The organism is Streptomyces sp. NPDC047971, assembly GCF_040653355.1.
Taxonomy (GTDB): Bacteria; Actinomycetota; Actinomycetes; order Streptomycetales; family Streptomycetaceae; genus Streptomyces.
The window spans coordinates 1-57,671 of the sequence record NZ_JBEZNW010000013.1; the positions used below are offsets into that span (position 1 = coordinate 1).

Below are 57,671 nucleotides of genomic sequence, written 5' to 3' on the forward strand. Positions count from 1 at the left end.
CTCGTCCGACAACGTCAACTCGGCCTTCGGCCGCCCCGTCCGCGCCATGCAGCAAGCCTACACATCTGAACAGAATTCCCGACTCAGAATACTAGGGGGTCCACCCCCGCCGGTCAGCCCGCCGTGAGCAGCGCCTCCGAGGCCACCGGGCGGTAGCCCGCCGCCTGGAAGACGCGCACGCTGCGGGCGTTGCCCGGCGACTGCTGCGCCCAGACCACGTCGCCCGGTGTCAGATGCCGGGCGGCGAGGGCCAGCGCGCGGCCGATCCCGCGGTGCCTGACCCCCTCGTCGACCTCGATCGCCGCCTCCCAGCGGCCCGCCACGCCACGGCCCAGGATCACCACGCCGCCGTCGGCGGCCCACACCCGTACGTCGTCGCGGTACGTCAACGCCCGCGCCACCCGCGGATGCTCCGGGTCCTCGATCTCCCGCAGCGCGAGCTCCGGCTCCCCGGGCAGCGCCGTGGCGACCGTCAGCAGGTCGACCGTGTTCATGCGCCGGCCCGTGTGACGCATCAGGGCGAGGAGGAACCCCGGGTTCATCGAGGCGGCGAGCGGGTCGCTCGCGGTGGCCGCGAGCTCCGCCCGCACCCACGCGGGATCGGCATCCGTGAAGACCACCGAGTGCGCGGTGAAGGCGAGGACACCGGCGTCCCGGTCGCTCGGCGGCGGGACCACCGTCGTCGTACCGTCCGGCGGCGGGAACCGTCCGTGGGCCGCCGCTGCCAGGATCCGTGCCACGTCGTCGCTCATGTCTCCCATGATCCGCCATGTCCCGTCACGGCCCGGCGCCCGGACCCCGCGGAACGCCCGATAATCTGGCCCCGTCATCGAAGCATCAAGAAGGGGCGGAAGCTGTGGCGGACATCGAGTCGGCGCGCAAGGCATTCGAGCGGTTCGACGTGGACGGGGACGGATACATCACCGCCTCCGAGTACAAGAGCGTCATGGCGCAGCTGGGTGACTTCAACGTCACCGAGACGGTCGCCGAGGCCCTCATCGGCCAGCGTGACGGCAACGCCGACGGCAAGCTGTCCTGGGACGAGTTCTGGGCGGACCTCAACAAGGGCTGACCCGCCGGGCGAGGACGGGCGGCGCCGCACCGCGATCCGTACCCCGCGTACGGACGTACGTGAGTCGTCGCCGCCCGTCCGGCCCTCGCCCGCCCCCGTCGGCGCCCCCGCCCTCGCGCACCCGCCCTCGCGCCCCCCGGGCCCTCGCGCCCGCCTCCCGCCTCCCGCCTCCCGTCCGGCCCCCGCGCCCGCCTCCCGGCGCGCTCCCCGTCGCGGCACCGAAAGATGACAGCCGTCCTTCGTGGTTCGGTCCTGACCGTCAAATGTCTCGGTGCCGATACCGGTCCACCCCTGCTGTGCACAGCCGTTCGGTTGTCGATGCTGTTTCCACAGCACCCTGGCAGCCGGATGGGCATGGGGTATGCCAGATCCGATGGGAGGACGATCACGTGCGCAACAGGTTGAATGGCGTGAATCCGCCAGTGACCTCCGTCTTAGCGAATCCCACGACCCGTACCCGGGCCCGTGTCGAAGTGCCGGTACGGCTGGCCGACGGGAGCTGGCGGACGGCCGAGATGGTCACCTTCGCAGAGCTCGGCGACGGGCAGGAGCACATCGCCGTGACCTTCGCGCGAGGCGCGGACGTCCCGCTGGTGCGGCTCCACTCCGAGTGCCTCACCGGCGACGTCTTCGGGTCCGCACGCTGCGACTGCGGCCCCCAGCTCAGCGAATCGATGCAGCTGCTCGCCGAGTCCGGCGGAATCCTGCTCTACCTGCGGCAGGAAGGCCGCGGCATCGGGCTCTACAACAAGCTCGACGCCTATCGCGTCCAGGACGAGCTCGGCCTCGACACCTTCGCCGCCAACCGCGAGCTCAACTTCTCCGACGACCTGCGCGACTACAGCGCGGCCGCGCAGATGCTCCGGGCGCTCGGCGCCCCGCGGATCAGGCTGCACACCAACAATCCCGACAAGGCCGCCCAGCTGACCTCGCACGGCATCACCATCGACGAGGTCGTGCCGACCGGCATCTTCCAGACCGAGCGCAACCGCCACTACCTGCGCGCCAAGGTCGAGCGCAGCGGGCACACCATCGAGCTCGCGGGGGAGTCCATATGATCCAGCACCGGGGTCCGATCAGCGGCATCGCCGCCTGGCAGGACACGTACGTCGCCACCGCCGGCTACGACAACCAGGTCATCTGCTGGGACCAGCGCACCGGGAGGGCGCTGGCGCGCTCCTTCCACGACCACCTGGCGAACCAGTGCACGTTCTCGCCCGACGGCCGGCATCTGCTCACCTCCTCCAGCGACTACACGGCCCGCCTGTGGACCGTGCCCGACCTGCGTCTCGTGGCGGTCTTCGCCGAGCAGCAGGACGACGTGGAGATGTCGGTCTTCCACCCCGTGAAGGAGCTGATCGCCACCGCCTCCCGCGACCACCGGGTGCGCGTCTACGACTTCTCCGGGCGGCTCGTCACCGCCTTCGCCGGTCACACCGCCGACGTCATCTCCGTCGAGTGGACCCGGGACGCCGACGAGGTGATCTCCTCCAGCGACGACGGCACCATCAAACGCTGGTCCCTGGAGACCGGCGAGATGGTCGCCAATCTCGACATGGGCGGCGTGGAGACGGACACGATCGCCATCTCCTCCGGCGGCACCATCTTCGCGGGCAACGACGAGGGCCGGATCGTCGTCGTCGGGCCGACCGGGCAGACCGACGTGCCCGCGCACGAGGCGGGCATCAAGCGCCTCGTCCTCGACGACTCCCGCCACCTCCTGGTCAGCCTCAGCTACGACCGGACCATGCGGCTGTGGGACGTCTCGTCCGGCCGTCCCGAACTGCGCGACACCAGCGGTCTGCCCGACGACGTCTGGCCCCGCTCCTGCGCGTTCGCCGGCAGCTCCCGTCTGGTCTTCGCCACCTTCGGGGCCGGATACCGGGGCTACGACTACGAGGAGAGGGTCTGGGACACCGCGGAGGTCCCGCCCACCGGCGGGGTCAACGCCGTCCTGCCGGACCCCGAGGGCGCGCTGACCGTGGGCGACGCCGGTGTGGTGCGCAGGGACGGCACGATCGTGGCCGCGACCGGCAGCCTGTGCAACTTCCTCACCCCGCTGAACGGCCCGGTGCTCTCCGGCGGTCAGCTCGGCAAGGTCTTCGACGCCCTCACCGGCCGCGAGCTGTACCAGCACCGCTCACCGCTCAACTGCGGAGCGGCCTTCGAGCGGGACGGGGAGCGGTACGCGGTCGTCGGGGCGTACACCGGCGAGGGGCTGCTGCTGAAGCTCCGGGGCGACGGCGACGTCGAACACGTCGCCGACCTCCCCCTGCACGTGAACGCGGTCAAGGGCGTCGCCGTCTCCGGGGACCTCATCTTCTCCGTGGCGGCCGACGCCTCGGCCACCTGGTACCGGATCTCCACCCTGGAGAAGGTCGCCACCGTCGAGGACGCGCACGACAGGATCGCCAACGGCTGCGCGGGCCTGGAGGACGGCTGGTTCGCGAGCGTGAGCCGGGACCTGAAGCTGCGCCTGTGGAACCCGGAGCGGCGCGCCGAGGTCCTGACGACACCGCACACCCACTCCATCAAGTGCGTCGCGGCCTCCGACGACGGCAGGTTCGTGGCCACCGGAAGCTACAACGGCCGGGTCGCCGTGTACGACCGGGTGGAGCGCGCCTGGACCGTGGTGGTCAGGCCCACCACGGCGGGCATCTCGGCGCTCGCGTACGACGCCGCGCGCAAGGTCTTCGCCGCCGCGTCCTACGACGGTCAGGTGTACCCGATCGGCGGCTGAGCCGCCGGCATCGCGGACGGCGCCGGGGGAGGCGCGGGAGAACCCGCCTCCCCCGGCGCCGTCCCACGGGCGGACGCCCTGACGTCCGCCCGTCCCCCCTTCCCCGTCACTCCTCGACGAGAGGACCCAGCACCACATGGACAGCCATCCGATAGCCGACCGGTACACCATCAGCCCCGCGGAGACACCGCAGGTGGACGAGACGGCGTACGCGGCCGTGCTGCACTCCGACTTCCGGGACCACTACGCCGACGGGCGCGATCTGTGGACCGGCGAGGAGGCGATGCGGGAGGCGCCGCGCGTCCTGTCGCGCGCGCTCGGCGACGCCCGCGACGCCCACATCCTCGACATCGGCACCGGTCACGGCCGTGACGCCGAGATCCTGCTGGCGGACGGACACCGGGTGACCGGCATCGACCTGATCGCCTCGCCCGAGTGGGAGGCGATCACGGCGCGACGGCCCGGGCGAGCCCGCTTCCTCGTCACCCCCCTGACGGAGCTGCCCGGCACGGCGGAGTACCGCGCCGTCCTCGACAACGGTTGTCTGCACCACCAGCACCCGGACAGCTACCCCCGCTATCTGCGTCGCGTCCGTGAACTGCTGCTGCCCGGCGGTCTGTTCACCGTCTCCGTCTTCCAGGCGGCGGGCGAGGCCGGCAGTCTCTTCGTCAACGCGGGCAAGCGGCTCTACCGCGAGTTCACCCCCGACGAGCTCAACCGGCTGGTCACCGCCCAGGGGTTCGACCCGGTCGAGGTGCGGCAGGTACCGCGCGGCACGGCGGGGCTCACGTACCTCCTGGGCACGTTCCGGCGGTCGGCGGACGGCGACCCGCGATGACCGTCACCGGCGGTGGTTCGCGCCCACCGCGCGGACCACGGAGGAGGCGGTGGGCCGCCGCACTGGTGGCGGCGGTCTGCGTGGCCGGCGTGCCGGCCGCGTCACCCGCCGCCGCCGCCGACCGGCCGGGTCCGGCGGCCGGGGCCGACGCGTCCGGGTGGGTCGGCTCCTGGGGTACGGCCCCGGCGCCCGCCGCGCCCGACGGCATCTCCCGGGACGGCCTGGACGACCGGACCGTCCGCATGGTGGCGCACACCTCGATCGGCGGCCGCGAGCTGCGGCTGCGGCTCTCCCACGCCTACGGCACGGGGCCGTTGACCCTGGGCCGGACGACCGTCGCGCTCACGGTGCCGGGCTCCCCGGCGGCCGTCGTGCCGGGCAGCACCCGGCAGGTCACCTTCGACGGCGGCGCGGCGGAAACGACCGTGCCCGCGGGCTCCGAGGCCGTCAGCGACCCGGTGGCCTTCGACGTACCGGCCGGCGCGGATCTGACGGTCAGCGTCCATCTGCCGGAGCCCACCGGACCCACCACCTGGCACTGGCTCGCACAGCAGCGCGGCCACGTCTCCGGTCCGGGCGACCACACCGGCGACGAGGCGGGGGCCGCGTTCACCCGCACCGAGACCTCGTGGTTCTTCCTCACGGGCGTCGACGTGCGCGGCGCGGACGCGCACGGAACGGTGCCGCAGGGCTCGGTGGTCGCGATCGGCGACTCGCAGACCGACGGCGTGGGCTCCACCCCGGACGGCAACGGCCGCTGGCCCGACGCCCTCGCCCGTCGCCTCGCCGCCGATCCGGCCACCGCGGGCGTGGGCGTGCTCAACAAGGGCATCGGCGGCAACCGGGTGCTGCGCGACGGCACCGAGACCGACCGGCCGCAGCGCGGCACCCGGGCCCTGGGCCGGCTCGACCGCGACGCGATCGCGCAGGCCGGCGTGCGGACCGTCGTGCTCTACGAGGGCGTCAACGACCTCCAGCTCGCCCCCCACGCGAGCGCCGATGACGTCCTGGCTGGGCTGCGGACCATGGCGCAGCGCCTGCGCGAGCGAGGCATCCGTGTGCTGGTCGGCACCCTGACGCCGTTCAAGGACTCGCCGTTCTGGACCGCGGACGCCGAGCGCGCCCGCGTCGAACTGAACACGGCCCTGCGCACCGCCCCGGAGTTCGACGCCGTCGTGGACTTCGACGCGGCGGTCCGCGACCCCGCCGACCCTCAGCGGGTGCGCGCGGCCTATGACAGCGGCGACCACATCCACCTCAACGACGCGGGCTACCGCGCGCTGGCCGACGCCGTACCGACCGCCGGTCTCACCGGCGCCGCGGGCCGCGCCCCCACGACCGACCGGAGGCTTCCATGACCGGAGTCACGCCCGCCGCCCCGCCGGCGGTCATGGCCAACCCCAACACCCTGTCCGACCGGGCGGCCATGGGCCTGCCCGACACCTTCACCGCCCGCACCGGCTCCTGGGCCCTGCGGGACCACCGCGACCTGCTCGGCGCCCCGGCCGTGACCCTGGTGTCCATCGCGGAGGACCCCGGCCGGCCCTTCTCCCGCCGGTACGCGGCGGGCACGGTGCTCGGCCTCGTCGGGGACCCGCGCATCCGCCCGGACGACCCGCCGACGGCCGTCGTCCCCGGCGCCCGGGTCAGGCTCGGCCTGGACCCCGAGTCGGTCGGACCGGTCACCGCCCGCTGGCGGCACGCGGGGGTGGAGGCGGACTGGATCGCCAAGGAGTGCCCCTCGTACGAGATCGACATCGCGCCCTTCCGGATCGCGCTCCATCCGGTCACCAACGCCGAGTACCGCCGCTTCCTGGAGGACACCGGAGCCGGCTGGCTTCCCACCTCCTGGCGGTTCGGGGTGTACCCGGAGCTGCTCGGCAACCACCCGGTGTGGACGGTCCCGCCCGAGGCCGCCGACGCGTACGCGGCGTGGCTGGCGGACCGTACGGGCCGGGCCTTCCGGCTGCCGACCGAGGCCGAGTGGGAGTACGCGGCCTCCGGCGGCGACGGCCGGGACTTCCCGTGGGGGGAGGAGTTCGCCGCGGACCGCGCCAACACCGTGGAGCACGGCCCGCTGAGCAGCACCCCCATCGGGGTGTACCCCGGCGGGCGTTCGCCGTTCGGCGTGCACGACATGGCGGGCAACGTCGAGGAGTACACCGCCGACGACTACCGCCCGTACCCCGGCGGGACGGATGTCGCCGACGACCTGGCGCGGACCCGCGGTTCCTATCGGATCGCCCGGGGCGGCAGCTTCACCCGCTTCGGCGACCTGGCCCGCTGCCGGCGCAGGCACGGCTGGTACGAGCGGGACATCTACGCGATGGGCTTCCGGCTCGCGGAGACGGCATGACGGCGGGGACCCCCACGGCACCGGCCTCCCACGGCGCGCCGGTGCGCCCGGCCGAGGAGTCCGCCATGCGCAGGGCGATCGGCCTCGCGGCGACCGCGCTCGGCGAGACCAGCCCCAATCCCGTGGTCGGCTGTGTCCTGCTCGGCCCGGACGGCTCCCCGGTGGGCGAGGGATTCCACCGGGGCGCGGGCCACCCGCACGCCGAGGTCGAGGCGCTCGCCGCCGCCGGAGCCCGGGCCCGGGGCGCGACCGCGGTGGTCACCCTGGAGCCCTGCGCGCACCAGGGGCGCACCGGACCCTGCGCGGACGCGCTGCTGCGCGCCGGCGTCGCCCGGGTCCTCTACGCGGTGCCGGACCCCGACCCGCAGGCCGCCGGCGGTGCCCGGCGGCTGCGCGAGGCGGGGGTGGAGGTGGTGCCCGGCGTCCTGCGCGCGGAGGCGGAGCGCGGCAACGAGCTCTGGCTCACCGCCGTCCGGACCTCCCGGCCGTGCGTGACATGGAAGTTCGGCGGCAGTCTCGACGGCAGGTCGGCGGCGCCCGACGGCACCTCCCGCTGGATCACCGGACAGCGCGCCCGGGAGGACGTCCACGCGCTGCGAGCCGCTCACGACGCCGTGCTGGTCGGCTCGGGGACCCTGCGGGCCGACGACCCGCATCTGGGGCTGAGACACGGGGTGTCCGGCCGTCCGCCGCTGCGGGTGGTCCTGGACCGCGCCGGAGCCGTCGCGCCCGGCGCGCGGGTGCTCGACGCCGCCGCCCCCACGCTGGTGGTGGTCGGCAGGGGCACACCGAAACCTCGCGTGCCGTCCCCGCACGAGGTGGTGGAGGTGCCCGTGGTGGACGGCGCGCTCGACATCCGGGCCCTGGCCGACGACCTGTACGCGCGCGGGGTGCGTTCCCTGCTGCTGGAGGGCGGCGCCCGGCTGGCCGCGGCCTTCGCCGCCGGGGGACTCCTCGACCGGGTCGTCGCCTATGTGGCACCGGTCCTGCTCGGCGCCGGCGGCCGCCCGGTCCTCGACGACCTCGGCACGACGACCCTCGCCGACGCCGTCCGGCTGCGCCTCGACGAGGTGAGCCGCGTCGGTGAGGACGTACGGCTCGTGCTGCGTGCCCGGCCGCTGCCCGGGGAGCCGGTGTGAGGCCCCGGATCGCGGTCGTCTTCCACAGCCGCCGGGGGACGATGCGCGCGCTCGCCCTCGCGGCGGCCGAGGGCGCGCGGGCGGGCGGGGCCCGGGTGCGGCTGCTGCGCGTGACGGACCCGGGCGAGGACGGCGGCCGGTGGCCGGAACCGGTCGCCGGGCCGGACGACGTGCTGTGGGCGGACGGCCTGGTGCTGGCGACGCCCACCTACTTCGGCAATGTGTCCGCCACCTTCAAACGGTTCCTGGAGACGACGAGCCCGCTGTGGAGACAGGGGCTGCTCGCCGACCGGCTGGTCACCGGTATGACGGCCTCCACCTGCACCCACGGCGGACGGGAGGCGACGCTGCTGTCGCTCCATCAGACCGCGTACCACTGGGGCTCCTGGGTGGTCGGGGCGGATCCGGCGGACCCGGTGTTCCGGGCGCTGGGCGGCAATCCGTACGGCCTGTCGGTGGAGTCCCGGCCGCGCGACACGGACGGGGCCGGCACCGGAGCGGCCGAGGAGCGGGCGGCGCGGCTGCTCGGCCGTCGGCTCGCCGGGCTGACCGCGCGGGCGCGGCCGGCGGCCGCCCCACCCGGCGTCGCGGGCGCCGTGAAGGTGACGGTGGTGCACTGCGCCGACAGCGGTCCCGCACGGATCCTGGCGCAGGAGTGCGCGGCGGGCGCCCGTTCCCTCGGCGCCCGGGTCCGCCTGCGGCGGATCGGGGGCGCGAGCGGTCCGGCGCGCGCGGACCCGGGCGGATGGTCCGGTTCCCCGGCCGCGACCGCCGGTCCGGCGGACGTGGCCTGGGCCGACGCCGTGGTCTTCGGCGGACCGGCCCGCATGGGCGCCCTGGCAGCTCCGTTGCTGGACTTCGTCCAGTCGCTCGAAGCGGCCGCCGGCCCGGGGCCGCTGTCCGGCAAGCCCGCGAGCGGCTTCGTGACGGCCGCCCGTCCGCACGCCGGCAGCGAGTCGGCGCTGCTCGCCTTCCACCATCTGCTGCTGCACGGCGGGGCGGTGGTGGTGCCGCCCGGTTACACGGACCCGTCGGTCTTCGCGGCCGGCGGCAATCCGTACGGGACCTCGCACCCGCTGACGGCGGGCGCCGTGCCGTCGCGGGCGGTACGCGAGGCCGCCCGGCACCAGGGGCGGCGCGCGGCCATGGCGGGCGACCTGCTGCGCCGCGGCGCGGCGGAGAGCGCCGTGACCGCCACGGCCGCCGGAAACGTCCGGGAGATCGCATGAGAGGGAGGACACCGAGGTGAACGGGCAGCGCGACGCACTGCAGTACGACGACATCGGGGAGACCTACGAGGGGTTCAAGGCGCTGCCGATGGCGCGCTACCCGGAGCGGGGCAGCTTCCTGCGGATGCTCGGAGACGTCCGGGGGAGGTCCGTGCTCGACCTGGCGTGCGGCACGGGGTTCTACACCCGGCAGATCAAACGCCTCGGCGCGCGGGACGTGCTCGGGGTCGACATCTCGGGCGAGATGGTGGCGGCCGCCCGGCGCATCGAGGAGGGCGCGCCGCTGGGGGTGCGTTACGCCGTCGGCGACGCGGCCGAACTCCCCGTCCCCGAGCGTCGTTTCGACGTGGCGACCGCCGTCTATCTGCTCAACTACGCCGACGACGCGGCGGCCATGGAGCGCATGTGCCGCGGCGTGCACCGGAGTCTGGTGCCGGGCGGCGAGTTCCTCGTCCTGACGCAGGCGCCCGGCTTCCGGTTCGACGGGCCGCCCACCGACAAGTACGGCTTCCGGTACGTGCCGGTGGGGGAGGGGGCGACCGGGCCGCGCGTGCGCATCACGGCGCTGCTCGACCCGCCGGTCGAGTTCGTCACGAACTACCCGCGCCGCGAGGTCTACGAGCGGAGCCTTCGGGAGGCGGGCTTCGGCGAGGTGACCTGGGTGCCGCTGGAGGTGCCCGAGGACGGGGTACGGGCGCTGGGCGAGCCGTACTGGGCGGACTTCCTGGCCAATCCGCCGCTGGTGATGCTGCGCTGCCGCGCCTGACGGCAGGGCACGAGCGAGGGGGGCTCCGCGGATCGCCGCGGAGCCCCCCTCACGTACGACCGCCGGTCACCCCGCCGACGCGGGGCGCAGTCGCCGGGAGAGGAGGACGCCGATCAGGGCGAGGACGCCGGTGAGCGCGAAGACGCCGAACAGCGCGGTACGGGTGGTGGCGTCGTAGTGCTGCGCGATGGCGATGGCCGCACCGCCCAGACCGGCGATCAGGCCGGTGGCGAGGGTCTGGGCGAGCTGGAGCGCGCCGCTGACCTCGCCCTGACGCTCGGCGGGCGCCTGCTCCAGGGTGTCGGTGGTCGCCGCGTTGAACGCGACGCCCATGCCGATCCCGCCGATGGCCCAGCCCAGTACGGCGATCCAGGCGGGGACGGTCTCGGTGAGGACGGCGAGGGCCATGACGGCCACACCGAGGAGCAGGACGACGAAGCCGAGGGCGACGCCACCGGAGCGGCCGTTCTGCGCCTTGCCGTCCCGCTTCGCCTGCCACGCGGAGCCCAGCACCCAGGTGATCGCGCCGGCGGACAGTCCGAGGCCGGCCTCGGTGGCGCTCGAACCGCGCAGCTCCTGGAGGCCGAGCGGCAGGAACGCCTCGCTGCCGAAGTAGACGCCGCAGAGCAGGCCGCGGATCACGACGCCGGCGCCGAGGCCGGCCCGGGCGCTGAGGGTGCCCTCCGGCGTGACCTGGCGCAGGGCGGGGACGGCGATGGCCACGCCGAGCAGGGCGAGGACGACGAGGAGCGGGATGTTCTTCAGGAGCAGGGCCTGGAGCAACAGCCCGGTGCCCACGGTGAGCAGGACGGCGTTGGCCAAGGGGCTCTTCCACCAGGGCACCGCGGCGGGCGCGGGGGCCGTGGTGTCCGCGGTGGCGCGGGACCGGCTCAGCCGGGCCAGGCCGGGGAGGGTGAGGACCGCCGCGACCGCGATGAGCGGGAGCATCAGCAGGAAGACCGCGCGCCAGTCCGTCAGGTCCGACAGGGTGCCGGCGACGACGGGGCCGATCAGGGACGGGATCGTCCACGCGGAGGACAGCAGCGCGAACATGCGCGCCCGCAGATGTTCGGGGTAGGCCAGACCGATCACCGTGTACGCCATGGCCATGACAGCCCCGACGCCCAGCCCCTGGGTGAACCGGCCGAGGAGGAACAGCGGCCAGGACGTGGCCGCGCCCGCCACCGCGCAGCCGACGGCGAAGACGGCGAGGCCGACCGCCATCGGCCGCCACGGGCCGCTCCGGTCGGCGGACCGGCCGCCCAGCACCGTACCGATGATGTTCGCGAGCATGAGCGCGGACAGGCCCCAGCCGTAGGCGCCCAGGCCGTCCAGTTTCCGTGCGATGTCGGGCAGCACGGTGGCCACGCCGAGCGATTCGAACGCGACCATGCTGACCGAAAGGATCACGCCTAACGTGAGGGCCCGATAGGGCCCCGAGAAGACGCTCTCCGGGGGCGTGGGTTCCGCGGCGGCGGCCGGGGTCTGCGATCCGCCCGACCCGCCGGTCCCCCCGGCCACTTCGTCGACACCGTGAGACATGGAGTCACTCCTTGAGCCATTTTCGTTCCGTGCCGGAACGGAATGGTGGTGAGCATACCTATACTGACGGCATGGTGAACACCCCGAACCAGGCCGACACCGAGGAGCGGACCCCCGGTGGGCAGCGCTCCGGCCGGCCCCGCGACAGCCGTATCGACGTCGCCGTGCCCAGCGCGGTGATGGAGATCCTCAACGAGGGGGGCTACGGCAGGCTGACCATGGAGGCCGTCGCGGCACGCGCCGGAACCAGCAAACCGGCCCTGCGCCGGCGTTGGCGGTCCCGGCAGCACCTCGTCGTGGACACGCTCGCGTCCGCGATCGGCACCACACCGACACCGGACACCGGATGCACGCACTGCGACCTCATCGCCGGGATCGGCACGCTCAGCCAGGCGTTCACCCACACGGTCGGGCGGCGGGTCCTGCCCGCCCTGGTCGCGGACCTGGCGGACGACCCGGAACTGGAGTCGGAGTTCCTGGAGAAGTTCTTCCATGTGCGCCGGGCCTCGACGGCCGAGGCGCTGCGGCGGGGGATCCAGCGGGGGGACATCCGCGGGGACGCGGACATCGACCTCCTCCTGGACATGCTGGCCTCCACCACGTACTACCGCGTCCTCTTCGGGCACCTGCCGGTCACGGCGGCGCTGGCGGAGGACGTGGTCGAGGTCGTCCTCGCGGGGGTGGCCACCGATCGATGGCGCAGCCGGCACGGAGGCCCGGAGCGCGTCTGAACCGCAGTACACGCATCACGAGCGACGCCAAACCCTGGGGCAAAAGGGAGTTGCTGTGCTGAGTCGAGATGGCGAAGTGTCCGCCCTGGAAGAGGCGTTGGCCGCGGCGGCGGGCGGGATGGGGGCCAGCCTCCTGATGGAGGGTGGCATCGGCACCGGGAAGTCCTATCTGGCCCGCGCCGCCCTGAGGACGGCGCGGGCCAGGGGCTTCGAGGTGGTGTCGGCCCGCGCCCGGCAGGCGGAACGGAACCTGCCGTACGGGGTGTTGCACCAGGTGCGCGACCAACTCCTGGCCGCCCCGGTCCCGCCCGCCCCGGGCCTCTGCGTCCCCGGCCCGTCCGCACCGGCGCCGTCCGTCCCGGACGGCTGCGGGCCGCCCGAACCGTCCCGGCCACCGGCGGGGACCCCGGCCGTCCCGGAAGAGGCCGCCGCGGCCCAGGTCCACCGGCTGCTGGCCGGGCACGCCACCCGCCGGCCCGTGCTGCTGGTCGTCGACGACCTGCAGTGGACCGACAGCCGGTCGCTGCACTGGCTCGGTCATCTCATGGCCCGCCTCGAAGGGTTGCCGGTCGCCCTGCTCGGCACCCTCGCGCGGGACCACACCGAGCCGGGGGACGAGGAGACGCAGCGCCCGGACGCGACCTCCGTGGCCGCGGTCGCCGCCGAGTTCCACCGCCGGGTCGTGCTGCGGGGGCTGAACGTCGACAGCGTCGGCTATCTGCTGTCGTCCTCCTTCGGCGCCCCGGTCGACGCCGGCCTCGCCCGGGCCTGCCACCAGAGCACGGGCGGCAACCCGCTGCTGGTCCAGGCCCTGTTACGGGAGTTGCAGCGCACCGGCGTCGGCCCGGGCGAACTGTCCGCCGAGCGGATCGCCGGACTCGGCTCCGCGGAGGTCGCGGAGACGCTGGTCGCCCGCTTCGAGACCTGGTTCCCCGGCATCGGCCGGGCCCTCGGCACCGTGGCGATCATGAGCCGGGCGCACTCGGCCGAACTCGTCGCGGAACTCGCCGGGCTCGACCCCGTGGAGGCAGCCGACGTCCTGCACACCCTCGTCCGCGCCGGAATCCTGGACGCGAGCGAGGAGGGCGTCACCTTCAGCCGCCCGATCGTCAGGACCTCGTTCCTCGCCGCCATGCCCCCCAGCGAACGCGCCCGGCTGCACGCCGAGGCGGCCAGGGCCCTGCACGCGGCGGCCGCGCCCCGCGAGGAGATCGCCGCCCACCTGCTGCACTCCGCGCCCGTCGGCGCACCCTGGGCCGGCCAGATCCTCGTCGACGCGGCCGACGCCGCCCTCGCCGACGGAGAGCCGAAGGAGGCCAGGGCCTACCTGGAGCGCGGGATGGAGGAGTGCGGGGCGGAGCGCGAGCCCGAACTGCTGCGGAGGCTCGGTCAGGTGGAGCTCGCCGACGACCTCGACGCCGCCGTGCCCCGGCTGCGCAACACGCTCGACCTCATTCCGCAGGTCGGCGACCGCCGGGCCGCGGCGCTCGCCGACCTCGTCCAGGCCGTCGTCCTCTCCGGCGACATCCCCGAAGCGCTGCGCATCATGGAGGCCGAGGTCGTCGCCCTCGAACGACAGGGCGCCGAGAAGGAGTTGCGCATCGGCACCGGCGCCCTGCTCGAACTGCTGCGTCTGCTCGACGGCAGGAGCGCCCCCGCGGCGCCGCCGGCGGCCAGGGCCGTGCGACTGGAGGTCGCCCGTACCCCCTGGGTGCGACGGGCCGAGGCGGCGGTGCCGGCCCTGCACGCCCAGTGGCGCGGCAGGCGACGGGAGGAGGCCGTACAGCTGGCCCGGCTGGCGCTGAGCGAACCGGTCGGCACGGTCAACGAGGACGCGGCGCTGCGGACCGCGCTCCTCCTCGTCCTCGCACGCGCGGGCGAGCACGAGGAGGCGCTGGAGATCTGCCGGGCCCTGCTCGCCCAGGCGACGGTCGAGGGCTCCCACACGGTGGCCGCCCTGGCCAGGGCCGCCCTCGCGGAGTGCGCCTTCCGGGTGGGCCGGCTCCAGGAATCGGCCCAGGCGGCGTACGAGGCGCTGGAGCACAGCCCGGTCCTGCCCGGCCGCGAGTGGCTGGGATCCGCCCAGGCCCGCTGCTGGCTCGGGGCGGCCCTGATGGAGTCCGGCGACCTCGAACAGGCCCAGCGGGTACTGCTCGACGACAGCCGGCCGAGCGGACCCCCCGGGATGGCACTGCCCGGGCTGCTCTTCCACCGGGGGCGGCTGCACATCGCGATGGGGCACGCCAGGGCGGGCCTCGCCGACCTGGAGGAGTGCGGCCGCCGGCTGCGGCTGCGCGGCTGGGCGGACTCCGCCGTCCACCCCTGGCGCTCCGAGGCCGCCCTCGCCCACAGCCGCCTCGGCAACGTTGCCATCGCGGAGCGCCTCGCCCGGGAGGAACTCGAACTGGCCCGGGCCTGGGGCGCACCGCACGCCGTCGGCGGCGCCCTGCGCGTCCTCGGCCTGCTGGCCGGCGGCGACCGGCGGGCCGCCCTCCTCACCGAGGCCGTCGGGATCCTCCGGGAGTCCGGCGCGGCCCTCGCGGAGGCCCAGGCCCTGGGCGACCTCGGCCGCGAATACATGCGCACCCGCAAGATCCGCAAGGCCCGTGAGCAGCTCCGCGCCGCCCTGGCCCTGGCCGAGAAGTGCGGGGCGGGAGCGCTCGTACGAGAACTGCGGCAGGACCTGCTGGAGTCGGGCGCACGGCCGCGCCGGGACACCGAGACCGGGCCCGCCTCGCTCACCCCGGCCGAACGCCGTACCGCCCTGCTCGCCGCCGGCGGCCTGACCAACCAGGAGATCGCCAACCGGCTGTTCGTCACACGGCGCACGGTGGAGATCCATCTGAGCCGGGCCTACCGGAAGCTGTCCATATCGGACCGGCGCGATCTCCACGAGATGATCCATGACGATCCCGCGCCTCCGCAGCCGCCCGTCCCGCGCCCGCAGAAAACACCGGAACTTTGCGCGCCGCGGAAAATTCCGGTAATCACTTGACGCGGCGGCGGCTCGACTTGGAGCATCGGGTCGAGCGGTAATTCCGCCAGAGCTCCGACCGCCGCAGAGAGAAATGGAAACAGAAACAGATGAGGCCAGAGTCAGTTGTCGCGTTGCTCGCCGAGCCCAGCCGGCTCCAGGTGTTCTCCGCGGTCGTCCTCGGAGCGACGTCGCTGCCGTCCGCGGCCCGGGCGGCCGGGGTCTCCGTGAAGGAGGCGGCCGTGGCCGTGCGGCGACTGACCGACGGCGGCCTGGTGGCGGAGACCGATGGTGAACTCCACGCCCTGACCGAACAGTTCAAGGAGATCGTCCGCACCACACGTCCGCCCGCCGAGGAGCCGGAGAGCCACGGCTACGCGAACGACGAGGTGGAGTCGCTGCTGCGGACCTTCGTGCGGAACGACCGACTGGTCCGGCTGCCCTCCCAGTGGGTGCGCCGCCGTGTGGTGCTGCAGCACCTCACCCACCGGACGTTCGAGGAGGGCGCCAGCTACGACGAGCGCGCCGTGAACGAGAAGTTGAAGGTGTGGTGCGAGGGCGCGGGCACGGACCACGTCACCGTCCGGCGCTACCTGGTGGACCTCTGCCTGCTCGGCCGCGAGGGCGGCCGCTACTGGCTGCGGACGGACATCCAGCCCGCGCTCTGACGCCGGTACGACGATCGAGGGGCCCGCTCCGGCGGGCCCCTCCGTCGTGTCCGGCCCGCCCCGCGACAACTACCTCCTCAATGCCTGCCCGAGTGCCGGAACCGACCGGGAAAACAGGGATACCGTCGGTCGACGCCGGGTCCGGACCCTCGATCGGCATTCTCGGCCACAGCCGTCGTCATGGAATTCAGGGCCGTGTCGCAGAGGCATCGTGACGGGATTTTCAGGAATGCGAGGACGTGCCACCGCATATCCGTCCGGCATTCCCTTTCCATGCCCCCGTCGCACGTCGCGAACAGAGGAGAAACAGTGATTCCGTTGTCCTATGCGCAGCAGCGGTTGTGGTTTCTGAACCGGCTGGAGGGGCCCAACGCGACCTTCAACGCGCCCCTGATGCTGCGGCTCAGGGGCGCGCTGGACCGCCCGGCCCTGCGCATGGCATGGCGGGACGTCCTGCGGCGCCACGAGAGCCTGCGGACCCGGTTCACCGACGCCGCCGGCGAACCGGAGCAGATCGTCCTCGACGCCACCGAGCCGGAGCTCGCCCTGACCGTCACCGAGTGCGCGGCGACGGAACTCGACGCGATCCTGCTGGACCTCCAGACCCACCCGTTCGACCTGGGCACGGAACTGCCGGTACGCGCCCGTCTCGTCTCCACCGGGGCCGAGGAGCACGTCCTGGCGCTGGTGCTGCACCACATCGTCAGCGACGGATGGTCGATCGCCCCGCTGCTGCGCGACCTCGGCGCGGCCTACACCGCCCGCACCACCGACGGCACCGCCCCGGCGTGGGAGCCGCTGCCGGTCCAGTACGCGGACTACACCCTCTGGCAGCGGGACCTGCTCGGCGACGCCGGCGAACCCGGCAGCCTGGCCGACCGCCAGCTCGACCACTGGCGCACGGCACTGGCCGGACTCCCCGAGGAGCTGGAGCTCCCCGCCGACCGTTCCCGGCCCGCCGTCGCCACCCACCGGGGCGGACAGGTCCGCTTCGCGCTCGACCCCGAGGTCGCCGCCGGCCTGCGCGCCCTCGCCCACTCCTCGGGCAGCACGCTCTTCATGGTGCTCCAGGCCGGTCTCGCCGGCCTCCTCACCCGGCTCGGCGCCGGCACCGACATCCCGCTCGGCACCGTCGTGGCCGGACGCACGGACGAGGCGCTCGACGACCTCGTCGGCTTCTTCGTGAACACCCTCGTGCTGCGCACCGACACCTCGGGAGACCCCACCTTCGAGGAGCTGCTCGCCCGGGTCCGCGCGACGGACCTCGCCGCCTACGACCACCAGGACATCCCCTTCGAGCGGCTCGTCGAGGAGCTCAACCCCGTACGGTCCCGCTCGCGCCACCCGCTGGTCCAGGTGTCGGTGGAGCTGCACACCGTCACCGACGACGGCGCCGATCTGCTGCCGGGTCTGGAGTGCACCGAACTCCCCGCCGATCTCGGCGGCATCGCCAAGCTCGATCTGACCTGGGACTTCTTCGAATCGGGTGACTCCCTCGGCGGCGAACTCGCCTACGCGGAGGACCTCTTCGACCGGGAGACGGGCGAGCGGCTCGTCGACTGGCTCCAGCGGCTGCTGGCCGGCGCCGCCGCCGCGCCCGGCACCCGGCTCTCGGAGCTCTCCCTGGTCAGCGCCCAGGAGCGGCGCGTCCTGCTCCGGGAGAGGCACCGCGTCCAGCACGAGGACCTGGAGAAGGGCGTGGTGGACCGGGTCCGCGAGCACGCCGCGGCACGCCCCGGCGCCCCGGCGGTCACCGACGCGCACGGCACCGTCGACTACGCGACGCTGGTGGGCCGGGCGAGCGCGATCGGCCGCAGGCTGCGCCCCGACGCCGCGGCCCCCCGCGGTTTCGTGGCCGTCCTCGCGGACCGCGGCGCCGCGGTGGTCTCCGCGCTGCTGGGCGTCCTCGGCGCCGGCTGCGCGTACTTCCCGCTCGACACCCGGGCACCCCTCGCGCGGAACGCGGCGCGACTCGACGACACCCGGGCGGGCCGGCTGCTCACCGACGCGCGGCACGCCGACACGGCGCGGGAACTCGCGGGCCGCGCGGGACACCCGGTCGAGGTGATCGTCCTCGACGGGACCGCGGACCCGATGGACTCCCTCGCCCCGGTCCTGCACGGTCCCGACGACCTCGCCTACACCATCTTCACCTCGGGGTCGACCGGCCGCCCCAAGGGCGCCATGGTCAAGCACCGGGGGCTCGTCAACAACCTGCTGGGCGAGGCGGAGGCCATCGGCATCGCCGACGCCTCCCATGTCGTGGCCTCCAGCGCGCCGCTGACCTTCGACATCTCGGTCTGGCAGATGCTCACCGCGCTCGTCTTCGGCGGCGCCGTCCACGCCGTCGACGACGCGACGGCCCGCGATCCGCGTGCCCTCTTCCGTACCGCCGTCGACAGCGGCATGACGGTCCTCCAGGTGGTGCCGAGCCTGCTGCAGGCGGCGCTCGACGAATGGGACGCCCAGGGCGACGCCCCCGCCGAACTCCCGCTGAGGAAGCTGGCCGTGACCGGGGAGGCGCTCCCCGGCGACGTGGCCCGGCGCTGGCTGACGCGCTACCCCGGCATCCCGCTGGTCAACTGCTACGGGCCCACGGAGTGTTCGGACGACGTGACCCAGGCCGTGATCACCGCGGGGACGGTGCCCGAGGGCGCCCGGACCCCGATCGGCGTCGCCACCCGGGGCATGACCCTGTACGTCCTCGACGAGCGGCTCGGACTCGCCCCGATGGGAGTGCCCGGCGAGCTCTACATCGGAGGCGTCGGCGTCGGACTCGGCTACCTCGACGACCCGGGGCGCACGGCGACGACGTTCGTCCCCGATCCCTTCTCCCCGGACCCGGGCAGCAGGATGTACCGCACCGGCGACGTCGTGCGCTACCGCCGGGACGGACAGCTGGAGTTCCTCGGCCGCCAGGACCACCAGGTCAAGATCCGCGGGCAGCGGATCGAGCTCGGCGAGGTCGAGTTCGCCCTGCGCCGGCTCGACGGCGTGCGGGACGCGGTGGTCGCCGTGGTCACCGGCGCGGGCGGACACCGGGTGCTCGTCGGCTACTACATCGGTGACGTCGACCCCGCCGACGCCCGCGCCGCGCTGGCCGCGGTGCTCTCGGACGGCATGGTGCCCAGCGTGCTCGTCCCGATGGACGCCTTCCCCCTCACCCCGAACGGCAAGCTGGACCGCAAGGCGCTGCCCGCGCCCGACCTGCGGGCGGGATCGGCGGGCCGCGCGCCCCGCACGCCCCGTGAGAAGGAGCTGTGCCAGGTCTTCGAGGAGACGCTGGGCGTCGACGGGATCGGCCTCGACGACGGGTTCTTCGACCTCGGCGGTCATTCCCTGCTCGCCATCCGGCTGATGCGCACGCTCAACCGGCGACTCGGCGCGTCCCTGCCCCTGAGCGCCGTCTTCGAGCGCCAGACACCGGGCGGCCTCGCCGAACTGCTGGCGGGCGGAGTCCCGTCGACCGGCCCCGACCCCGTCGACCTGACGGCCGATGTGCGGCTCGACGCCGGGATCCGTCCCGAGGGCCCGGTGGCCGAGGGGCCGCCGCGCCATGTGCTGCTGACCGGTGCGACCGGGTTCCTCGGCGCGTACATCCTCCGCGAGACGCTCGACCGTACGGACGCCACCGTCCACTGCCTGGTGCGGGCCGCCGACGACGCCGCGGCCATGCGCCGGATCGAGCGCGGCCTGACCGGCTTCGGACTCTGGGAGGAGGAGTTGCGGGGACGGGTCGTGCCGCTGGCCGGCGACCTCGGCGAGCCCCTGCTCGGCCTGGGCGCCGAGCGGTTCGACGCCCTCGCCCGGACGGTCGACCTCGTCCTGCACAACGGATCGCGCGTCAACCTCATGGAGTCGTACGAGCGGTTGAGGCCGGCGAACGTGGACGGCGTCAGGGAGATCCTCAGGCTGGCCGCCCTGCACCGGACCAAGCCCGTCCACTACGTCTCCACCATCAGCACGGTGGTGGCCGGCGACGGAGACCCGGAGGTGCTGCCCGAGAACTGGGTGAGCGACCCGGCCCTGGTGGACCCGTACGGCTACGTGCGCAGCAAGTGGGTGGCCGAGGGGATCGTGCGCCTCGGGCAGGAGCGCGGCATCCCCACCGCGGTCTACCGGCCGTCGCGGATCGGCGGCGACTCCATGACCGGCGCGGTGGGCAGCGACGACGCGTTCTGGCACTACGTGCGCGCCTGCGTCGAGTTGGGCGCCCGGCCGGACGCCGGCGTGGACGGCGGCTCCCTGAGCGAGAACATCGTGCCCGTCGACTACACCGCCCGGGCGTTCGTGCACCTCGCGCTCGCCGGCCGTCCGGAGGGCACGGTCTACAGCCTGGTCAGTCCGACCCCGGTCGAGCTGTCCGCGGTGCTGGACCACGCCGAGGGGAGCGGATACCCGATGGAGACCGTGCCGTACGAGGAGTGGCGGCGGCGGCTCGCCCTCGCGGCCGCCTCGGAGCCGGCGGCGGAGGGCAGTTCGGTCCACGCGGTCGCGCTGCTCGACAGCACGGCGGGGGAGACCCCCGGTCGGTACCCGGACGCCTTCGACCGGACCGCGCTGGAAGCGGGGCTCGAAGGCAGCGGACTGCGATGCCCGGAGGTCGACCGCACGCTCCTGGAGCGGTACTTCGGTCACTTCATCCGTACGGGATTCCTGCCCACGCCCCGGCCGGCGGCGGTCGCGCGTCCGTGACCGGGAGCACGCGCCACCCGCTGTCCCTGTCCCTCGCCCCGGCCGAGACCGGGACGGCGGTGGCGGAACCGTACGGGCCGCGCTCGCTGTGGCTGGTGGACGCGGCGACGCAGGGGCCGGCGGCGCTCGGGCTGGCCCCGGCGGTGCTGGACGACAGGGAGAAGCGGCGGGCCGCCGCCTTCCGCCGGGACGGCGACCGGCGTTGCTACGTCACCGCGCACGTGGCGCTGCGGGTCCTGCTCGGCGCGCATCTGGGCACCGAGCCGGGCGGCGTGCGGCTGGTCGCCGAGGACTGCCCGTCCTGCGCGGGGCCCCACGGGCGTCCCGCGGCGGCCGACGCGGCGCTGCACTTCTCGCTCTCCCACAGTCAGGACCTGGTGCTGCTGGCCTTCGCCCGCTCTCCGGTCGGCGTGGACGTGGAGGCGCTGCTCCCCCCCGACGCCGTGGACGACGTCGCCGCGGAACTGCACCCGAGGGAGACCGCGGAGCTGGCGGCACTGCCACCGCATGCGCGGCCGGTCGCGCTCGCCCGGGCGTGGGTGCGCAAGGAGGCGTACCTGAAGGGGCTGGGCATCGGGCTCGCCCACGGCATCGCGGGGGACTACGTCGGCACGGGCCGGTCCCCGGGACCGGCGCCGCCCGGCTGGTCGGTCGCGGACGTGGCGGTGCCGGCGGGGTTCGCGGCCGCGGTCGCCGAGGCGCGGTGAGGAGTGACGGCGGGTCCGCCGCCCGGCGTCCTCCTAGGGCGTGTTCGCGTCCGGGGCGCCGTCCGCTCCCGGCTCCTTGAGCAGTCCGGAGGTGGCGAGCAGATAGCCGAGCTGGGCGCGGCTGGTGCTCTCCAGCTGCGCGGAGACCTTGCGGATGTGCTCGGCGACGCTGCGCCGGCTCATGCCGAGCCGGCGGGCGATCGAGTCGTCCGTCTCGCCGGAGACCACCGCGTGCAGGATCGTGCGCTGCACATCGGTGGTCGCGACGGGGGAGCGCACCGGGGTCCGGTCCGGGGAGATGGGGATGGAGCGGGCCCAGGCGTTGTCGAAGAACTTGGCGAAGAGCCGGACGAGGCCCGGGTGGCGTACCTGGAGCGCCGCCACACCGCGCTGGTCGGAGACCGGGACGAAGGCGACCTCCCGGTCGCAGATGATCATCCGCTCGAAGACCTCAGCCAGGGTGCGCACCTCGCCGCCCGCCTCGGTGATCTGCTCGATGTACGAGAGCGTGGCCTGGTGGGAGCGGACGGTGTGCTGGTAGATGGTCCGCTGGCTCACGCCCCGGGCGAGCAGTTGCAGATCCCGGGCCAGTGCCTCGCCGAGCAGGTCCGGTGAGCGGCCGCCGCCCGGCTGCGCGGTCAGCAGCTCGACACGGCAGTTGCCCACGGCGGCCTCCAGCGTGTCGCTGATGAGGGCGCCGCCGGAGAGCAGGGTGAGGGGCGGCTGTTCGTTCCGCCGCGCCTCGACGTAGAGCTGGGAGAAGGCGGAGAAGACCGCCTGGGTCGCCCGCAGGGCCCGCCGGCCGTCCGCGACGGCGGCCTCCATCGGCGCCAGTACGGAGAAGGCGGCGGTCTCCGGTGGCACGACCCTCGCCAGGCCCGGTTCGTCGGCCGACTCGGTGACGAGATGGAGCGACCAGAGGCAGTCGGGCACCTCGTCCAGGGGCAGGGTGCCCGTCGCGAGAGCGGCCCGGTAGCGCTCCAACGCGACATCGCACGCCCCCTCGGCGTTCGATTTGTCGCAGTTGCAAGGCTTATGACGGGAATGCTCTCGGTTCACAAGTATGCAGATTACACTTGCGGGTTTCCTCGGGTCTGGAACGGCACTGATGGCTGGAACAGGATCTCGACAGGCGCCAAGAACGCCTCAGACCACTTGGGGAAATGAGAGACCATGTTCCGTTTGAATCGGCTTTTCCGTGCCTGCGCGATCGCCCTTCTGAGTCTTCTCCTCATCGAAGGCGTCACCACTCTGACCAGCGCCGAAGCCGCCGAGGCCGCCACTCTCGCGGACTCCGCCTGGGGCCCCGCGCCGAGGCCCTGAGCGGACGTCACGGACGGTTCCGGAACGGGGTGAATGAATTGATTCCGGCCTCTCGCCGAGGACACGCGGCGGATTTGATCTCCTACATTACGGCCAGTCCCTCGCCTTACCACGCGGTGGCGGAGGCGGTGATCATCCTGGAGAAGGCGGGGTTCCGGGAGCTCCGCGAGACCGACCCGTGGAACGACGCCCCGGGGGGCCGGTTCCTCGCCCGCGGCGGCACGCTGATCGCCTGGTACACCGCGCCGTCGGTGCCCGCCCACGCCCCCTTCCTGATCGTCGCGAGCCGTACCGACGCGCCGAACCTGCGCGTCGCGCCCGCCCCGGACACCAGCTCCGTCGGATGGCGCCAGGTGCGGACCGAGCCGTACGGCTCTCCCGCGCTGGAGAGCTGGCTCGACCGGGACCTCGGGGTCTCGGGGCGCCTCGCCCTGCGCGACGGGACGAGCCGGCTGGTCTGTTCGGACGAGGCGCTGCTGCGCGTCGCGCGGACGACCGGGGGGACGGTGTCCGGCGTCACCCCGCTCTGGGGTCTCGGCGGTACCGAGCGGGGCGCCCTCCTGGACCGGCTGGCCGAGGAGGGAGGCGTCGACTACTACGAGGTCCTGGGCGGGGACCTGATGCTCCACGACGTCCAGGCCCCCGGATTCCTGGGAGCCGAGAGGGAGTTCGTGACCTCGGCCCGCCTCGACGACCTCGTCTCGGTGCACGCCGGCCTCACCGCGCTCACCCGCGCCGCCGACGGGGAACCCGCCCACATACCGGTGCTGGTCGCCTTCGACGGCGGAGCCGACGGCGCACCGGCGCACCGCACCGCCGCACTCCTGGAACGGACCCTGCGCCGTGCCGTCGCCGCGCGCGGCGGCGGCCACGAGGACTGGTGCCGGGCACTGGGCGGCGCCCTCGCCGTCCACACCCGGATGGTCCCCGCCGTACACCCGGACCGTCCCGACCGGCACGACCCGGAACACCGGCCGCTGCCCAACGGCGGCCCGGTCGTGACGGTCGGCGCCGACGGCCGCGGCGGAACCGACGGGCCCGGTCACGCCCTGTTCGCCGCCGCCTGCGAACGCGCGGGCGCCCCCTGGCAGACGTACGTGCGCGGACCCCGGTCCGACGAGCCGTCCGGCGCGGGCCCCTCGATCGGCGCCGCCCTCGGCATCCCGTCGATCGAGGCCGGCGTGGCCGGTCTGGCCGGGGGCACCCCGCGGGAACTCTGCGGCACCGACGACCCCTGGCTGCTCGCCCGGGTCCTCCTGGAGCTCGCGCCGACCCCCGCGCCCCACCGGACACCACCGCCCCCGACCCGCTCCCCGGACCTCACAGAAAGCAACGGATGATGGAGACGACCGGCGAACCCACCCGCTTCGGAGTGTTGCTGCAGCAGTACCGCAAGCGCGCCGGGTTCACACAGACCGAACTCTCCGGGTTCTCCACCGTCAGCGTGCGAGCCATCCGGAACCTGGAGCTGGGGCGGGCCAGGAACCCGCGCCGGGAGACCGTACGACTGCTCGCCGAGACCCTCAGGCTCGGCGGCGAACGGCGGGCCGCGCTGCTCATCGCCGCCGGGCACGAGGCCGACGACGCCGCCTTCGACCACCTGCCCGCCCTGCCGGCCGGGGCGGCCCGCCCGCCGCACGGCAGGGACACCGAACGGGACCGGGTCCTGCGCCATCTGCGCGACGAACCGGGACGGCGCGCCATCCTCACCGGCCTGGCCGGCGTCGGCAAGACCCGCCTCGCCCGGACCGTGGCCCACACCCTGTCCACCGACGACGCGATGCCCACCCTGTGGATGGAGCTGGCCCGCCCGGCCCGCGAGGGACGGGACGGACGCCCCGACGAGTCCCGGCCCCCGCTGGCCGTGATGGAGGGTCTGCTGACCGCTCAGGTCGGCGAGGCGGTCCGGCTCGTCGGCGACCGCGCCGCCCTGCTCGTCCTCGACGGCAACGACGACGGTCAGGTGGCGTACGGGACGGTGGAGGCCCTCCTCGACTGCTGCCCCCGGCTGCGCGTGCTGGAGACCGCCCGCACCCCTCGCGGATGCCACGCGGACTTCCGCGTACCGCTGCACCCGCTGCCCCTGTCCCCACCCACGACCGTCTGCGATCCGTCGGCCGCGGCGACCGGCCCGGCGATGGCCGTGCTCCTCGACCGGATCGCCGAACTCCAGCCCGACCTGCGGGTGGGGCCCGGCAACATCGCGGAGTTGATGGAGATCTGCTCCCGGCTCGACGGTCTGCCGCGCGCCCTCGAATCCGCCGCGCCGTGGTTCCTGCTGTGCTCACCCGCCGAACTCGTGGAGCTGGCCCGCACCGAACCCCACGCCCTCGCGGCACCGCCCGCCGCCGGCGGCACGGCCGGGAGCTGGCTGGACGAGGCCCTGGACCACGCGCTCGCCTCGCTCTCCCCGGCGCACCGTGCCGGACTCGCGCGGGCGGCCGACTGGGACACCCCCTGGACGATGGAGCAGTTCGCCACCCGGACCGGTGCCGGCCGGGCCGAGGCCGCGGCCGCGGTCCACGCGCTCCTGGACTGCGGGCTCGTCCGCCGGATGCCGTCCCCGCATGCCATCGCCTTCACCGTCCTGCACGTCGTACGGGCCTGGCTGCGCGCCCGCCCCGAGCACGCCGGGACCGCCGTGCCCGCGCCGCGGACGGAAGCCTCCGGCCCCGCACACGACCGCGCCCGCGACCACGGTCAGGGCCACGACCACGACCACGACCACAGGCAGGGCCACGACCGCGCCCGCGACCGAGCCCACGACCACCCCTACGACCGCGTGCAGGAACGCGCCGGAGCCGACGCGCGCCGGTACGCCCGGCCCCTGCGCCACGACGCGGCGTGAGAGGCAACGAGATGATCACCGCATCGCCCTGGACGGTCCCGCTGAGGCCCGCCCGCGCCACCCCGACCGGCCGCGTGGTGGCGCTCGCCCACTCCGGCAGCGGCCCCAACGCGCTCCTGCCCCTGCTGCGCCGGCTGCCCGACGACATCGAGGTCGTCGGGGTCACGCTGCCCGGCCGTGAGCGCCGGTTCGGCGAGAGCTGCGCCACGCTCCCGGACGACATCGACGGCGCCCTGGCCGCCGTGCTGGCCGAGCTGCGCGCCGCGCCGCCGCTGCCCACCGTCCTCTTCGGCCACAGCATGGGAGCCGCGTTCGCCGCGGCGCTCGCCCTGGCGGCGCCCGAGCTCTGCCACGGCCTCGCGCTGAGCGGGCACCCCACCCTGGAGTCGCGGGCCGGGCGGGCCGAGGACTGGACCGAGGACGACCTCATGGACGTCATCCGGCTGGGCGGGGGCACCCCCGACGAGTTCCTGGAGGACCCGGTCATCCGGGAGCACCTCCTCGAACTGCTCCGCTGCGACCTGACCCTGGGGCGCCGGCTGGCCGTGCGCAACGCCGGACGACAGCTCCCCGTCGCGCCCCTCGTCCTCGGCGGCCGCGACGACGAACTCGTACCGCCGGGCGAGCTGGACGACTGGTCCACCCGCACACCGCTGCGGCCACGACTGTTTCCCGGAGGCCACTTCTACCTCCTGGACGAGGCGAACACCCAGGCCGTGGCCTGCGAGATCGCCGCACTACTGCCCCGGCGCCCCGCGCCGGCGGCGTCACTGTAAGGACTGCACATTGAAGATGGACACACCGGCGCCGACCGCCGGGCCCGCTCCCACCCTCACGGGTCTCCTCGCCTCCGCCACCGCGGCGGCGGAGGACGGGGCGACCGCGGTGGAGGACGAGCGGGGCGGCTGCTCCTACCGGCGGCTCGACACCTGGTCCGACGCCGTCCGCGCGGCCCTCCGCGCGCACGGCGTCAGGAGGGGCGACCGGGTCGCCCTGCGCATGGAGCCGGGCGCCGACGCGATCGCGGCGATGGCCGGAATCCTCAAGGCCGGTGCGGCGTACGTGCCCCTCGACGTCCGCAACCCCCCGAGCCGCAACGCCTTCATCCTGGCCGACAGCGGCGCCACCGCGTTCGTCGGCGATCCGGACGGATGCCGCACGGAGGGCCTGCCCGTGCTGGGCGGGCGCGACGTGGCCGCACTGCGTGACTCGGCGGGGAGCGGCGCCACGGACTCCGACGACACCGACCTCCCGTCCGGCCCCCGCCCCTCGGACATCGCGTACGTCATCTACACCTCCGGCACCACCGGGCGGCCCAAGGGCGTCCCGGTGCGGCACGACAACGTGACCGCGCTGTTCCGTGCGACGGGTTCGGGGCCGTTCGCCTTCTCGCCCCGCGACACCTGGCTGCTCTTCCACTCCCTCGCCTTCGACTTCTCCGTCTGGGAGATCTGGGGCGCGCTGACCACGGGCGGACGGCTCGTCGTGCCGCCGGCCGGGGCGACCCGGTCGCCGCAGAGCACCCTGCGCCTGGTGGCCGAGAAGCGGATCACCGTGCTGAACCAGACGCCGACCGCGTTCGGCTCGCTGATCGAGGCCGCGCTGCGGGACGACGTCCGCCTCCCCGATCTGGCCCACGTCGTCTTCGGCGGTGAACGGCTCGCGCCCGCCACCCTGCGCACATGGGCGCGGCGCCACGGACGGGACAGGCCCCGCCTGGTCAACATGTACGGGATCACCGAGACCACCGTCCACGCGACCTGGCACGAGCTCACGGACGCGGACCTGGACGAGGACGCCTCGCCCATCGGCAGGCCGCTGCCCGGGTTCGGCCACAGGATCGTCACCGAGGACGGCAGGGACGCCCTGCCCGGCGAGGAGGGCGAACTCTGGCTCTCCGGCCCCCAGGTCACCGACGGCTACCTCGGCCGCCCGGAACTCACCGCCGAGCGCTTCCCCGCATCCGGTCACGGCGTCCGCCACTACCGCTCCGGCGACCTCGTCCTGCGCCGCCCGGACGGCGTCCTCGTCTACCGGGGCCGTGCCGACCTCCAGGTCAAGCTGCGCGGTCACCGCATCGAGCTCGGCGACGTCGAGGCCGCCGTCCGCTCCCACCCCGGTGTGGCCGACGCGGTGGTCTGGGCACGGGAGTTCGGCCCCGGCGACGAACGGCTGGTCTGCGCGTTCACCTCCTCGGGGGAGGCCGACGCGGCGCCGGGGGAGCAGGAGCTGCGCCGGCACGTCAAGGAGCTCCTGCCGTCCTACATGCACCCCGCCGCCCATCGGTGGCTGGCGGCCCTTCCCCGTACGGTCAACGGCAAGACGGACCGGGCGGCCGTGGCGCGCGCGTGGGAGGTCCGGGAGCCCGCGCTCAGGCGTGTCGTCCGCGCTCCGCAGAACGTCCCGCGGCCCGTCGTACGGGCCTTGCGGGGCGGTTGGTTCGGCTGACCGGTCCGTCCGCCGGGGCCGGAAGGCAACTGCCCGCATGATGCCTGCTGTTGTGCCCCGTCCCCCAGCGGGGCGCTCCTAGCGTGAAGGCCGTGGGAAGACACCCCACTCTGTGAGCCTGGAGGGGTATTGATATCTAGCCGAGTCTACGACGTGGTCTCCGGCGAACGGTTCCTGGAACTTCCTGGATTCCAGACGGCCTTCTCCACCCATGTGAAGCTGGAGGGCCTGAATCCCGCCGGATCGATCAAGATCAAGGCAGCACGGGAAATGATCCTGAACGCCGAGGAACAGGGTCTCATCTCTCCGGGCCGCGAACTCATCGAATCCACGTCCGGCAACCTCGGAGTGGCCCTCGCCTCCATCTGCGCGGCGAAGGGCTACCGGATCACGCTGGTCACCGACCCCAACGCCAACGCCCGCACCGTACGGTTCATGAAGGCGCTCGGCGCCGAGGTCGTGACGGTGACGCGCAGGGACGCCGCCGGCGGCTATCTGCGGACCCGGATCGACTACATCCGGGCCCGGCTTGCCGCCGACTCCCGTCTGGTGTGGCTCAACCAGTACGCCAACCCGGGCAACGCGGCCGCCCACAGCAAGCACACGCTCAACGAGATCCTGGACGGCTTCGGCGTACCCGACTGGCTCTTCGTCGGTACCGGCACGTCGGGAACGCTGATGGGATGCGTCCGCCGCCTGCGCGAACTCGCCCTTCCCACCCAGGTCGTGGCGGTGGACGCGGTGGGGTCCGTGACCTTCGGGGACCATCCCGGACCCCGCTGGATCCCGGGCATCGGCGCCAGCCGCACCCCGGAGATCTTCAGCGACGACGGCAGCTTCCTGAAGGTCCTCGTGGACGAGCCGGCGACGGTACGGATGTGCCGCCGCGTCGCGCGGGAGTACGGGCTGCTGCTCGGCGGCTCCTCGGGCAGCGCCCTGGCCGCCGTCGAGGCGATGGCCGACCGCATCCCCGCCGGCAGCCGCATCCTCACCCTGTCCCCGGACATGGGCGAGGGCTATCTCGACACCGTCTACAACGACGAGTGGGTGCGGGAGAGATACGGGGCGGACGCGCTGTCACCCCAGCCGGAAACCGACGTCGAAACACTTCTGCGACTCTACGGAAAAGAACATGCCTGAATTTTCGGTCCTCGGTGGCCGTGACATCGTCGAGCTGCTCGAAGGCCAGGAGAAAGAGGTCGTCGACTGCGTCAGGGACGCCTATCTGACCCACGAGGCCGGGGCCAGCGTCAACCCCGACAGCTACTTCCTGCGCTTCCCCGACAAGCCGGACTCGCGGATCATCGCGCTGCCCGCCTATCTCGGCGGTGACGTCGATGTCGCCGGAATCAAATGGATCGCCAGCTTTCCCCGGAACGTGGAATCGGGAATCCCGCGGGCCTCCGCGGTCCTCGTGCTCAACGACTACACGACCGGATACCCCTTCGCCCTGCTGGAATCGGCCGGGGTCAGCGCCGCCCGCACGGCGGCCTCCGCCGCGCTGGCGGCCACCACGCTCGCCGAGCGGCCGCCCGCCACCGTCGGCGTCCTGGGCGGCGGCGTGATCGCCCGCACCATCTGCCGCTACCTGCACCACACCGGCACCCCGCTCGGCGAGGTGCGCTGCCACGACATCGACGACGCCTCCGCCCAGGCACTCGCCGGCCACCTCGGCGGCGAGTACGGCGCCGACGCCCGCGCCGCGAGCGCCGAGGAGGCCCTCGACTGCGACCTGGTCGTCCTCGCGACCACGGCGCTGCGCCCGCACGTCCCGGCGGACCGTGCCTTCCGGCCCGGCCAGCTGATCCTCAACGTCTCCCTCCGCGACCTCGCCCCGGAGATCCTCCTCGGGGCCGACAACGTCTTCGACGACGTCGAGCACTGCATGAAGGCCGACACCTCACCGCACCTCGCCGAACAGCTCACCGGCAACCGGGACTTCGTCACCGGGACGCTGGCGCAGGTCATCAAGGGGGAGGTGCGCACCGACCCCGCCCGGCCCACCGTCTTCTCCCCCTTCGGCCTCGGCGTGCTGGACCTGGCCGTCGGCCACCACCTCTACCGCCGTGCGCGGACCGAGGGGCGACTGCTGACCGTCCCGGACTTCTTCGGCGAGACCCGGCGCTGGTGACGTCCCCCAACTGCCGGTGTGCTGCCCGGACATGTGCCGCAAGGCGACCCCATCGGCGACCTACCGTCGAACTCACACTCCTCAGGGAAACGATCGGGACTGATGACAATGGCTGCTGCTGACGTGCACTCCGCCGAGGACGAGGCACCGTCCGTGTTCCCCGTCGCGGGATCGTGCCCGCAGGCGGCCGGACCGTGCGGGACCGTCCGGCGCTCGGCGCTCCTGCCCGCCGCCGTGGCGCAGGGCATGGGGGAGCGGACCGACGACCATCTGCTGGCCGCCGTGACGCTCCTCGGCCGCAAGTACGCGGACAGCACGTCGTTCCGCGCCGGGGTCCGCGCCGCGGGCGCGGCGCGGGACACCGCCACCGCGACCCTGGCCGTCGCCATGCCGGCCGAGCGGACCCTGGCCGAGCACCTGGCGGAGGTCACGGCCGGCCCGGCCGCCGGGCCCGGCTCTACGCCGCCCGCCCTGGTCTGTGTGACCGGCGGGCCCGCGGCGGACCACGGCGACGCGGTCCTCACGGTCTCGGCGGAGCGCACCGGCGACGAGCTCACGCTCCATGTCGACGGTCACGGACACCTCTTCGACGCGGAGTCCACCGAGCGCGCGCTCGGGCACCTGGTCACCGTCCTGACCGCGCTGGTCCGCACCCCGCACACCACCGTCGGCGCCCTGGCGCTGCCGACCGCCGCCGAGCGCGAGCGGCTGACCGGATTCAGCGGCTCCCGCGGGACCTACCCCCGCGACGCGTCCGTGTACGAACTCTTCGCGGCCCAGGCCGCGGCCCGGCCCGACGCGCTCGCCGTGGTCCACGACGGCGGAACCTCGCTGACCTACCGCCGACTGGCCGACGAGGCCGAACGACTCGCCCACCTGCTGCACGCCCACGGCGCCCGCCGGCACAGCCGGATCGCGTTCCTGATGGACAAGACCGACCGTCTGATGGTGACCGTCCTCGCCATCCTGCGGCTCGGCGCCGCCTACGTGCCGCTCACCCCCGGACTTCCGTTCAGCCGACGCGACTTCCTCCTCGCCGACAGCGGCGCCGCCCTGCTCGTCACGGACGACGCCACGATCACCGCGGACATCCCCGTCCTCGACCTCGGCGGTTCCCACGAGATACCGGCCGGGCACACCCTGCCCGCGCACGAGGGTTCGCCGCTGGACACCGCGTACGTGATGTACACCTCCGGCACCACCGGCACGCCGAAGGGCGTCCTGGTCAACAACCGGGCCGTCGTCCGCCTGGTCCGCGACACCGACTACGTGGACCTCTCGCCGCGCACCACCGTCCTGCAGACCGGTGCGATCGCCTTCGACGCCACCACCTTCGAGTTCTGGGGCGCGCTCCTCAACGGCGGCACCCTGGTCCTCGCCCCCACCGAGACGGTCCTCGACACGATCGAACTGGGCGCGGCGATCCGCCGCCACGGCGTCGACACCCTCTGGCTCACCGCCCCCCTGTTCAACCAGATCGTCGACCAGGACCCCGCCGTACTGGCCGGCTGCCAGGTGCTCGCCGGCGGCGAGGCGCTGTCCGCCCCCCACATCGCGGCGGCCCTCGCGGCCTGCCCGGACAGCGTGTTCATCAACGGCTACGGCCCCACGGAGAACACCACCTTCTCCGTCGCGCACCGCATCACCGGGACCGAGGGCGACCGCGTCCCGATCGGCCGGCCGATCGCCCACTCCACGGCCTACGTCCTGGACCGCGACGGCAACCCGCAGCCGATCGGCATCGCCGGCGAACTCCACGTCGGCGGCGACGGCCTCAGCGACGGCTACCTCGGGCGCCCCGAGCTGAACGAGCGGGCGTTCGTCAGCGGCGGCATCGACGTACCCGAACGCCTCTACCGCACCGGCGACATCGCCCGCTGGACACCCGACGGGCTGCTGGAGTACCTGGGCCGGGCCGACGGCCAGATCAAGATCCGCGGCTACCGGGTCGAGCCGGCCGAGATCGAGAGCCAGCTGCTGCGGCTGCCCGGGGTCCGTGAGGCCGTCGTGCTGCTCCGGCCCCGCCCCGGCGGCGCCTCCGCGCTGTGCGCCTACGTCACCGGCGACACCGCCCTCGACCTGGGCGCCCTGCACGCGGCGCTGGGCCGGGAGCTCCCCGAGCACATGGTGCCCGTCGGCTTCTGGCAGGTCGACGCGATCCCGCTGACCAGGAACCACAAGGTCGACCGCGAGGCGCTGACCGCCCTGGAGCCGGTGGAGCCCGCCGAGTCCGCGCGGTCCGAGGGCCGGGCGCCGGGCAGCGCCCGGGAGGAGACGGTCGCCGCGATCTTCGCCGAGGTGCTGGGCGTGCCCGCGGTCTCGGTGGACGACGACTTCTTCGACCTGGGCGGGCACTCCCTGCTCGCGATCCGGGTCTGGAGCCAGGTCAGGTCCGCCCTGGGGGTGGAGTTCGAGCTGCGGCAGGTCCTCGACACCCCCACCGTGGCCGGTCTCGTGGCGAGCCTGGACGGGGGCGGGGCCCCCGCGGCCGCCCGCCCGAAGCTGGTCCGCCGGGCCTCCTGAGCCCGCACGAAGCGTCCCCGCGCCGCGTCTTTCCTGAACTTTTCCGAATGCAGTGTGATGTCCCCAAGTGGAGGGGTGAACGTGTTCCCGTTGTCGTTCGCGCAGCAGCGCCTGTGGTTCTTCAACCGGCTGGAGGGGCCGAGCAGTACGTACAACGTGCCCGTGGTGGTGCGGATCGGCGGAGCGCTGGACGCGCCCGCCCTGGAGGCGGCGCTGCGTGACGTCATGGGGCGCCACGAGGTGCTCCGTACCGTGTTCGAGGAGGCCGAGGGCGAGCCCGTCCAGCGGGTCCTGCCGCTCGCCGAGGCCGCCCTCGCCCTCGCCCCGGTGGACATCGAACCGGAGCGGCTGGAGGGCGCGCTGCGCGAGACGGCGGAGCTGCCGTTCGACCTCGACACCGATCTCCCGGTCCGCGCGACCCTCTTCCGGGTCGGCGCCGACGAGCACGTGCTCGCCCTGGTCCTGCATCACATCACCTGCGACGGATGGTCGCTCAACCCGCTCCTGAAGGACCTCGGGGCCGCCTACGACGCCCGGACCGAGGGCCGCGAGCACGCCGGGGAGCCCCTGCCGGTCCAGTACTCCGACTACACCCTGTGGCAGCGTGAGCTGCTCGGCGCGGAGGGCGAGCCCGACAGCCTGATCGGGCGGCAGCTCGCCTACTGGCGCGAGACCCTGGCGGACCTGCCGGAGGAGCTGGCCCTGCCCTTCGACCGGCCCCGCCCGGCCGTCGGCACCTTCCGCGGCCAGGAGGTCGACTTCCGGATCGGACCCGAGGTCCACGCCGGGCTGCTGAAGCTCGCCCGGGAGACCCGCGGCACGCTCTTCATGGTGGTCCAGGCCGCCACCGCCGCCCTGCTGTCGCGGCTCGGAGCGGGCACCGACATCCCGCTCGGCATCTCCATCGCCGGCCGCACCGACCAGGCCCTCGACGACCTGATGGGCCTCTTCATCAACACCCAGGTCCTGCGCACGGACGTCTCCGGCGACCCCAGCCTCCGCGAACTCGTCACCCGGGTACGGGAGACCAGCCTCGACGCGTACTCCCACCAGGACCTGCCCTTCGACCGGCTGGTCGAGGAGCTGAATCCCGTACGGCACCGCTCCCGCCACCCGCTCTTCCAGGTCGGCCTCGAACTGCACAGCGGCGGCCGGGAGATGACCCTGCGCGGCCTGGACGCCCGGGTCGAGCTGATGAAGATGTCCGTGGCGAAGTTCGACCTGTCCGTGGTGCTCCGCGACCGGGTGGCGGCGGACGGAACGCCGCTCGGCATCGACGGCACGCTGGAGTACGCCACCGACCTCTTCGACATGGACACCGCGGCCGCCCTCACCGAGCGGCTCGTGCTCCTCCTGGGCGCGGCCGTCGCGGACCCGGACGCCCCGCTGACCGCCGCCGACATCGTCACCCCGCGCGAGCGGGAGCTGCTGGCCCGGTGGAACGACACGGACCGGGACCTCCCGGAGAAGACGGTCACCGACCTCTTCCAGGAGCGGGTCGCCCTCACCCCCGACGCGATCGCGCTGGTGGCGGGCGACACCGCACTCACCTACACCGAGCTCAACACCTGGACGAACCGCCTCGCCCACCACCTGATCGCCCTCGGGGTCCAGGCGGACACCCCGGTGGCCGTCGTCCTGCCCCGCACCGCGGAGGCCGTCGTCGCCTGGCTCGCCGTCGGCAAGGCGGGCGGTGTCTACACGCCGGTCGACCCCCACAACCCCACCGAGCGCATCCGGCAGATCCTCGCCGACGCCCGGCCCGCCGCACTCGTCACCACCGACGAGATCGCCGCCGGCCTGGGCCCGGCCGACTCCCTCCCCGCGCTGGTCACCGAGCACCTCCGGGCGGACTCGCCCGAGCACGACCCGACCGACGCCGACCGCCCGGTCCCGCTGCTGCTCGACCACGCCGCCTACGTCATCCACACCTCGGGCTCCACCGGCCGCCCGAAGGGCGTCACGGTCCTGCACCGCGCGCTCACCAACCTGTGGACGTACCACACCGGCGTCACCTTCCCGCCGCCCGCGGAGCCCTCCGACCGGGTCCGGGTCGCCCTGTCCGCCTCGCTCGCCTTCGACACCTCCTGGGAAGGCGTACTGGCGATGATCGCCGGTCACGAGCTGCACCTGCTGGACGAGCCCACCCGCCGGGACCCCGCCAAGCTCGTCGCCTACGTGACCGAACGCGGCATCGGACAGCTCGACGTGACGCCGAGCTTCGCCCAGCAGTTGCTCAGCGAGGGCGTGCTCGACGGCGACAGCGCCCCGCGCACCCTGATGCTCGGTGGCGAAGCGGTCGACGAGACGCTCTGGAGCGAGCTGCGCAAGGCACCGCACACGACCGTCTACAACTACTACGGCCCCAGCGAGTTCTGCGTCGAGGCCACCGGCTGCGCCCTGCCGGAGTACGCGTCCGCCACCATCGGACGCCCCGTGCACAACTCCCGGATCCACGTCCTCGACGAGCAGCTCAACCCGGTCCCGCCGGGCGTGCTCGGCGAGCTGTACCTGGCCGGTGCCAACCTCGGCCGCGGCTACCTCGGGCGGGCCGCCCTGACCGCCGAGCGGTTCGTCGCCAACCCGTTCGGCGCGCCGGGCGAGCGCATGTACCGCAGCGGCGACCTCGGACGGTGGACCCGCGACGGGAACCTGATCTTCGCCGGCCGCTCCGACGACCAGGTCAAGCTGCGCGGACTGCGGATCGAACTCGGCGAGATCCAGACCGCGATCCGCTCCCACGCCGGTGTCGCCGACGCGGCGGTCGTCGTCCGCGAGGACGTGCCGGGCGACAAGCGGATCGTCGCCTACGTCGTCCCCGGCAAGGAGGAGAGCGTCGACACGGCCGCACTGCGCTCCGGCCTCGGCGAGCGGCTGCCGGAGTACATGGTGCCCGCCGCGTTCGTCCTGCTCGACGCGCTGCCGCTGACCCGCAACGCCAAGCTCGACCGGCGCGCCCTGCCCGTCCCGGACTACGGCGCCGGATCCGCCGGCCGCGCGCCGAGCACCGAGCGCGAGCGCCAGGTCGCCGACCTGTTCGCCGAGATCCTCAAGCTCGACGCGGTCTCGCTCGACGACAACTTCTTCGAGCTGGGCGGGCACTCCCTGCTGGCCACCCGTCTGGTCAACCGGATCCGGACGGTCCTCGGGGTGGACGTCAACCTCATGAAGCTGTTCGCCAGTCCGACGGTCGCCGGTGTCGTGGCCAGCCTGGAGCAGCCGCAGGCCGCGGCCGGGGCCGCCCGGCCCAAGCTGGTCCGCCGGACCGGCTGACGCTCCCGGCGGGGGCGCCGCGCGGCCCCACCGGCCCGCGCGTCCCCCGGCCCCGCCCCGCCTCTCGGCCCGCGCCCCCCGGCCCCGCCCCCATCGCTCACGCAGGAGACGAAGACAGTGACACCGGAGATCGACGACTACTTCGCCGTACTGAAGTCGGAGCACGGCGCCGACTCGCTCGCACGGGTCGAGGAGATGCTGGAGCCCCGCCGCCGCAGCGACCAGCGCCACCCGCTCCAGCAGGCGGCCAAGTGGGTCCTCCCCGGCATCCCCCAGCAGCCGTGGCACGATCCGTACGCCTACCCCGAACTGCAGCCCCTGGTCACCGCGCTGGAGGAGAACCACGCGCAGATCAAGGCGGAGCAGGAGCTGGCCTGGGAGCAGCGCCGCGCGGCGTTCTCCGACTACGAGCACTACCTCGTCCGGCAGCGCAACTGGCAGGCGCTGTACCTGTACCGCGACGGCGCGCTGAACGAGGAGGCCGCCGCCACGGCGCCGACCGCGTACAAGGTGCTCAAGGAGCACGCCGTGGACACGGACGTGATCTGCCCCCTCCTCGAGTCCCACTTCTCCACCCTGCTGCCGGGCGCCGCCATCAAGCCGCACTGCGACCTGTGGAACTTCAGCATCAACCTGCACCTCGCCGTCGACATCCCGGAGGGCGCCGCGATCCGGGTGGCCGAGGAGACCCGCTCGTGGGAGGAGGGCAAGTGCCTCCTCTTCGACTACTCCTTCGAGCACGAGGCGTGGAACGACGGCGACCGGACCCGCACCTGTCTGCTCGCCGACCTCTGGCACCCCGACACCACGCTCCCCGAGCGGGCCGCCCTCACCATGCTGATGAACGAGATCCAGAAGATGATGGCCGGCTGACGGGCCCGGCCCCCGCCCTACCCGTACGCCCACCTCACCCGCGCTGCCCGCGGCAGCACACCACTCTTTCCTCACCAGGGGTCACGTTGCCGGTTACCACCGCAGTCACGAGCGCTCTCGACCACATCGATCTCGCCGATCCCCAGGTCTTCACCGACCCGGGCCACCACCGCGTCTTCCGCTACCTGCGCGACCACGCGCCGGTCCACTGGAACCCCGACGGCACCGAGCCCGGCTTCTGGTCGGTCACCCGCTACGACGACTGCCTCGCGGTGCAGAAGGACGGGGTCACCTTCAGCTCCGCCGGCACCAACACCCTCGGCGCGCAGCGGTGGACGGGGGACGAGGGCTCCGGCCGGATGCTCACCCATGTCGACGGCGCCCGCCACACCGAGCTGCGGCAGCTGGTCAACCGGGCCTTCACCCCGCGCGCGATCGGCCGCCTCGAACCGTACGTCCGCGCCGTCATCACCGAGTCCTTCGACGAGGCGCTGGAGCAGGGCGAGGTCGACTTCGTCGACACGGTCGCGCTGCTGCCGGTGGCCTCCATCGCCGCCCTGCTCGGCGTGCCGAAGGAGGACTGGAAGCTCCTCCTGAGCCTGACCACCGCGGCCTTCGGCTCCGCCGACCAGGACATCCAGACCTCCCCGAGCGCCCGGGCCAGCGCCGCCATGGCCCACGCCCAGCTCCTGCTGTACTGCCAGGACCTGATGGACCAGCGCCGCCTGGCGCCCCGCGACGACATCGTCACCCGGCTCGTCGAGGCGCAGCGCACCGGCAAGCTGACCGAAGAGGACGCGATGCTCTTCTTCGACCTGCTCCTGCTCGGCGGCAACGAGACGACCCGCCACGGAGCCGTCGGCGCGCTCCTCGCCTTCATGGAGTACCCCGACCAGTGGCGGCGGCTGCGGGAGGACCGCACCCTGCTCGACCCGGCCGTCACCGAGGTCCTGCGCCACGTCTCCCCGAGCAAGCACGTGCTGCGGCGGGCCGAGCGCGACGTCGAGATGCACGGCCGGACGATCAAGGCGGGCCAGGACGTGGCCATCTGGCACTTCTCCGCCAACCGGGACGGGCGCGCCTTCCCCGACCCCGACACCTTCGACGTCGGACGCCGGAGCAGCGTGCCGCACCTCGCCCTCGGCTCCGGACCGCACTACTGCCTGGGCGCGGCGCTCGCGACGCTGGAGCTCAGGCTCTTCCTCGACGAGCTGTGCACACGGGTGAAGGACGCCGAGATGATCGAGCAGCCGGCCCGCCTCGCCTCCACCGTCATCAGCGGGTTCAAGCACCTGCGGGTCCGCCTGCGGTCCGCCTGACCCCGCCCAGCCCACCCCACCCACCCCCGAGAACAGGTACCCGACGATGGAACAGTCCACCTTGGCCCCCGAGCCGGCCGTGGCGGAGGCGGATCCGCGACGCCGTCCGACGCTGTGGCGCAGCCGGAACTTCCTGCTGCTCTGGAGCGGTCAGACCGTCGGTGAGATCGGCGCCCAGATCTCCACCGTCGCCGTCCCGCTGCTGGCCGCCGGCACCCTGGACGCGACCGTCTTCCAGATATCGCTGCTCACCTTCCTCGCCTGGCTGCCCTATCTGCTCTTCTCCCTCCCGGCCGGCATGATCGCCGACCGGGTGGACCAGCGGAAGCTGATGATCGCCTGCGATCTCGGGCGCATGGTGCTGATGGGCTCGCTGCCGGTCATCGCGCTCGTCGGCGACCTGAAGCTCTGGCACCTCTACACGGCCGTCGGACTCTCCGGCGTCCTCACCGTCCTCTTCAACGTCGCGTACAAGGCCAAGCTGCCCCGCATGGTCGAGGCCCACCAGCTCGTCGACGGCAACGCCAAGCTCTCCATGAGCAAGGACTTCGCCGAGCTCATCGGCCCCACCTTCAGCGGTGTCCTCATCGGACTGGTCGGGGCGACCCGCACCTTCCTCGCCAACGGACTCGCCTTCCTGATCAGCGCGGTGACGCTGCTGCTCATCAGGGAGGTGCCGGAGGCGAAGACGGAGGAGAAGGCCGACGACGAGGAACGGCTGCCGCTGCGCACCCAGATGACCGAGGGCCTCGCCTTCATCCGCAGCCAGCCCATCCTGCGCAAGATCCTCGCCTGCACCACCACGTCGAACTTCTTCGTGATGGCGGCCGGCTCCATCGAGGTCACCTTCATGGTGCGCGAACTGCACGCCCCCTCCTGGATGGTCGGCCTGGTCTTCAGCATCAGCGCCATCGGCGGGCTCGCGCTGGGCGCCGTCGCGAACCGGCTCTCGGAGCGCGTCGGCAGTGCCCGGATCATCTGGGTCTCGATGGCCGTGCCCGGCCCGCTGTACCTGCTCATGCCGCTCGCACAGCCCGGCTGGGGCGTGCTCCTCTATGGCGTGGGACTCGCGGCCTTCTCCGCGAACGCCGTCCTCTACAACGTCGCCGCGACCTCCTACCAGCAGCGGATCACCCCGACCCACCTCCTCGGCCGGGTCAACGCCTCCTTCCTGTGGATCTGTTACGGCGCGATCCCGCTCGGCGCCCTCACCGGCGGCGCTCTGGCCAGCACCCTCGGCCTGCGCACCGCGCTGCTGATCTGTGTGCTCGGCACCTGGAGCGCCGCCCTCTTCGTCGTCCTCTCGCCGCTGCGCACGATGCGCCACCTGCCGGCGGACGACTGACCGCACACTCCTCCCACGCAGGCCGAGGGAGCCGCATGGACACACGACCCACCCGGTTGTACGGGCGCGCGCGGGAGACCGCCGAGGTCTGCGCCGCGGTCCTCTCGGGACCCGGCAGTACGGAGATCACCGGCTTCGCGGGCATGGGCAAGACCGCCCTCGCCCGCGAGGCCGCCGGGCTGCTGCGCGAGGAGCACGGGCTGCCCGTGCTCTGGGCGCCGGCGGCCGCGTCCGCCGACGACCTGTGCGGCGAGGCCGGCGACCGCGCCGCGCTGATCGTCCTCGACGGTCTCGACGAGCACGGCGGTCGCGCGCCCTCGGTCGCCGGCCTGGCCGACCGCTGTCCCCGCGCACACGTCCTGATCACCTCCCGCGCCCCCCTCACCCCACCGGCCGCGAACCGTGTGCGGCTCGGGCCGCTCGCGCCCGCCGCCGGCGCCGATGCGGGGTACGACCTGCTCCTGGCCGCCGTCCGCCGGGCCGACCCGTCCTTCCGCCCGGCACCGGCCGACGCCACGGCGATCGCCGCCGTCTGCCGGCTCCTCGACGGCATCCCGCGCTCGCTTGAGGCGGCGGCGCACTGGTTCGCCCTCGCCACCCCGGGAGAACTCCTCGCCCTGGCGAGGGAGGAGAGGCTGCTGCTCACCGCTCCTCCCTGGGAGTCCGGCCGGCCGCGCTGGCTGCCCCGGGCCGCGGCCCGCGCCCTGACATCGCTGCCGCTCCCGCATGCCCGGCTGCTCGCCGCGATGGCCCGCCTCGACCGGCCGTGGACCGCCGCGGAGGCCGCCGCGGCCACCGCCGGAGACCGGTTCGCGACCACCCGCGCCCTGCGCGGGCTCACCGCCCGCGGACTCGTCCTGCCGGCCACCGGGACATTCCGCGGACCGACGCGTTTCGCCATTCTCGAATCGGTCCGCGCGGCATGGCAGGAATCCGGATTCCGTATTTCCGGAGAGGTCCTTTCCGGGCTGCGGTCCACCGGCTGAACAACTGCCGCCCAGCTGCCCGTCGATCTGCCGCTCTCCCTTCACGGAGCGCCCCTATTCTCCCTTCGGAAAGCACACAAGGTGCACACGAAGGAGAAAGAAATGGCGAATCCGTTCGACCATGAGGACGGCACTTTCCTCGTACTCGTCAACGGCGAGGGCCAGCACTCGCTCTGGCCCTCCGCGCAGCCCGCGCCGGCCGGTTGGAACCAGACCTTCGGGCCCGCCACCAGGGCGGACTGCCTGGAGTACGTCGAGGCCAACTGGACGGACCTGCGCCCGGCGAGCCTGGCGGCGCACGCCCGCACCGCCGGCGCGACCGCCTGACCGACACCCGCACCAGAAGCAGGAGTCCAGAATCTTGTCCGCATCCGTGAAGACCCTGACCCCGCAACTCATATTCGAGCGATCCCGTACCACGGCGCGCGATCAGGCGGTATTCGTAGGAAAGCTCTTCATCGTCCTCGCCCTCGGCACCGCCGGCATCACCCTGGTGCTCACCGAAAATCCGGTGGGTGTCGTCGCGGGAATTCTCGTGCTGGGCGCCCTGTACACGCACATGGTGGAACTGCAGCACCAGTGCCTGCACCACTCGGCGTTCGTGAAGGGCCCTCCGCACCGGACGGTCGGCGTCCTCCTCGGTCTGCCGATGCTCGTCTCGTACAGCCACTACCGGATCCGTCACCTCCAGCACCACCGCTACCTCGGCACCGACCAGGACACCGAGTTCTTCGGCTTCGACACCCGCCAGCCCCTCACCGCGGGCGTCATGCTCCGCGGCATGTTCGACTACCAGCGGCTCGCGGCGGTCGCCGGCGACAGCTGGCGCAGCTGGCGCGGCACCTGGGAGGCCGACAACGACACGATCTCGGCCCGGATGCGCCGCGACAGCATGGGCGAGTACCGCCTGATGGGCGTCGTCGTCCTCGCCGCCGCCGCGCTGACCCTGCTCGGCCACGGCGCGCTCGTCCTCCAGCTGTGGCTGCTCCCGATGCTGCTGGTCTCGACCCCGCTGCACTTCCTCGTCGAGCTGCCCGAGCACATCCGCTGCGACAACGACACCGACGACGTGCTGCGCAACACCCGCTCCATCAGCGGCAGCTGGTTCAGCACCTGGTACACCAACGGCAACAACCTGCACATCGAGCACCACGCCGCCATGACCGTGCCGATCAACCGGCTGCACGAACGGCACGACGAGGTCCTGCGGTTCGCCAAGCACACCGAGCGCAGCTACTGGACCTTCTACGGCGGTGTCCTCCGCGAGGTCGTCACCCACACCCGGCGCCGCGGCTCGACCAGGACCGCCGGAACGGACCCGCGATGACCGGGGGGCTGCTCCACGACCTCGTGCGGGGGCCCGAGGAGACCGGGCCCGCCGCGCCCGCCCTGGTCAGCGCGGACGGCGAGATCAGCTACGGCGCCCTGTGGCAGCGCGTCGCGGTGACGGCGGAGCTGCTGACCGAGCGGGGCGTGCGGCCGGGAGACGCCGTCGGCCTGTTCTTCTTCCGCTCCGCCGACTATGTGACGTCCCTGCTCGCGACGCTGGCCGTCGGCGCGGTCGCGGTACCCCTCGACCCGGAGTACCCGGCCGAGCGCGTCGGCCACATGCTCGCCGCGACGGACCCCCGGCTCGTCCTGCGCGGCAGCGGCGGCCGTCACCCCGACGAGACGCTGCGGCCCGAGCGCTGGGCCGCGGTCGGCGACCTGCCCGGAGCGGGCACCGAACTCCGCTCCCGCCCCGCTCTCGGCCCGGAACGCACCACGACCGCCGCGCAGGAGCAGCCCGCACTCGTCCTCTTCACCTCCGGCTCGACCGGCACCCCCAAGGGCGTCCGCCTGCACCACGGCGGACTCGTCAACCGGCTGGAGTGGGGGCTGAGGCAGTACCGCTTCGACGCCGACGACCGGGTCCTGCACAAGGCGTCGATCGCCTTCGACGCCTCCCTGCACGAGATCTTCTCGCCGCTGATGGCCGGCGGCACCCTGGTCATCGCCCCGCCGGGGACGCAGTACGACAGCCTGGGCCTGGTCCGGCTGATGCAGGACCAGGAGGTGACCTGCGCCCACTTCGTCCCCTCGATGCTCCGCTACGTCCTCGACGAGCCCGAACTCCAGGACTGCCTCGACCTGCGGCTGCTGTTCTGCGGCGGCGAGGCCCTGGACATGGAGCTCGTACGACGACTCCGGCGGGCACTGCCGGAGTGCGCCGTGTTCAACCAGTACGGGCCCACGGAGACCTCCGTCAACGTCTCGTACTGGGACACCCGGGAAGCGTACGCAGGCGGGACCGCGCCCATCGGCCGGGCCGTCGACGGCGCCGAACTCCACGTCCGGACGGCGGACATGGCCCCGGTCGCGGACGGCGAGATCGGCGAACTCTGGGTCGGCGGCCTGCCACTGGCGCTCGGCTACCTCGACGAGGCGCAGACCTCGGAGCGCTTCCGCCCCGACCCGCACGGACCGCCCGGCACCCGCCTCTACCGGACCGGCGACCTCGTCCGGCTGGCTCCGGCCGGACACCTCGAATACCACGGCCGGGCCGACGACCAGGTCAAGATCCGCGGCATCCGCGTCGAACCCGGTGAGGTCGCCTCGACCCTGCGCGCGCACCCCGCCGTACGGGACGCCGTGGTCACCGCCGTGTCCGGCGGTCCGACCGGGCCGCGCCTCGTCGCGCACGTCGTGCCCTCCGACCCGCGGACCGGGCCGGAGACCGCCGCGGCCGTGCGCGCCCACGCCGCCACGGCGCTGCCGCCCGCCATGCGTCCCGAACAGGTCGTCGTCCTGGACCGGCTGCCGCGCCTGCCCAACGGCAAGGTGAACCGGCACGACCTCCCGGCGCCGCCGGACCCGCACACCGGCCCCACACCCGCCGCGCCGGCCGGCGCGACGACCGAGGACCGGCTCCGGGACATCTGGCGCGAGGCCCTCGGCGTCGACACCGTCCGCGACGAGGACGACTTCCTCGCCCTCGGCGGCCACTCCCTCGTCGCGCTGCGCGTCAGCACACGGGTACGGGAGACGGCGGGGATCGAGGTGGCACCGAGCAGTTGTCTGCGCGTGCCCACCTTCGGCGACTGGCTCGCCGAGGTGTCCCGGCCGGTGGGGGTCTGACGGCATGCACACCACCACGACCGCACGCCGGCCGCTGTCGGACATGCAGCTCTCCATGCTCGCCCACGAGGCACTCGAAGAGCTGCCCATCTACACGATGCCGCTCTGCTTCGCCCTCACCGGCCCCGTCGACACCACCGCCCTCGCGCGGGCCCTCCACCACGTCGTCCGGCGCCACCCGGCGCTCGGCTCGCTGTACGACGGCGGCGAGGCCGAGCCCCTGGGCGGCGCGACCGCCCCGCCCGAGCTGCTCCTGACCACCACCGAGGCCGCGCCGGGAACCGTCCCGCCCGAGGCCGCCACCGTATGGGAGACGCCCTTCGCCCTCCACGAGCAGACCCCCGTACGGGCCGCCCTGGTCTCCGCGGCGCCCGACCGGCACCACCTGGCGCTCGCCGTGCACCACGTCGCGGGCGACAGCGTCGCGCTCTCCCTGCTGCTGCGGGACCTCGGGGCCGCCTACGCCGCCCTCCTGCGCGGCGAACGACCCGACGACACCCCCGCACCGGACTTCTTCGACCACGCCCGCCGCGAACGGAACCGTTCCTGGGACACCTCCTGGTGGCAGGAGCGCCTGCGCGGAGTGCGGCCGCGGCCCTACCCCCGACGACAGCCGCCCCCCGAGGCGGAGAGGTGCACCCGCGTCTCCGTCGACCTCGCCCTCGACGCCACGGACACCCGGGGCGTCAAGGAACTGGCCCGGCGCCTGCGCGTCACCCCCTCGGCCGTGCTCCTCGCCGCCGTCGGCCGGACCGTCGCCGACACGGCCCCGGGCGCGGAGCGGGAGAGCGTCATCGGGCTGCCCACGGCCCTGCGCGACACCCCCGAACTCCGCTCGACCGTCGGACCGCTGCTCAACACCCTCCCCGTCCGCACCCGTTGGGACGCCGACGCGGCACCCGGCGACGTCGTGCGCGCGCACGCCGCCGCCCTCGACGCCTCCCTCGCCCACAAGGAGGTCCCCTACTCGCACATCGTGAAGGCGTCCGGAGCGCCGCGGTCCCTCGACGCGGCCCCGCTCTTCCTCCACGTGGTCAACATCGACAGCGAGCCCCTGCGGCTGCGCCTGCCCGGCGCCCGCTGCGGCCACGTGCCCGTCCCGCGCCGCTGGGTCGTCTTCCCCGCCCACTGGGAATTCGGCTGCCCGCCCGTCGGCAACCTGCGGGGCGAGCTGCGGGTCTCCGCCGACGCCTTCACCGCGAGCCAGGCGGCCGGCCTGGCCACCGCCTTCCGGTCGAGCCTGACCGAGCTGCTTCAGGCTCCGTGAAAGGAACCCAGTGAACCCGACCCAGTACGCCACCGTCCTGCGCGAGCTCTTCGCGGAGACCCTCGGGCGCCCCGACGTGGGGGACGACGACAGCTTCTTCGAACTCGGCGGCGACTCGCTCGCCGCCATGCGCCTCGTCACCCGGGCCCGCACGGTCCCGGGGCTCGCCCTCACCGTCCGGACCCTCTTCCGCAACCCGACCGTCGCGGGTCTGACCCGGGCCCTGGCAGGCGACGCCCCGGCGGACCGGGCCGCGAGCCGCCCCACCGCACTCGGCGCGGGAGCCGTCACGGCCCGCCCCGAACGGCCGCCGCTGTCCTACGCGCAGGAGGGCCTCTGGTACCTCGCCCTGCTCCAGGGCCCGGCCCCCACGTACAACGTCCCCGTCTCCGTGCGCCTGACCGGCGCCGTCGACACCGCGGCGCTGCGCGCGGCGCTGGGCGACGTCGTCGCCCGCCACGAGGCGCTGCGCACGGTGTTCCCCGAGGTCAAGGGGGTGCCGTACCAGAAGGTCCTTCCGGTGGACGAGGCGAAGCCTGAGCTCCGTACGGTGTCGTGCGGCGCCGAGGAGCTCCCGGCGGCGCTCGCCGAGGCCGCCCAGGACGTCTTCGACATCATGACGGAGCCGCCGGTGCGCGCCACCCTCTTCACCGACGACGCGCGACCCACCGAGCACACGCTGCTGATCCTCCTGCACCACATCGTCGGGGACGGCTGGTCGGTCGGGCCGCTCACGCGCGACCTGGCCGACGCCTACACGGCCCGCCTGGCCGGATCCGCCCCCGAAGCGAGCCCGCTGCCCGTCCAGTACGCCGACTTCGGCCTCTGGCAGCGCGAGACGCTCGGCGACGAGCGGGATCCCGCCGGCCTCCTCGCCTCCCACGGCGCGTACTGGCGGCGTGCCCTCGCCGGGCTCCCCGACGTGCTCGACCTGCCGCTGGACCGGCCACGGCCGGCCGTCGCGAGCCACCGCGGCGCGGCCGTCGACATCACCCTCGACCCCGCGTTCTGCGAGGACCTGAAGAAGCTGGCCCAGGAGACGGGGACCACCGTCTTCATGATCCTCCAGGCGGCGCTGGCGGCCACGCTCACGGCGGCGGGAGCGGGGGAGGACATCCCCGTCGGCGCCCCCGTCAGCGGTCGCACGGAACCGGCGGTGGAGGAGCTGGTCGGATACTTCGTGAACATGCTCGTGCTGCGCACGGACACATCCGGCAACCCGAGCTTCCGCGCGCTCCTGGAGCGGGTGCGCGCCTCCTCACTGGAGGCGTACGCCCATCAGGACATCCCCTTCGACCGCCTCGTGGGCGCCCTCAACCCGCGCCGCACCCCGGCCCACCACCCGCTCTTCCAGGTCGCCCTGGCCTACGGCGGAGGCGCCCAGCGCCATGTCGACATGCCGGGCCTGCGCGGCACGACCGGCCAGGTGTCCATGCCGGTGGCCAAGTTCGACCTGGGCCTGCACCTGGACGAGGTCACCGCCCCGGACGGCACCCCGCAGGGCATCCGGGGCGAGCTGAAGTACGCGACGGACCTCTTCGACCCCGGGACGGCCGAGGCCCTGGCCGCCCGCTGGACCGCCCTGCTCCACCGGGCGGTCCGCACCCCCGACGCCCCGATCCTCTCCCTGGAGGCCACCGCCGGAGCCGCCGCGCCGACGCCGTGACGGCTCAGCACTCGATGATGTTCACCGCGAGACCGCCGCGGGCGGTCTCCTTGTACTTGACCGACATGTCCGCGCCGGTCTCCTTCATGGTCTTGATGACCTTGTCGAGGGAGACCAGGTGGTTGCCGTCGCCCCGCATGGCCATCCGCGCCGCCGTGACCGCCTTGACGGCGGCCATGCCGTTGCGCTCGATGCACGGGATCTGGACCAGGCCGCCGACCGGGTCGCAGGTGAGGCCGAGGTTGTGCTCCATGCCGATCTCGGCCGCGTTCTCGACCTGCTCGGGGGTGCCGCCCAGGACCTCCGCGAGGGCGCCTGCCGCCATCGAGCAGGCCGAGCCGACCTCGCCCTGGCAGCCGACCTCGGCGCCGGAGATGGAGGCGTTCTCCTTGAAGAGCATGCCGACCGCGCCGGCCGCCAGCATGAAGCGGACCACGCCGTCCTCGTCCGCGCCGGGCACGAAGTTCGTGTAGTAGTGCAGGACCGCCGGGATGATGCCCGCCGCGCCGTTCGTCGGAGCGGTGACCACCCGGCCGCCCGCCGCGTTCTCCTCGTTCACGGCCATCGCGTAGAGCGTGATCCACTCCATCGCCAGCGCGGCCGGGTCGCCCTCGGAGCGCAGCTTGCGGGCCGTGTTCGCGGCGCGGCGGCGGACCTTCAGACCGCCCGGCAGGATGCCCTCACGGGACATGCCGCGCGAGACGCACGCCTGCATGACCCGCCAGATCTCCAGCAGACCCGCGCGGATCTCGTCCTCGGTGCGCCACGCCTTCTCGTTCTCCAGCATCAGCGCGGAGATCGACAGGCCGGTCTCCTTCGCCAGGCGCAGCAGCTCGTCGCCCGTGCGGAAGGGGTACTTCAGGACGGTGTCGTCCGGGACGATCGGGTTCTCGCCCTGGACCGCGTCCTCGTCCACGACGAAGCCGCCGCCCACCGAGTAGTACGTCTTCTCCAGGACCAGGGCGCCCTCCGCGTCGTACGCGAAGATCGTCATGCCGTTGGCGTGGTACGGCAGCGCCTTGCGGCGGTGCAGGATCAGGTCCTCGTCGAAGTCGAAGGGGATCTCGTGCGCGCCGAGCAGGTTGATCCGGCCGCTCGACTTGATCCGCTCGACCTCGTCGTCCGCCGTCTCGACGTCGACGGTGCGCGGGGAGCTGCCCTCCAGGCCCAGCAGGACCGCCTTCGGCGTGCCGTGGCCGTGACCGGTGGCGCCCAGCGAGCCGTACAGCTCCGCGCGTATCGAGGCGGTGTGGGCCAGCAGCCCCTCGTTCTTCAGGCGGCGGGCGAACATCCTGGCCGCCCGCATGGGGCCCACCGTGTGGGAGCTCGACGGGCCGATGCCGATCGAGAACAGGTCGAAGACCGAGATGGCCACGGGGAACTCCTTGTGGGGGGCTAGACGCCGTTGTCTGCCGGGGTGGTGCAGAACAGCAGGAAAAAGGGGGTGGGGCACCGCGCGCACTGTCCAGTGTGCGCGGTGCCCCGGAGCTTTCGTACGAACGAACCTTGAACTGAAGCGTACGAAATTACTTCAGGCCGGGGTAGAGCGGGTGCTTCTCCGCGAGTGCGGACACCCGGGCCTTCAGCGCGTCGGCGTCGAAGCCGGGCTTCAGGGTCTCCGCGATGACGTCGGCCACCTCACGGAAGTCCTCGTCGCCGAAACCGCGGGTCGCGAGCGCCGGCGTACCGATGCGCAGGCCCGAGGTGACCATCGGCGGACGCGGGTCGTTCGGGATCGCGTTCCGGTTGACCGTGATGCCGACCTCGTGGAGGCGGTCCTCGGCCTGCTGGCCGTCCAGCTCGGAGTTGCGCAGGTCGACCAGGACCAGGTGCACGTCCGTGCCGCCGGACAGGACCGAGACACCGTGGGCGGTGACGTCGTCCTGGACCAGACGCTCGGCGAGGATCCGGGCACCGTCCAGCGTGCGCTGCTGGCGCTCCTTGAACTCCTCCGAGGCCGCGACCTTGAAGGAGACGGCCTTGGCCGCGATCACGTGCTCCAGCGGGCCGCCCTGGAAACCGGGGAAGACCGAGGAGTTCAGCTTCTTCGCGAACTCCTTCTTCGCGAGGATGATGCCGCCGCGCGGGCCGCCGAGCGTCTTGTGCGTGGTGGAGGTCACCACGTCCGCGTACTCGACCGGGTTCGGGTGCAGACCGGCCGCGACCAGACCGGCGAAGTGCGCCATGTCGACCCACAGGTACGCCTCGACCTCGTCGGCGATCCGACGGAACTCGGCGAAGTCCAGCTGACGCGGGTAGGCGGACCAGCCCGCGATGATCACCTTCGGGCGGTGCTCCTTGGCCAGGCGCTCCACCTCGGCCATGTCGACCAGGCCGGCGTCGTCCACGTGGTACGCGACCACGTTGAACTGCTTGCCCGAGAAGTTCAGGCGCATGCCGTGGGTCAGGTGACCGCCGTGGGCCAGGTCCAGGCCGAGGATCGTGTCGCCGGGCTGGGCGATCGCGAACAGCGCGGCCTGGTTCGCGGAGGCACCGGAGTGCGGCTGCACGTTGGCGTACTCGGCGCCGAACAGGTCCTTGATCCGGTCGATCGCGATCTGCTCGGCGACGTCGACGTGCTCGCAGCCGCCGTAGTAGCGGCGGCCGGGGTAGCCCTCGGCGTACTTGTTGGTGAGAACGGAGCCCTGGGCCTCCATGACCGCGACCGGAGCGAAGTTCTCCGAGGCGATCATCTCGAGGGTGGACTGCTGGCGGTGGAGCTCGGCGTCGACGGCGGCGGCGACGTCCGGGTCCAGCTCGTGAAGAGGGGTGTTCAGCACAGACATGAATCGATCCCTAAGGGGTCTCAGTTCCCGGCGGAGAACTCGGCGTACGCGTCGGCGGTGAGCAGGTCGTCCGGCTCACCCGTGACGCGCACCTTGAACAGCCAGCCACCCTCGAACGGAGCGGTGTTCACCAGCGACGGGTCGTCCACCACGTCCTGGTTGGCCGCCACGACCTCACCGGTGACCGGCGAGTACAGGTCGCTGACGGACTTGGTCGACTCCAGCTCACCGCAGGTCTCGCCCGCGGTCACCGTGTCACCGACCTCAGGGAGCTGGGCGTAGACGACGTCACCGAGCGCGTTGGCCGCGAACTCCGTGATGCCGACCGTCGCGACGCCGTCCTCGGCGGCCGACAGCCACTCGTGCTCCTTGGTGTAGCGCAGCTGCTGGGGGTTGCTCATGACCTGATTCTCCTGGATCGAGGGAGTGCTGATGAACGTGGGTCTTGCGGGGTGAGACACGGAGCGAGACGGATGCGTCACTTCTGGCGCTTGTAGAACGGCAGCGCCACGACCTCGTACGGCTCGTGGGTGCCGCGGATGTCCACACCTACACCCTGCGTGCCGGGCTCGGCGTGCGCCGCGTCCACGTACGCGATGGCGATCGGCTTTCCGAGCGTGGGGGACGGGGCACCGGAGGTGACCTCGCCGACGACCTCGCCGTTCGCGACGACGGAGAATCCGGCGCGCGGGACGCGGCGGCCCTCGGCGATCAGGCCGACGAGCTTGCGCGGCGGGGCGGTCTCGGCGCGCTCGGCGGCCTTCTCCAGCGCCTCGCGGCCGACGAAGCGGCCCTCGTTGGTCGTCTTCTCGAACTTCACGACCCGGCCCAGGCCCGCGTCGAAGGGGGTGAGGGAGGTGGTCAGCTCGTGCCCGTACAGCGGCATCCCCGCCTCCAGGCGGAGGGTGTCACGGCAGGACAGACCGCAGGGGATCAGCCCGACCGGGGCGCCCGCCTCGGTCAGCGCCTTCCAGACGCCCTCGGCGTGCTCGGGCTTCAGGAACAGCTCGAAGCCGTCCTCGCCGGTGTAGCCGGTGCGGGCGATCAGCGCGGGGACCCCGGCGACCGTGCCGGGCAGGCCGGCGTAGTACTTCAGACCGTCCAGGTCGGCGTCGGTGATCGACTTCAGGATGCCGGGGGACTCGGGGCCCTGCACGGCGATCAGGGCGTACGCGTCACGGTCGTCCCGCACCTCGGCGTCGAAGCCGGCCGCGCGCTCGGTCAGCGCGTCGAGGACGATCTGGGCGTTGGAGGCGTTGGCGACGACCATGTACTCCTGCTCCTGGAGCCGGTACACGATCAGGTCGTCGAGGATGCCGCCGTCCTCCTGGCAGATCATCGTGTAGCGCGCCCGGCCCAGGCCCACCGTGGAGATGTTGCCGACCAGGGCGAAGTCGAGCAGCTCCACGGCCTGCGGGCCGGTGACGGTGATCTCGCCCATGTGGGAGAGGTCGAAGAGGCCCGCCTTGGTGCGGACGGCGTTGTGCTCGTCACGCTCGCTGGCGTAGCGCAGCGGCATGTCCCAGCCGGCGAAGTCGGTCATGGTCGCGCCCAGGGAGCGATGCAGCGCATCGAGGGCGGTCAGACGGGGGGCGGCAGTGCTCATGGGTGTGGCTCCCGGGTCCCAGGGCAGAAAAATCATGACGGACGAGGACGATCCTCCCCATCTGTCATGGAACCTGAGAGGTTCACCGAGGGCATCCTCGGCTTGCACCTTGGGTGGGGCGCGACTGCGCCCGCTTTTCAGATCTGCCTCATCCACGCGGTACGGGGCCTGAGAGATTCAAGGGAGGGTCTTGCTCCTTCGGCGCCCGGGGCCCACCGTGGTGGTTCCGGGACTCTCCCGCGCGGATTCGAGCGGCCGGTATGAGGTTGTGTGCGCTTGGCGCGCACATCATTGCACGAGGGGTCTGATCGGCAAATCGCTTGTGCCTCATTACCGCTTCTTTACACTTTATGGGGAAGGGTTCCCGGGAACCCGACTGGGGGAGAAGCGATGACGTTCCAGCACACCGGCGCCTACGCCACAGGGACGGGGATACCGTCCCCACGCGCCAGGGCCAGGACCCGCAGGCGCGGCTTCGCCGTGCCCCTGCTGCGGGATCTGCGCGAGCGCGGTGGCCGGGGTCCCCGCGTGCTCTCCTTCGCCGCCGGTGACCTCGTCGTGGTCTCCGGCCTGCCCGGCAGCGGCAAGTCGACGCTCATGCGACGCGCGGCCGGGGGTCTGGGCATCGATTCGCAGGACGCCCGTGAGCGCTGGGAAGCACGACTGCCCCGCTTCCTGCCGTACGCCGTCTACCGCCCGCTGGCCCGTATCGCCCACTACGCCGGGCTGCGCCGGGCGCTGCGCTCCGGGCGGAGCGTGGTCGTCCACGACTGCGGCACCCAGTCCTGGGTGCGGAACTGGCTCGCCCGCGAGGCCCGCCGACGGGGCGGCGCCCTGCACCTGGTCCTGCTCGACGTCACCCCGGCCGCCGCCCGGGAGGGCCAGCGCGAGCGCGGCCGAGGCGTGTCGGGGTACGCCTTCGCCCGGCACCGCCGGGCCGTGGGCCGCCTGCTGAGCTCGGTGGAGTCCGGCCGCCTGCCCCGGGGCTGCTCCTCGGCGACCCTCCTCGACAGGGACGCGGCGGGCGCCCTGCGCCGGATCGCCTTCCGCGCCACGGACTGACCCCGCGGCGCCGACACCGGTCCGGAGCGCCTCCCGCGCCACGGACGGACGCCCGGTCGGCGGCACCGGCCCCACGGCGCGGACGGACGCCCGGTCGGCGGCACCGGCCCCGGCGCGGACGGCGCCCGGTCGGCGGCACCGGCCCCACGGCGCGGACCGCTCCGGCCGGCCGACGCCTGCCCGCACCGGTCCGTGCCGCTCCGGGATATCCGGACCGGGGTGCTCCGTACACTTTTGGCCACGGCGGCGTCAGTGCGGCGTTAGGGTTCTGCCCCGAGGGCGCCGCGACCATGGCGCGCGAGAAGGGGAACCGAGAACCGTGGACGTCACATGGCCGGGCAACGAGCTCGAAGAGGTGCTGGCCGCCTCGCTCGGCAACCCCGCAGCCGGAGGCCGGCTCGTCGAGGTGCTCGGACGGAGCCCCGTCTGGGTGCCCCTCCCCAACGGCGGCACCCCCGAGAGCCGGGACCTGGACCTGCCCACGCTGGAGATCGACGGACTGCCGTACGTCCCCGTCTTCAGCTCCGAGCAGCAGTTCCTGGCCTGTGTCGGTGCTCACATGTCGTTCACCGTCGCCCCCGCCCGTGACTTCGCCCGTGGTCTGCCCCCGCAGCTCGGCATCGCCGTGAACCCCGGCGGTACCGTCGGCGCCCCGCTGCCCCCGCCCGCCGTCGCCGAACTCTGCCGGGTCGGCCGCACGCCGCTGGACGGGCCCGCCAGCGGCGGCCGGGTCCGGCTCTTCGAGCCCGACTGGCAGGACGACCCCGTCGACTTCCTCGCCGCGGCCTCCGCCGAGTTCGAGGCCACCGGAGTCGTCGTGACCGCGCGCCGCGCCCTCGCCAGCGTCGAGGGCACCGAGCCGGCGCTCTTCATCGGCGTCCAGCTCGCGGCCTGGGACGGCGTCGACCGCAACGCCCCGCTCGACGCGCTCGGCCGCGCGCTCGGCCGGGTCGAGGTGGCCTGGCCGGTCAATCTCATCCTGCTGGACGTTGCGCAGGACCCGGTCGGCGACTGGATGCTGGAGCGAGTACGCCCCTTCTATCAGCGGGCGTCCGCGTAATTAAGCTGGTTCGGTGGACGGAAGAGGGGCGGGACCCAGGGTGAGCGCGTCGAGCACCGCTGCGGCCGGACAGGTCGAGCACATGCTGCGCCAGGTGGCACCCGGACGCTACGACGCGTACGAGAAGCTGTTGCACGCCCTCGCCGAAGGCGATGTCTGGATGCTGCTCTGGCAGGGCGCCCCCGGCTCGCCGGACGCCCAGTACGGGAACATGGAGATCGACGGCTTCGGGTACGCCCCGTGCGTCACCTCCGCGCAGGAACTCGCCGCCTCCGGCTGGAACCGCGCCCACGAGGTGATCACCGGACGCGACATCGCCCGCTCCCTCTACCCCGACCGCTGGGGCATCTGGCTCAACCCGCACGACCCGGGCGGCGGCGTCGGCATCCCCTGGGCCGATCTCCGACGGATCGCCACCGGTCTCGACCGGATGCCCGCCGGACCGCTGCGGCTCTCCGAACCCACCCTGGAAATGCCGCAGTTCTACGCCCTGCTGACCCAGAACGCCCACCGCACCCCGGCCGTACGGGCCCTGCGCCGCGCCTGGGTGCAGCCCGCCCTCGGCTCCCCGTACCTCGCCATCGGTCTCGACCTCTACGACACCTCCGCCGCCTCCGTCGAGGCGGTGCGGGCGATGATGCGCCAGTCGATCGCGGCGGTCCCCGACGGGCTGCCCGTCTCGACGGTCGCCATGTCCGACGAGTACGACCCGGTGACGATGTGGCTGCGTGCCAACGCGCGTCCGTTCTACGACCGCGACGCCCACGTTCCCGTCTATCGCTGACCCCTGACGGCGCGTCCGCATCGCGAGACGACCGTCCGAAAACGGCCGCACCGAGATCCTCGGTGCGGCCTTCGTCGTCCTCGGCGAATCCACCCAAAAAGCTGCCAGGAACGCCCAGTTGGTCGTGATGTCCGTTCCGCGTCGAACGGGTGGTGTTGCTCCGCTCAGGAGATCGTCCGGTCCGGATAACGGAAGGCTCGGGGCCACATCACGGTTGCGCATCACATCCCGAGCAGGTCTGGCGGGTGATCGTCGGCCCGATGAAGACTCCCCGGAACACCGGGCGTTCGGCCTCCTGGCCGGTGCCCCGCAGTTGTTCCACCAAGCCGCTACCCGCGGCGGGCAAGGGCCGGCTACCGGCGGCCGAGAGGGGTCCTGACCACGATGACGGCACCACTGCACGAGACGAGTGCGGTCGAGTCGACCACCGCCGTCGACGCCGTGCCCGACGCGCCGCCGGGCAAGGCGATCGAGGGACGTTCCCCCTGGCAGATCGCCTGGATGCGGCTGAAGCGGGACAAAGTCGCCCTCGTCGGCGGCGCCGTCGTGCTGTTCCTGATCCTGGTCGCCCTCTGCGCACCGCTCATCGTCGGTCTCCTCGGCCACCCGCCGGACGAGTTCCACGAGGACCAGATCGACCCGCTCTTCGGCACCCCGATCGGCTCCTACGGCGGCATCTCCTCCGACTTCCTGCTCGGCGTCGAGCCGGTCAACGGCCGCGACGTCTTCAGCCGCATCGTCTACGGCGCCCGGATCTCCCTGCTCGTCGCCTTCCTCGCGGCGGTCTTCGCCGTCGTCCTCGGCACGATCCTCGGCATCGTCGCGGGCTACTTCGGCGGCTGGGTCGACGCGGCGCTCAGCCGTGTCATGGACGTCATGCTCGCCTTCCCCCAGCTGCTCTTCACCATCGCCCTGGTCTCCGTGCTCCCGAACGAGCTGCTCGGAATCGAGGGTTCGGGCGTGCGCATCGGCGCCCTGGTGGTCGTGATCGGCTTCTTCGGCTGGCCGTACGTCGGCCGCATCGTCCGAGGCCAGACCCTCTCGCTGCGCGAGCGGGAGTACGTGGAGGCGGCCCGCAGCCTGGGCGCCGGCCGGCTCTACATCCTGCGCCGGGAGCTGCTGCCCAACCTGATCGCCCCGATCACGGTCTACGCGACCCTCATGATCCCCACCAACATCCTCACCGAGGCGGCGCTCAGCTTCCTCGGCGCGGGAGTGAAGCCTCCCACCGCTTCCTGGGGGCAGATGCTGTCGAAGGCCGTCAACACCTATGAGGCGGACCCGCTGTTCATGGTGTTCCCCGGCCTCGCGATCTTCATCACCGTTCTGGCGTTCAACCTCTTCGGCGACGGCGTGCGCGACGCGCTCGACCCGAAGGGCGCCCGCTGAGCACCCGCTCGGCGCCCACAGACCGCCCGCACGCCCGTACCGACCCCGCCCCTGCCGCTGGTGACAGGAGGCAGTCACGACCGGCGGACCGCTTCGACGGCCGCCACTATTCCGGAGGTTGCGAGACCATGACTCTGAACAGCTCTTCGCGGCGCAGAATCGCCGCCGGCGCGCTCCTCGCCGCGGCGACGATGGTCGTCACCACCGCCTGTGGTGGCGGCAGCGGCGACGGCGACAAGGGCAAGACCGGCGCGGCCGGCTTCAACGCCGCCGTGAACAAGGTCGCCAACGCCTCCGACAAGAAGGGCGGCGAGCTGAAGTTCATCGGCTCGCAGGAGGCCGACTCGTGGGACCCGCAGCGCGGCTACTACGGCTTCGTGTGGGACTTCGCGCGCTACTACACGCGTCAGCTGGTCACCTTCAAGGCCGAGCCGGGCGCCGCCTCGACCGAGCTCGTCCCCGACCTCGCCACCGACGCCGGCAAGGTCTCGGCCGACGGCCTCACCTACACCTTCACGCTGAAGGACGGGGTGACCTGGGAGGACGGCAAGCCGATCACCTCCAAGGACATCAAGTACGGCATCGAGCGCATCTGGGCCCAGGACGTCATCTCCGGCGGTCCGATCTACCTCCAGCAGGTCCTCGACCCCAAGGGCGAGTACAAGGGTCCCTACAAGGACACCTCCCCGGACAAGCTCGGCCTGAAGGCGATCGAGACCCCGGACGACAAGACCATCATCTTCAAGCTGCCGGTCGCCAACGGTGACTTCCTGCAGATGCTGGCCATGCCCGCCGCGTCCCCGGTCCGCCAGGACAAGGACACCAAGGCCAAGTACCAGCTGAAGCCCTTCTCCTCCGGCCCGTACAAGTGGCAGCAGTACACCCCCAACAAGTCGATCATGCTCGTCCGCAACGACAAGTGGGACGCCAAGACGGACACCGTCCGCAAGGCGCTGCCGGACAAGATCAGCGTCACCTTCACCACCAACGCCGACGACATGGACAACCGTCTGATCGAGGGCGAGTACGACCTCGACCTCAACGCGACCGGTGTCGGCGCCGCGGCCCGTGCCAAGGTCCTCCAGCAGCACAAGGGGAACGCGGACAACCCGCAGACCGGCTTCATCCGCTACGCGGTCTTCCCGCAGACGGTCATCGACAACGTCGAGTGCCGCAAGGCGATCATCTACGCGGCCGACTCCAAGTCCCTCCAGACCGCCCGCGGCGGCCCGCAGGCCGGTGGCGACATCGCCACCAACATGCTGCCGCCGGCGATCAAGGGTGCCGACCCGAAGGCCGACCCGTACGGCAAGCTGGCCGGCAAGGCGGACGTCGCCAAGGCCAAGGAGGCGCTGGCCAAGTGCGGTAAGCCGAACGGCTTCAAGACCACCATCGCGGTCCGCAACAACAAGCCGATCGAGATCGCCACCGCCGAGTCCCTCCAGCAGTCGCTGAAGGCCGTCGGCATCGACGCCCAGATCGACCAGTTCGACGGCGCCCAGACCTCCGGCATCATCGGTTCGCCGAAGACGGTCAAGGACAAGGGCTACGGCATCATCATCATGGGCTGGGGCGCCGACTTCCCGTCGGGCCAGGGCTTCCTGCAGCCGCTGGTCGACGGCCGCTTCATCCTGCAGAGCGGCAACAACAACTTCTCGGAGCTGAACGACCCGGCCGTCAACGGCCTGTTCGACCAGGCGCTGAAGGAGACCGACCCGACCAAGGCCGGCGAGCTCTACAAGCAGATCAACACCAAGATCTCCGAGGCCGCGGTCTACCTGCCCTTCACGCACGAGAAGAACATCATCTGGCGCTCCTCGCGTCTGACCAACGTCTACACGGCCGACGCCTACAACGGCCGCTACGACTACGCGTCGCTCGGCGTCATGAAGTAAGTCCCGAGTCAATCCACCCGCTCCAACGGCGCACCACCCGCCGCTAGGTCCGAAGGGCAGGTGATGGCCGCTCACGGTGGCCGGGGATCCCGACCGGGATCCCCGGCCACCGGACGGCCGACCGCATGCTTGCATATCTCGTCCGACGGCTGTTCGCCGTCGTCATGATGCTGATGGTCGTCACCCTGGTGACGCTCAGCATCTTCTTCCTCATCCCCAAGCTGACCGGCAGCGACCCTGCCGCGATGTTCGTCGGCAAGCAGGCGGATCCGGCTTCCATCGAGGGCGTCCGGCAGAAGCTGGGCCTGGACGAGCCGATCCTGGTGCAGTTCTGGCACTTCGTCTCCGGCATCTTCGTCGGCCGGGACTACACCGGCGGCGGCGACACCATCCACTGCGCCGCGCCCTGCTTCGGCTACTCGTTCCGTACCGAGCAGGACGTCTGGGCGATGCTCGTCGACCGGATCCCGGTCACGGTCTCCATGGTCATCGGCGCGGCCCTCCTGTGGCTCC

General features: G+C 73.0%; 45 protein-coding genes and 1 riboswitch (1 of these 46 running past the window's edge). Of the genes, 38 read left to right on the plus strand and 7 right to left on the minus strand.

Features of this window, described 5'->3' with window-relative positions; all coding sequences use genetic code 11:
• Positions 1-113: 113 nt before the first annotated feature.
• Positions 114-752, minus strand: coding sequence for a GNAT family N-acetyltransferase (locus tag AB0D99_RS14815; protein WP_362360602.1), 639 nt, complete (start codon positions 750-752; stop codon positions 114-116).
• Positions 753-856: 104 nt separating this feature from the next.
• Here AB0D99_RS14815 and AB0D99_RS14820 point away from each other — a divergent pair, with 104 nt between their 5' ends.
• The 9 genes from AB0D99_RS14820 (at position 857) to AB0D99_RS14860 (ending at position 10,140) form a co-directional block, all read left to right on the plus strand.
• Positions 857-1,072, plus strand: a complete 216-nt coding sequence (locus tag AB0D99_RS14820) for an EF-hand domain-containing protein (protein ID WP_362360605.1) — start codon at positions 857-859, stop codon at positions 1,070-1,072.
• Between the two features lie 422 nt (positions 1,073-1,494).
• On the plus strand, positions 1,495-2,130 hold the full coding sequence (gene ribA, locus AB0D99_RS14825; RefSeq protein ID WP_362360608.1) for a GTP cyclohydrolase II: 636 nt from the start codon (positions 1,495-1,497) through the stop codon (positions 2,128-2,130).
• The gene (locus AB0D99_RS14830; protein ID WP_362360611.1) at positions 2,127-3,812 is read left to right on the plus strand and encodes a WD40 repeat domain-containing protein; all 1,686 of its coding nucleotides are present in this window, start codon (positions 2,127-2,129) and stop codon (positions 3,810-3,812) included. The genes ribA and AB0D99_RS14830 overlap by 4 nt, the downstream gene beginning before the upstream one ends.
• 136 nt (positions 3,813-3,948) lie before the next feature.
• Positions 3,949-4,650: a methyltransferase domain-containing protein gene (locus AB0D99_RS14835; RefSeq protein ID WP_362360614.1), complete on the plus strand. Its 702-nt coding sequence runs from the start codon at positions 3,949-3,951 to the stop codon at positions 4,648-4,650.
• Positions 4,651-4,730: 80 nt separating this feature from the next.
• Entirely contained in the window at positions 4,731-6,008 is a 1,278-nt protein-coding gene (locus AB0D99_RS14840) for an SGNH/GDSL hydrolase family protein (protein WP_362360617.1), read from the plus strand.
• Positions 6,005-7,006: an SUMF1/EgtB/PvdO family nonheme iron enzyme gene (locus tag AB0D99_RS14845; protein ID WP_362360620.1), complete on the plus strand. Its 1,002-nt coding sequence runs from the start codon at positions 6,005-6,007 to the stop codon at positions 7,004-7,006. Before AB0D99_RS14840 ends, AB0D99_RS14845 begins: the two co-directional genes overlap by 4 nt.
• Entirely contained in the window at positions 7,003-8,145 is a 1,143-nt protein-coding gene (gene ribD / locus AB0D99_RS14850) for a bifunctional diaminohydroxyphosphoribosylaminopyrimidine deaminase/5-amino-6-(5-phosphoribosylamino)uracil reductase RibD (RefSeq protein WP_362360623.1), read from the plus strand. Before AB0D99_RS14845 ends, ribD begins: the two co-directional genes overlap by 4 nt.
• Complete coding sequence (locus AB0D99_RS14855; protein ID WP_362360626.1) at positions 8,142-9,374, plus strand: NAD(P)H-dependent oxidoreductase; 1,233 nt, start codon at positions 8,142-8,144, stop codon at positions 9,372-9,374. Before ribD ends, AB0D99_RS14855 begins: the two co-directional genes overlap by 4 nt.
• A gap of 16 nt (positions 9,375-9,390) precedes the next feature.
• Positions 9,391-10,140, plus strand: a complete 750-nt coding sequence (locus AB0D99_RS14860) for a class I SAM-dependent methyltransferase (protein ID WP_362360629.1) — start codon at positions 9,391-9,393, stop codon at positions 10,138-10,140.
• A 66-nt stretch (positions 10,141-10,206) separates the two neighbouring features.
• Here AB0D99_RS14860 and AB0D99_RS14865 read toward each other — a convergent pair whose 3' ends face one another.
• Positions 10,207-11,532, minus strand: a complete 1,326-nt coding sequence (locus AB0D99_RS14865; protein ID WP_362360632.1) for an MFS transporter — start codon at positions 11,530-11,532, stop codon at positions 10,207-10,209.
• Positions 11,533-11,753: 221 nt separating this feature from the next.
• Between AB0D99_RS14865 and AB0D99_RS14870 the strand changes: the two genes are divergently transcribed.
• The 5 genes from AB0D99_RS14870 to AB0D99_RS14890 all read left to right on the plus strand — a co-directional run bounded on the left by AB0D99_RS14870 (position 11,754) and on the right by AB0D99_RS14890 (position 21,457).
• On the plus strand, positions 11,754-12,413 hold the full coding sequence (locus AB0D99_RS14870; RefSeq protein WP_362360635.1) for a TetR/AcrR family transcriptional regulator: 660 nt from the start codon (positions 11,754-11,756) through the stop codon (positions 12,411-12,413).
• A gap of 55 nt (positions 12,414-12,468) precedes the next feature.
• On the plus strand, positions 12,469-15,408 hold the full coding sequence (locus AB0D99_RS14875; RefSeq protein ID WP_362360638.1) for an AAA family ATPase: 2,940 nt from the start codon (positions 12,469-12,471) through the stop codon (positions 15,406-15,408).
• 89 nt (positions 15,409-15,497) lie between these two features.
• Positions 15,498-16,055 (plus strand): DUF2087 domain-containing protein, encoded by a 558-nt coding sequence (locus AB0D99_RS14880; protein WP_362360641.1) that lies wholly within the window; start codon positions 15,498-15,500, stop codon positions 16,053-16,055.
• A gap of 318 nt (positions 16,056-16,373) precedes the next feature.
• Positions 16,374-20,750: an amino acid adenylation domain-containing protein gene (locus AB0D99_RS14885; RefSeq protein WP_362360644.1), complete on the plus strand. Its 4,377-nt coding sequence runs from the start codon at positions 16,374-16,376 to the stop codon at positions 20,748-20,750.
• A complete protein-coding gene (locus AB0D99_RS14890) occupies positions 20,747-21,457 on the plus strand; it encodes a 4'-phosphopantetheinyl transferase superfamily protein (RefSeq protein ID WP_362360647.1) in 711 nt (236 codons plus the stop codon). The genes AB0D99_RS14885 and AB0D99_RS14890 overlap by 4 nt, the downstream gene beginning before the upstream one ends.
• A 33-nt stretch (positions 21,458-21,490) precedes the next feature.
• Here AB0D99_RS14890 and AB0D99_RS14895 read toward each other — a convergent pair whose 3' ends face one another.
• Positions 21,491-22,441, minus strand: coding sequence for a LuxR C-terminal-related transcriptional regulator (locus tag AB0D99_RS14895; RefSeq protein ID WP_362360650.1), 951 nt, complete (start codon positions 22,439-22,441; stop codon positions 21,491-21,493).
• A 189-nt stretch (positions 22,442-22,630) separates the two neighbouring features.
• Between AB0D99_RS14895 and AB0D99_RS14900 the strand changes: the two genes are divergently transcribed.
• The 18 genes from AB0D99_RS14900 (at position 22,631) to AB0D99_RS14985 (ending at position 46,576) form a co-directional block, all read left to right on the plus strand.
• A complete protein-coding gene (locus AB0D99_RS14900; RefSeq protein WP_362360653.1) occupies positions 22,631-22,780 on the plus strand; it encodes a hypothetical protein in 150 nt (49 codons plus the stop codon).
• A 74-nt stretch (positions 22,781-22,854) separates the two neighbouring features.
• On the plus strand, positions 22,855-24,120 hold the full coding sequence (locus AB0D99_RS14905; RefSeq protein ID WP_362360656.1) for a M18 family aminopeptidase: 1,266 nt from the start codon (positions 22,855-22,857) through the stop codon (positions 24,118-24,120).
• Positions 24,117-25,628: a helix-turn-helix domain-containing protein gene (locus tag AB0D99_RS14910; protein ID WP_362360659.1), complete on the plus strand. Its 1,512-nt coding sequence runs from the start codon at positions 24,117-24,119 to the stop codon at positions 25,626-25,628. Before AB0D99_RS14905 ends, AB0D99_RS14910 begins: the two co-directional genes overlap by 4 nt.
• Before the next feature lie 11 nt (positions 25,629-25,639).
• Positions 25,640-26,404 (plus strand): alpha/beta fold hydrolase, encoded by a 765-nt coding sequence (locus AB0D99_RS14915; RefSeq protein ID WP_362360662.1) that lies wholly within the window; start codon positions 25,640-25,642, stop codon positions 26,402-26,404.
• Between the two features lie 16 nt (positions 26,405-26,420).
• Positions 26,421-28,076, plus strand: a complete 1,656-nt coding sequence (locus tag AB0D99_RS14920) for an amino acid adenylation domain-containing protein (protein ID WP_362360665.1) — start codon at positions 26,421-26,423, stop codon at positions 28,074-28,076.
• Between the two features lie 129 nt (positions 28,077-28,205).
• Positions 28,206-29,216, plus strand: a complete 1,011-nt coding sequence (gene sbnA / locus AB0D99_RS14925; protein ID WP_362360668.1) for a 2,3-diaminopropionate biosynthesis protein SbnA — start codon at positions 28,206-28,208, stop codon at positions 29,214-29,216.
• On the plus strand, positions 29,209-30,207 hold the full coding sequence (sbnB, locus tag AB0D99_RS14930) for a 2,3-diaminopropionate biosynthesis protein SbnB (RefSeq protein ID WP_362360671.1): 999 nt from the start codon (positions 29,209-29,211) through the stop codon (positions 30,205-30,207). The genes sbnA and sbnB overlap by 8 nt, the downstream gene beginning before the upstream one ends.
• 108 nt (positions 30,208-30,315) lie before the next feature.
• Positions 30,316-32,730, plus strand: a complete 2,415-nt coding sequence (locus AB0D99_RS14935) for a non-ribosomal peptide synthetase (protein WP_362360674.1) — start codon at positions 30,316-30,318, stop codon at positions 32,728-32,730.
• An 81-nt stretch (positions 32,731-32,811) separates the two neighbouring features.
• Entirely contained in the window at positions 32,812-36,003 is a 3,192-nt protein-coding gene (locus AB0D99_RS14940; RefSeq protein ID WP_362360677.1) for an amino acid adenylation domain-containing protein, read from the plus strand.
• Between the two features lie 117 nt (positions 36,004-36,120).
• Positions 36,121-36,876, plus strand: coding sequence for an aspartyl/asparaginyl beta-hydroxylase domain-containing protein (locus AB0D99_RS14945; RefSeq protein WP_362360679.1), 756 nt, complete (start codon positions 36,121-36,123; stop codon positions 36,874-36,876).
• 86 nt (positions 36,877-36,962) lie between these two features.
• Complete coding sequence (locus AB0D99_RS14950; protein WP_362360682.1) at positions 36,963-38,195, plus strand: cytochrome P450; 1,233 nt, start codon at positions 36,963-36,965, stop codon at positions 38,193-38,195.
• Between the two features lie 46 nt (positions 38,196-38,241).
• On the plus strand, positions 38,242-39,540 hold the full coding sequence (locus tag AB0D99_RS14955) for an MFS transporter (RefSeq protein ID WP_362360685.1): 1,299 nt from the start codon (positions 38,242-38,244) through the stop codon (positions 39,538-39,540).
• Between the two features lie 35 nt (positions 39,541-39,575).
• Entirely contained in the window at positions 39,576-40,526 is a 951-nt protein-coding gene (locus tag AB0D99_RS14960) for a hypothetical protein (protein ID WP_362360688.1), read from the plus strand.
• 102 nt (positions 40,527-40,628) lie between these two features.
• On the plus strand, positions 40,629-40,853 hold the full coding sequence (locus tag AB0D99_RS14965) for an MbtH family protein (RefSeq protein ID WP_362360691.1): 225 nt from the start codon (positions 40,629-40,631) through the stop codon (positions 40,851-40,853).
• A gap of 34 nt (positions 40,854-40,887) precedes the next feature.
• Complete coding sequence (locus AB0D99_RS14970; protein ID WP_362360694.1) at positions 40,888-41,853, plus strand: fatty acid desaturase; 966 nt, start codon at positions 40,888-40,890, stop codon at positions 41,851-41,853.
• Positions 41,850-43,643: a non-ribosomal peptide synthetase gene (locus AB0D99_RS14975; protein ID WP_362360698.1), complete on the plus strand. Its 1,794-nt coding sequence runs from the start codon at positions 41,850-41,852 to the stop codon at positions 43,641-43,643. Before AB0D99_RS14970 ends, AB0D99_RS14975 begins: the two co-directional genes overlap by 4 nt.
• Before the next feature lie 4 nt (positions 43,644-43,647).
• A complete protein-coding gene (locus AB0D99_RS14980) occupies positions 43,648-44,910 on the plus strand; it encodes a condensation domain-containing protein (RefSeq protein ID WP_362360701.1) in 1,263 nt (420 codons plus the stop codon).
• Positions 44,911-44,920: 10 nt separating this feature from the next.
• On the plus strand, positions 44,921-46,576 hold the full coding sequence (locus AB0D99_RS14985; RefSeq protein WP_362360704.1) for a condensation domain-containing protein: 1,656 nt from the start codon (positions 44,921-44,923) through the stop codon (positions 46,574-46,576).
• A gap of 4 nt (positions 46,577-46,580) precedes the next feature.
• Here the strand turns inward: AB0D99_RS14985 and AB0D99_RS14990 are convergent, their stop codons facing one another.
• The 4 genes from AB0D99_RS14990 to gcvT form a co-directional block, all read right to left on the minus strand.
• On the minus strand, positions 46,581-47,951 hold the full coding sequence (locus AB0D99_RS14990; protein WP_362360707.1) for an L-serine ammonia-lyase: 1,371 nt from the start codon (positions 47,949-47,951) through the stop codon (positions 46,581-46,583).
• 151 nt (positions 47,952-48,102) lie between these two features.
• Positions 48,103-49,362, minus strand: coding sequence for a serine hydroxymethyltransferase (gene glyA / locus AB0D99_RS14995; protein WP_362360710.1), 1,260 nt, complete (start codon positions 49,360-49,362; stop codon positions 48,103-48,105).
• A gap of 20 nt (positions 49,363-49,382) precedes the next feature.
• Entirely contained in the window at positions 49,383-49,763 is a 381-nt protein-coding gene (gcvH, locus tag AB0D99_RS15000) for a glycine cleavage system protein GcvH (protein WP_260227860.1), read from the minus strand.
• Positions 49,764-49,840: 77 nt separating this feature from the next.
• Positions 49,841-50,968, minus strand: a complete 1,128-nt coding sequence (gcvT, locus tag AB0D99_RS15005) for a glycine cleavage system aminomethyltransferase GcvT (protein WP_362360715.1) — start codon at positions 50,966-50,968, stop codon at positions 49,841-49,843.
• Positions 50,969-51,115: 147 nt separating this feature from the next.
• Positions 51,116-51,218: riboswitch (glycine riboswitch) on the minus strand.
• 140 nt (positions 51,219-51,358) lie between these two features.
• On the opposite strand from gcvT, the gene AB0D99_RS15010 reads away from it, so the two are divergent.
• From AB0D99_RS15010 to AB0D99_RS15035, 6 genes are all read left to right on the plus strand, one after another.
• Positions 51,359-52,030 carry an AAA family ATPase gene (locus AB0D99_RS15010; RefSeq protein ID WP_362360718.1) on the plus strand — a complete coding sequence of 224 codons (672 nt, stop codon included), beginning with the start codon at positions 51,359-51,361 and terminating at the stop codon, positions 52,028-52,030.
• Positions 52,031-52,349: 319 nt separating this feature from the next.
• On the plus strand, positions 52,350-53,090 hold the full coding sequence (locus AB0D99_RS15015) for an enhanced serine sensitivity protein SseB (RefSeq protein ID WP_362360721.1): 741 nt from the start codon (positions 52,350-52,352) through the stop codon (positions 53,088-53,090).
• A gap of 40 nt (positions 53,091-53,130) precedes the next feature.
• A complete protein-coding gene (locus tag AB0D99_RS15020; protein WP_362360724.1) occupies positions 53,131-53,874 on the plus strand; it encodes an enhanced serine sensitivity protein SseB C-terminal domain-containing protein in 744 nt (247 codons plus the stop codon).
• A 384-nt stretch (positions 53,875-54,258) separates the two neighbouring features.
• Positions 54,259-55,263, plus strand: a complete 1,005-nt coding sequence (locus tag AB0D99_RS15025) for an ABC transporter permease (protein WP_362360727.1) — start codon at positions 54,259-54,261, stop codon at positions 55,261-55,263.
• A 128-nt stretch (positions 55,264-55,391) separates the two neighbouring features.
• Complete coding sequence (locus AB0D99_RS15030; protein ID WP_362360730.1) at positions 55,392-57,158, plus strand: ABC transporter substrate-binding protein; 1,767 nt, start codon at positions 55,392-55,394, stop codon at positions 57,156-57,158.
• Positions 57,159-57,283: 125 nt separating this feature from the next.
• On the plus strand, positions 57,284-57,671 hold the 5' portion of the coding sequence (locus AB0D99_RS15035) for an ABC transporter permease (RefSeq protein ID WP_362360733.1). The gene runs 611 nt beyond the window's last position; 388 of the gene's 999 nt are visible here — the first part of the coding sequence; it begins with the start codon at positions 57,284-57,286; its stop codon lies off the right edge, out of view.

Bases quoted from the DNA above. Each gene is read 5' to 3' on its own strand.
- AB0D99_RS14815 (WP_362360602.1), bottom strand. From the start codon at position 752: ATGAGCGACGACGTGGCACGGATCCTGGCAGCGGCGGCCCACGGACGG.
- AB0D99_RS14830 (WP_362360611.1), top strand. From the start codon at position 2,127: ATGATCCAGCACCGGGGTCCGATCAGCGGCATCGCCGCCTGGCAGGAC.
- AB0D99_RS14835 (WP_362360614.1), top strand. From the start codon at position 3,949: ATGGACAGCCATCCGATAGCCGACCGGTACACCATCAGCCCCGCGGAG.
- AB0D99_RS14845 (WP_362360620.1), top strand. From the start codon at position 6,005: ATGACCGGAGTCACGCCCGCCGCCCCGCCGGCGGTCATGGCCAACCCC.
- ribD (WP_362360623.1), top strand. From the start codon at position 7,003: ATGACGGCGGGGACCCCCACGGCACCGGCCTCCCACGGCGCGCCGGTG.
- AB0D99_RS14865 (WP_362360632.1), bottom strand. From the start codon at position 11,532: ATGGTCGCGTTCGAATCGCTCGGCGTGGCCACCGTGCTGCCCGACATC.
- AB0D99_RS14870 (WP_362360635.1), top strand. From the start codon at position 11,754: ATGGTGAACACCCCGAACCAGGCCGACACCGAGGAGCGGACCCCCGGT.
- AB0D99_RS14880 (WP_362360641.1), top strand. From the start codon at position 15,498: ATGAGGCCAGAGTCAGTTGTCGCGTTGCTCGCCGAGCCCAGCCGGCTC.
- AB0D99_RS14900 (WP_362360653.1), top strand. From the start codon at position 22,631: ATGTTCCGTTTGAATCGGCTTTTCCGTGCCTGCGCGATCGCCCTTCTG.
- AB0D99_RS14910 (WP_362360659.1), top strand. From the start codon at position 24,117: ATGATGGAGACGACCGGCGAACCCACCCGCTTCGGAGTGTTGCTGCAG.
- AB0D99_RS14915 (WP_362360662.1), top strand. From the start codon at position 25,640: ATGATCACCGCATCGCCCTGGACGGTCCCGCTGAGGCCCGCCCGCGCC.
- AB0D99_RS14920 (WP_362360665.1), top strand. From the start codon at position 26,421: ATGGACACACCGGCGCCGACCGCCGGGCCCGCTCCCACCCTCACGGGT.
- sbnB (WP_362360671.1), top strand. From the start codon at position 29,209: ATGCCTGAATTTTCGGTCCTCGGTGGCCGTGACATCGTCGAGCTGCTC.
- AB0D99_RS14935 (WP_362360674.1), top strand. From the start codon at position 30,316: ATGGCTGCTGCTGACGTGCACTCCGCCGAGGACGAGGCACCGTCCGTG.
- AB0D99_RS14955 (WP_362360685.1), top strand. From the start codon at position 38,242: ATGGAACAGTCCACCTTGGCCCCCGAGCCGGCCGTGGCGGAGGCGGAT.
- AB0D99_RS14960 (WP_362360688.1), top strand. From the start codon at position 39,576: ATGGACACACGACCCACCCGGTTGTACGGGCGCGCGCGGGAGACCGCC.
- AB0D99_RS14965 (WP_362360691.1), top strand. From the start codon at position 40,629: ATGGCGAATCCGTTCGACCATGAGGACGGCACTTTCCTCGTACTCGTC.
- AB0D99_RS14975 (WP_362360698.1), top strand. From the start codon at position 41,850: ATGACCGGGGGGCTGCTCCACGACCTCGTGCGGGGGCCCGAGGAGACC.
- AB0D99_RS14980 (WP_362360701.1), top strand. From the start codon at position 43,648: ATGCACACCACCACGACCGCACGCCGGCCGCTGTCGGACATGCAGCTC.
- glyA (WP_362360710.1), bottom strand. From the start codon at position 49,362: ATGTCTGTGCTGAACACCCCTCTTCACGAGCTGGACCCGGACGTCGCC.
- gcvH (WP_260227860.1), bottom strand. From the start codon at position 49,763: ATGAGCAACCCCCAGCAGCTGCGCTACACCAAGGAGCACGAGTGGCTG.
- gcvT (WP_362360715.1), bottom strand. From the start codon at position 50,968: ATGAGCACTGCCGCCCCCCGTCTGACCGCCCTCGATGCGCTGCATCGC.
- AB0D99_RS15010 (WP_362360718.1), top strand. From the start codon at position 51,359: ATGACGTTCCAGCACACCGGCGCCTACGCCACAGGGACGGGGATACCG.
- AB0D99_RS15025 (WP_362360727.1), top strand. From the start codon at position 54,259: ATGACGGCACCACTGCACGAGACGAGTGCGGTCGAGTCGACCACCGCC.
- AB0D99_RS15030 (WP_362360730.1), top strand. From the start codon at position 55,392: ATGACTCTGAACAGCTCTTCGCGGCGCAGAATCGCCGCCGGCGCGCTC.